The 56,686-nt window shown below is 56.9% G+C and carries 52 protein-coding genes and 1 pseudogene (2 of these 53 running past the window's edge); 30 read left to right on the top strand and 23 right to left on the bottom strand.

Annotated elements, in window-relative coordinates; genetic code table 11:
- The 4 genes in view from WF513_RS11590 to WF513_RS11575 are tightly spaced (at most 17 nt apart) and all read left to right on the top strand, a layout consistent with a single transcriptional unit that may run on beyond the window.
- Positions 1–497, top strand: the final stretch of a protein-coding gene (locus tag WF513_RS11590) for a PEP/pyruvate-binding domain-containing protein (protein ID WP_339079530.1). The gene continues 1,831 nt to the left of window position 1, outside the view; 497 of the gene's 2,328 nt are visible here — the last part of the coding sequence; the start codon falls outside the window, past its left edge; its stop codon occupies positions 495–497.
- Positions 494–1,096: a gamma-glutamyl-gamma-aminobutyrate hydrolase family protein gene (locus WF513_RS11585; protein ID WP_339079529.1), complete on the top strand. Its 603-nt coding sequence runs from the start codon at positions 494–496 to the stop codon at positions 1,094–1,096. Before WF513_RS11590 ends, WF513_RS11585 begins: the two co-directional genes overlap by 4 nt.
- 7 nt (positions 1,097–1,103) lie before the next feature.
- The gene (locus WF513_RS11580) at positions 1,104–1,844 is read left to right on the top strand and encodes a phosphocholine cytidylyltransferase family protein (RefSeq protein ID WP_339079528.1); all 741 of its coding nucleotides are present in this window, start codon (positions 1,104–1,106) and stop codon (positions 1,842–1,844) included.
- Positions 1,845–1,861: 17 nt separating this feature from the next.
- A complete protein-coding gene (locus WF513_RS11575) occupies positions 1,862–3,064 on the top strand; it encodes a methyltransferase domain-containing protein (protein ID WP_339079527.1) in 1,203 nt (400 codons plus the stop codon).
- 33 nt (positions 3,065–3,097) lie between these two features.
- On the opposite strand, the gene WF513_RS11570 is transcribed toward WF513_RS11575, so the two are convergent.
- Genes WF513_RS11570 through WF513_RS11555 form a run of 4 tightly spaced genes read right to left on the bottom strand, consistent with a single transcriptional unit; the run spans position 3,098 to position 5,968 of the window.
- Positions 3,098–3,817 (bottom strand): formyltransferase family protein, encoded by a 720-nt coding sequence (locus tag WF513_RS11570; protein WP_339079526.1) that lies wholly within the window; start codon positions 3,815–3,817, stop codon positions 3,098–3,100.
- On the bottom strand, positions 3,814–4,389 hold the full coding sequence (locus tag WF513_RS11565) for a hypothetical protein (protein ID WP_339079525.1): 576 nt from the start codon (positions 4,387–4,389) through the stop codon (positions 3,814–3,816). Before WF513_RS11565 ends, WF513_RS11570 begins: the two co-directional genes overlap by 4 nt.
- Positions 4,386–4,904, bottom strand: coding sequence for an adenylyl-sulfate kinase (locus WF513_RS11560; RefSeq protein WP_136662577.1), 519 nt, complete (start codon positions 4,902–4,904; stop codon positions 4,386–4,388). Before WF513_RS11560 ends, WF513_RS11565 begins: the two co-directional genes overlap by 4 nt.
- Complete coding sequence (locus tag WF513_RS11555) at positions 4,904–5,968, bottom strand: CDP-glycerol glycerophosphotransferase family protein (RefSeq protein WP_339079524.1); 1,065 nt, start codon at positions 5,966–5,968, stop codon at positions 4,904–4,906. The genes WF513_RS11560 and WF513_RS11555 overlap by 1 nt, the downstream gene beginning before the upstream one ends.
- Before the next feature lie 125 nt (positions 5,969–6,093).
- Here WF513_RS11555 and WF513_RS11550 point away from each other — a divergent pair, with 125 nt between their 5' ends.
- The 13 genes from WF513_RS11550 to WF513_RS11490 all read left to right on the top strand — a co-directional run bounded on the left by WF513_RS11550 (position 6,094) and on the right by WF513_RS11490 (position 23,658).
- Positions 6,094–6,558 (top strand): acyltransferase, encoded by a 465-nt coding sequence (locus WF513_RS11550; RefSeq protein ID WP_339079523.1) that lies wholly within the window; start codon positions 6,094–6,096, stop codon positions 6,556–6,558.
- Between the two features lies 1 nt (position 6,559).
- The gene (locus WF513_RS11545; RefSeq protein WP_339079522.1) at positions 6,560–7,669 is read left to right on the top strand and encodes a DegT/DnrJ/EryC1/StrS family aminotransferase; all 1,110 of its coding nucleotides are present in this window, start codon (positions 6,560–6,562) and stop codon (positions 7,667–7,669) included.
- Positions 7,670–7,816: 147 nt separating this feature from the next.
- Positions 7,817–8,236, top strand: coding sequence for an FdtA/QdtA family cupin domain-containing protein (locus WF513_RS11540; protein ID WP_339079520.1), 420 nt, complete (start codon positions 7,817–7,819; stop codon positions 8,234–8,236).
- Between the two features lie 70 nt (positions 8,237–8,306).
- Positions 8,307–13,898, top strand: a complete 5,592-nt coding sequence (locus WF513_RS11535) for a glycosyltransferase (protein WP_339079519.1) — start codon at positions 8,307–8,309, stop codon at positions 13,896–13,898.
- Between the two features lie 291 nt (positions 13,899–14,189).
- Positions 14,190–15,674 carry a flagellin gene (locus WF513_RS11530; protein WP_339079518.1) on the top strand — a complete coding sequence of 495 codons (1,485 nt, stop codon included), beginning with the start codon at positions 14,190–14,192 and terminating at the stop codon, positions 15,672–15,674.
- Between the two features lie 72 nt (positions 15,675–15,746).
- Positions 15,747–16,142: a flagellar protein FlaG gene (locus WF513_RS11525; protein ID WP_339079517.1), complete on the top strand. Its 396-nt coding sequence runs from the start codon at positions 15,747–15,749 to the stop codon at positions 16,140–16,142.
- Between the two features lie 74 nt (positions 16,143–16,216).
- A complete protein-coding gene (gene fliD, locus WF513_RS11520) occupies positions 16,217–17,950 on the top strand; it encodes a flagellar filament capping protein FliD (RefSeq protein ID WP_339079516.1) in 1,734 nt (577 codons plus the stop codon).
- Positions 17,950–18,342: a flagellar export chaperone FliS gene (gene fliS / locus WF513_RS11515; RefSeq protein WP_339079515.1), complete on the top strand. Its 393-nt coding sequence runs from the start codon at positions 17,950–17,952 to the stop codon at positions 18,340–18,342. Before fliD ends, fliS (WF513_RS11515) begins: the two co-directional genes overlap by 1 nt.
- A 72-nt stretch (positions 18,343–18,414) precedes the next feature.
- The gene (gene fliS / locus WF513_RS11510) at positions 18,415–18,795 is read left to right on the top strand and encodes a flagellar export chaperone FliS (protein WP_339079514.1); all 381 of its coding nucleotides are present in this window, start codon (positions 18,415–18,417) and stop codon (positions 18,793–18,795) included.
- Positions 18,796–18,822: 27 nt separating this feature from the next.
- The gene (locus WF513_RS11505; protein ID WP_339079512.1) at positions 18,823–19,119 is read left to right on the top strand and encodes a flagellar protein FliT; all 297 of its coding nucleotides are present in this window, start codon (positions 18,823–18,825) and stop codon (positions 19,117–19,119) included.
- A 234-nt stretch (positions 19,120–19,353) separates the two neighbouring features.
- Complete coding sequence (locus WF513_RS11500) at positions 19,354–20,826, top strand: sigma-54 dependent transcriptional regulator (RefSeq protein ID WP_339079511.1); 1,473 nt, start codon at positions 19,354–19,356, stop codon at positions 20,824–20,826.
- Positions 20,827–21,033: 207 nt separating this feature from the next.
- On the top strand, positions 21,034–22,245 hold the full coding sequence (locus WF513_RS11495) for an ATP-binding protein (RefSeq protein WP_339079510.1): 1,212 nt from the start codon (positions 21,034–21,036) through the stop codon (positions 22,243–22,245).
- A 6-nt stretch (positions 22,246–22,251) separates the two neighbouring features.
- On the top strand, positions 22,252–23,658 hold the full coding sequence (locus WF513_RS11490; RefSeq protein WP_339079509.1) for a sigma-54 dependent transcriptional regulator: 1,407 nt from the start codon (positions 22,252–22,254) through the stop codon (positions 23,656–23,658).
- Positions 23,659–24,142: 484 nt separating this feature from the next.
- Here WF513_RS11490 and lapD read toward each other — a convergent pair whose 3' ends face one another.
- The 4 genes from lapD to WF513_RS11470 form a co-directional block, all read right to left on the bottom strand.
- The gene (lapD, locus tag WF513_RS11485; protein WP_339079508.1) at positions 24,143–26,092 is read right to left on the bottom strand and encodes a cyclic di-GMP receptor LapD; all 1,950 of its coding nucleotides are present in this window, start codon (positions 26,090–26,092) and stop codon (positions 24,143–24,145) included.
- A gap of 9 nt (positions 26,093–26,101) precedes the next feature.
- On the bottom strand, positions 26,102–26,794 hold the full coding sequence (gene lapG, locus WF513_RS11480; RefSeq protein WP_339079507.1) for a cysteine protease LapG: 693 nt from the start codon (positions 26,792–26,794) through the stop codon (positions 26,102–26,104).
- Positions 26,795–26,902: 108 nt separating this feature from the next.
- On the bottom strand, positions 26,903–27,301 hold the full coding sequence (locus tag WF513_RS11475; protein ID WP_339079506.1) for a YbaN family protein: 399 nt from the start codon (positions 27,299–27,301) through the stop codon (positions 26,903–26,905).
- A 9-nt stretch (positions 27,302–27,310) separates the two neighbouring features.
- Complete coding sequence (locus WF513_RS11470) at positions 27,311–27,898, bottom strand: YecA family protein (protein ID WP_339079505.1); 588 nt, start codon at positions 27,896–27,898, stop codon at positions 27,311–27,313.
- Between the two features lie 166 nt (positions 27,899–28,064).
- On the opposite strand from WF513_RS11470, the gene recQ reads away from it, so the two are divergent.
- The 5 genes from recQ (at position 28,065) to WF513_RS11445 (ending at position 35,516) form a co-directional block, all read left to right on the top strand.
- A complete protein-coding gene (recQ, locus tag WF513_RS11465; RefSeq protein ID WP_339079504.1) occupies positions 28,065–30,191 on the top strand; it encodes a DNA helicase RecQ in 2,127 nt (708 codons plus the stop codon).
- Positions 30,192–30,289: 98 nt separating this feature from the next.
- Positions 30,290–31,306, top strand: a complete 1,017-nt coding sequence (locus WF513_RS11460; protein WP_339079503.1) for a DUF2804 domain-containing protein — start codon at positions 30,290–30,292, stop codon at positions 31,304–31,306.
- A gap of 87 nt (positions 31,307–31,393) precedes the next feature.
- Entirely contained in the window at positions 31,394–31,828 is a 435-nt protein-coding gene (locus WF513_RS11455) for a MarR family transcriptional regulator (protein WP_339079502.1), read from the top strand.
- Positions 31,828–33,231, top strand: a complete 1,404-nt coding sequence (locus WF513_RS11450; RefSeq protein ID WP_339079501.1) for a DHA2 family efflux MFS transporter permease subunit — start codon at positions 31,828–31,830, stop codon at positions 33,229–33,231. Before WF513_RS11455 ends, WF513_RS11450 begins: the two co-directional genes overlap by 1 nt.
- A gap of 257 nt (positions 33,232–33,488) precedes the next feature.
- Complete coding sequence (locus tag WF513_RS11445) at positions 33,489–35,516, top strand: FimV/HubP family polar landmark protein (RefSeq protein ID WP_339079499.1); 2,028 nt, start codon at positions 33,489–33,491, stop codon at positions 35,514–35,516.
- Between the two features lie 16 nt (positions 35,517–35,532).
- Here WF513_RS11445 and WF513_RS11440 read toward each other — a convergent pair whose 3' ends face one another.
- The 3 genes from WF513_RS11440 to WF513_RS11430 form a co-directional block, all read right to left on the bottom strand.
- Positions 35,533–36,384, bottom strand: coding sequence for a DMT family transporter (locus WF513_RS11440; protein WP_339079498.1), 852 nt, complete (start codon positions 36,382–36,384; stop codon positions 35,533–35,535).
- 177 nt (positions 36,385–36,561) lie between these two features.
- A complete protein-coding gene (locus WF513_RS11435) occupies positions 36,562–37,950 on the bottom strand; it encodes an adenylate/guanylate cyclase domain-containing protein (RefSeq protein WP_339079497.1) in 1,389 nt (462 codons plus the stop codon).
- 161 nt (positions 37,951–38,111) lie between these two features.
- Positions 38,112–38,429 (bottom strand): Mpo1-like protein, encoded by a 318-nt coding sequence (locus WF513_RS11430; protein ID WP_339079496.1) that lies wholly within the window; start codon positions 38,427–38,429, stop codon positions 38,112–38,114.
- A gap of 155 nt (positions 38,430–38,584) precedes the next feature.
- Between WF513_RS11430 and WF513_RS11425 the strand changes: the two genes are divergently transcribed.
- Positions 38,585–39,586, top strand: coding sequence for an AraC family transcriptional regulator (locus WF513_RS11425; protein ID WP_339079495.1), 1,002 nt, complete (start codon positions 38,585–38,587; stop codon positions 39,584–39,586).
- A 45-nt stretch (positions 39,587–39,631) separates the two neighbouring features.
- Here the strand turns inward: WF513_RS11425 and WF513_RS11420 are convergent, their stop codons facing one another.
- Positions 39,632–41,086 (bottom strand): TrkH family potassium uptake protein, encoded by a 1,455-nt coding sequence (locus tag WF513_RS11420; RefSeq protein ID WP_339079494.1) that lies wholly within the window; start codon positions 41,084–41,086, stop codon positions 39,632–39,634.
- 84 nt (positions 41,087–41,170) lie between these two features.
- Positions 41,171–42,625 carry a TrkH family potassium uptake protein gene (locus WF513_RS11415; RefSeq protein WP_339079493.1) on the bottom strand — a complete coding sequence of 485 codons (1,455 nt, stop codon included), beginning with the start codon at positions 42,623–42,625 and terminating at the stop codon, positions 41,171–41,173.
- A gap of 256 nt (positions 42,626–42,881) precedes the next feature.
- On the opposite strand from WF513_RS11415, the gene WF513_RS11410 reads away from it, so the two are divergent.
- Entirely contained in the window at positions 42,882–43,448 is a 567-nt protein-coding gene (locus tag WF513_RS11410) for a nitroreductase family protein (RefSeq protein WP_339079492.1), read from the top strand.
- Here WF513_RS11410 and WF513_RS11405 read toward each other — a convergent pair.
- The 5 genes from WF513_RS11405 to WF513_RS11385 all read right to left on the bottom strand — a co-directional run bounded on the left by WF513_RS11405 (position 43,414) and on the right by WF513_RS11385 (position 46,964).
- Entirely contained in the window at positions 43,414–44,757 is a 1,344-nt protein-coding gene (locus WF513_RS11405; protein WP_339079490.1) for a HAMP domain-containing sensor histidine kinase, read from the bottom strand. The genes WF513_RS11410 and WF513_RS11405 overlap by 35 nt on opposite strands.
- Before the next feature lie 72 nt (positions 44,758–44,829).
- Positions 44,830–45,246: a Spy/CpxP family protein refolding chaperone gene (locus WF513_RS11400; protein ID WP_339079488.1), complete on the bottom strand. Its 417-nt coding sequence runs from the start codon at positions 45,244–45,246 to the stop codon at positions 44,830–44,832.
- A gap of 281 nt (positions 45,247–45,527) precedes the next feature.
- Entirely contained in the window at positions 45,528–46,205 is a 678-nt protein-coding gene (locus WF513_RS11395) for a response regulator transcription factor (protein WP_339079487.1), read from the bottom strand.
- A 3-nt stretch (positions 46,206–46,208) separates the two neighbouring features.
- Positions 46,209–46,610 carry a translation initiation factor 2 gene (locus tag WF513_RS11390; protein ID WP_339079486.1) on the bottom strand — a complete coding sequence of 134 codons (402 nt, stop codon included), beginning with the start codon at positions 46,608–46,610 and terminating at the stop codon, positions 46,209–46,211.
- Between the two features lie 54 nt (positions 46,611–46,664).
- On the bottom strand, positions 46,665–46,964 hold the full coding sequence (locus tag WF513_RS11385) for a YciI family protein (protein ID WP_339079485.1): 300 nt from the start codon (positions 46,962–46,964) through the stop codon (positions 46,665–46,667).
- A gap of 151 nt (positions 46,965–47,115) precedes the next feature.
- Here WF513_RS11385 and WF513_RS11380 point away from each other — a divergent pair, with 151 nt between their 5' ends.
- From WF513_RS11380 to rluB, 6 genes and pseudogenes are all read left to right on the top strand, one after another.
- Positions 47,116–47,979 carry a PHP domain-containing protein gene (locus WF513_RS11380; RefSeq protein ID WP_339079484.1) on the top strand — a complete coding sequence of 288 codons (864 nt, stop codon included), beginning with the start codon at positions 47,116–47,118 and terminating at the stop codon, positions 47,977–47,979.
- A 13-nt stretch (positions 47,980–47,992) separates the two neighbouring features.
- Positions 47,993–48,622: an L-threonylcarbamoyladenylate synthase gene (locus tag WF513_RS11375; protein ID WP_339079482.1), complete on the top strand. Its 630-nt coding sequence runs from the start codon at positions 47,993–47,995 to the stop codon at positions 48,620–48,622.
- 48 nt (positions 48,623–48,670) lie between these two features.
- Positions 48,671–49,885 carry a tryptophan--tRNA ligase gene (locus tag WF513_RS11370; RefSeq protein WP_339079481.1) on the top strand — a complete coding sequence of 405 codons (1,215 nt, stop codon included), beginning with the start codon at positions 48,671–48,673 and terminating at the stop codon, positions 49,883–49,885.
- 161 nt (positions 49,886–50,046) lie between these two features.
- The gene (locus WF513_RS11365; RefSeq protein ID WP_339083538.1) at positions 50,047–50,745 is read left to right on the top strand and encodes a ScpA family protein; all 699 of its coding nucleotides are present in this window, start codon (positions 50,047–50,049) and stop codon (positions 50,743–50,745) included.
- Between the two features lie 2 nt (positions 50,746–50,747).
- A pseudogene (gene scpB / locus WF513_RS11360) lies at positions 50,748–51,464 on the top strand (SMC-Scp complex subunit ScpB); the annotation flags it as partial.
- A 311-nt stretch (positions 51,465–51,775) separates the two neighbouring features.
- Positions 51,776–52,978 carry a 23S rRNA pseudouridine(2605) synthase RluB gene (gene rluB / locus WF513_RS11355; protein ID WP_339079480.1) on the top strand — a complete coding sequence of 401 codons (1,203 nt, stop codon included), beginning with the start codon at positions 51,776–51,778 and terminating at the stop codon, positions 52,976–52,978.
- A gap of 72 nt (positions 52,979–53,050) precedes the next feature.
- On the opposite strand, the gene WF513_RS11350 is transcribed toward rluB, so the two are convergent.
- The 5 genes from WF513_RS11350 to WF513_RS11330 form a co-directional block, all read right to left on the bottom strand.
- Positions 53,051–53,977, bottom strand: coding sequence for a GGDEF domain-containing protein (locus WF513_RS11350; RefSeq protein ID WP_339079479.1), 927 nt, complete (start codon positions 53,975–53,977; stop codon positions 53,051–53,053).
- Positions 53,978–54,192: 215 nt separating this feature from the next.
- A complete protein-coding gene (locus WF513_RS11345) occupies positions 54,193–54,933 on the bottom strand; it encodes a YciK family oxidoreductase (protein ID WP_339079478.1) in 741 nt (246 codons plus the stop codon).
- Positions 54,934–54,990: 57 nt separating this feature from the next.
- Positions 54,991–55,662: an N-acetylmuramic acid 6-phosphate phosphatase MupP gene (gene mupP / locus WF513_RS11340; protein WP_339079477.1), complete on the bottom strand. Its 672-nt coding sequence runs from the start codon at positions 55,660–55,662 to the stop codon at positions 54,991–54,993.
- A gap of 5 nt (positions 55,663–55,667) precedes the next feature.
- On the bottom strand, positions 55,668–56,366 hold the full coding sequence (gene ubiG, locus WF513_RS11335; RefSeq protein WP_339079476.1) for a bifunctional 2-polyprenyl-6-hydroxyphenol methylase/3-demethylubiquinol 3-O-methyltransferase UbiG: 699 nt from the start codon (positions 56,364–56,366) through the stop codon (positions 55,668–55,670).
- Between the two features lie 196 nt (positions 56,367–56,562).
- Positions 56,563–56,686: the final stretch of a TRZ/ATZ family hydrolase gene (locus WF513_RS11330; protein WP_339079475.1), read on the bottom strand. Its footprint extends 1,196 nt past the window's final position; the window shows 124 of its 1,320 coding nt (coding positions 1,197–1,320); its start codon lies beyond the right edge, outside the window; it ends in the stop codon at positions 56,563–56,565.

Raw genomic sequence — 56,686 nt, 5'->3', positions numbered from 1 at the left:
GTGCTGATGACATGTCTTACGCCAATATCCAGGTTATCAAAGAGCTGCATGCCGCCAGCGCCGACCCTAAGGAGTTAATTGCGGCCAGTATCGAGGAAGGGCGCCGGCGCTATGCCGAGACTTGCCAGATTGTTCTACCGCCGCTGATTACTCGGGCAGAGGATGCACTCTGTTTCCACATGCCCCAGACCGAGCCAAATTTTATTACTCAGCGTCAGGTTACGGCTGCCGTAGTGGACTACCTGCAGCGTGATCGGTTGCAAGGGGCCATTGTGGTTATTCCCAGTGCCGACCCCGGTTTCGATTGGATTTTTTCTCACCGTATAGCGGGCTTCATCACGGCGTACGGTGGAGCCAATTCACATATGGCGATTCGCGCCAACGAACTGGGTTTGCCGGCGGTGATCGGCGCCGGTGAGGTGCTTTATCGTAAATGGGCGGCAGCGCAGGTGCTCAGCATCGATTGTGCGAATCGTCGAGTTGAGGTGTTGCGGTGAAGACGGTGCTGGTCAGTCAGCGGGTCGACGTTTTGCCTGATCGAGGTGAGCGCCGCGATACGCTCGATCAGCGCCTGTTGGATTGGCTGGCAGCGAGTGACCTGCTGCCTGTGCCTGTACCTAATAACCTCGAGAGATTAGCGGCGCTATGGGAGCATCTGCGTCCCTGTGCTGTGATTCTTTCTGGTGGGAATGATTTGGCTAGCTACGGCGGAGATGCCCCCGAACGTGATGCCGTGGAGCGTGCTTTATTGGCCCGTGCGCTGGCTGAGCAGATTCCGCTTTTCGCACTATGCCGTGGCGCGCAACTGGTGCTGGATGCGTTCGGCATTCCCCTAGAGCGCGTGACAGGACATGTAGGTAACCGTCATCAGGTGTCGATTAATGGCCGTACTTTTTCGGTCAATAGCTATCACCAGTGGGCGTGCCGAGAGCTCCGCGCACCCCTGCAGGTGCTGGCGCGGAGTGATGACGGTGTTGTCGAGGCTTTCACCCACGAACATCTGCCAGTCATGGGGATAATGTGGCACCCGGAGCGAGAGATGCCTTTTGCCGAACTGGACAAAATACTTCTTGCGCAATGTCTGAATAAGGAATGAGTTGTTAATGACACATGCCATCATTCTCGCGGCAGGCCGCGGCAGCCGTATGGGCGAATTGACTACCCTCGAACCCAAGTGCTTTGCTCGTCTGCATGGTCGACGCTTGCTGGATTGGCAGCTAACGGCGTTGCACGGGGCAGGTATCGAGCAACTGGCTGTGGTGCGTGGTTACCGCGCTGAATGCTTCGCTGAGCCGTTAACTTATTTTGAAAACCCGCGCTGGCAGCAGAGCAATATGGTGCGCACATTATTGGCCGCCGATAGCTGGCTGGCTGCGGAAGATTGCATCGTCAGTTACAGCGACATTTTTTACAGTGCGGCAACCGTTTCTGGGTTAGCGGCTGCTAAGCAAGATCTGGCGATAGCTTACGACCCACACTGGCACGCGCTGTGGTCTCAACGCTTTGACGATCCTCTTGCTGACGCCGAAAGCTTTCGTCTGGATAGCGCCGGCTATTTGGCTACCATCGGTGAGCGCTGCAGCAATGTAGCCGAGATCGAAGGGCAGTATATGGGCCTGCTGAAGTTCACCCCAACGGGCTGGGCGCAAGTGCGCGAGCTGTTGGCCGGTTACAGTGAAGCAGAGGTGGATCGGTTGGATATGACCACGCTGTTACGTCTTGGCTTGCAGGCCGATTGGCAAATTGCGGTGTCGCCCGTTCAAGGAGTATGGGGCGAAGTGGATGCGGCAGATGATTTGGCGCTCTATCACCGGCTATTTTCTGTGGCTGACCTGACTCATTAAGCTTTGGAGCGCTCACCATGCCTTTGTGTTTCCCCCGGCAAACAGTTCTTACGATTCTGAGCCGCTTTCCTCGTCCCGCTGACACGCTGGAGCAAAAGGCCCGCGAGTATTTACAGGCGATAAGTGCTCAAGAGGTGGACGCTTTATGGGAGCAGTTATGCATGAGGGTATTGCTGAGTCCCGTTTATTTGGAGGCGCTCTGGCCAGATGTCTGTGCCCAGCATCCAAACATGCAGCAGCTTGTCAAAGGTCTGCGTGAGCAGCTATGGGTGCCCGCCACTATGGCTCAGATAGAAATCAGCAGCGCGCAATGGGTATTAGAGCAGGGGGATGCGGATCAGCCAGGTACTCTGATGCATCAGCTGCTGAGCTATCTGAGTAGTGCTAATCCTGTCGGTGATTCATCGTTCGGGTTCTTGGCGCGTTACTACACGTGGCGTGATCTGGTGGTGACGCAGCTGGTGGCACCGCAACGCACCGAACTGCTCGATCGAGTATTCAGTTTATTGGACATGCAGAACAAGCACTGGGGGAAACCCTACTGCGGGGGCTATGCCTATCAAGGTTATGCCCGCATCGGTCTGGCCGGTGTCAAACCGACTGAAGTACGTTTGCAGGCCTATGGCTTCACCTCGTGGCTGAAACCCGCCATGAGTGTCTTGGAAATCGGTTGTAACAATGGCTTTATGGCTATCGAGCTGGCCCGTCATGCGGGCTCAGTTGATGCTGTGGAGTACAACCCCTTTCTGGTCGAGATTGGTCGCATCACCGCAGAGGCACTTGATCAGCGCAACGTTCACTTTGAGGTTGCAGACTTCAGCAGTTGGGCGCCTCTCAAACGCTATGACGTTGTGCTTTCCTTCGCCAATCACTGCACGATCGACGGTAATCTGTCTGTCGAGTTTGAAAGCTTTGTGGCCAAGCTTTGGCACCTTACTAATGAAGATGGCTGGTTGTTTTTCGAAAGCCACAATGTGTTCGGTCCAGGTGCTGGGACGGCAGGGGACGATGGCGATCTCGATCATAAGTTCGACATTATGGAGCGCTACTTTGAGCTGGTAGACAGCAAGATGACCAAGGCATTCGTGCCTAGTCAGGATGTCGATAAATTGTTTGTCGTGTTGCGTCGCCGCTCTCAGGTGTTGCCTGCTGCCCAGCGGCGGATGAACCTCCATGAGGCTCGCAAGCACTATAGCTATCAAGGCCAACCCTTTACCTGAGCCGCTATCGACGTGGACGTCTTTGTTGCTGCATCAGTTCTCGGGCAGGCTTAGCAAAGCCAAATGCTTGAGTAACGGATGGATGACGTAATAGGTATTGCCGTCCTCCCGCTGCTGGTGCATGAGCGCGTCCAGTTTGCCGCTGGCCTGGTAGCGACGTAGTACCTGCAGCAGCAGGTCGGCGCGAATCGCCGTGTCATAACGTCGATCTATGTCGGTACCCATGGGCGGTGCCGGATAGTGTTTTCGCGCCAGTACTGGGCCCGTATCAATGTGGGTGTCGAGGAGTATTGCGCTGGCGGCACAGGTGCGTTCCTCCAGCAGGCTGTAGTAGACCGTAGTACTGCCCCGATACTCTGGAAGCCAGCCGCTGTGTATGTGCAGCAGTGGGATACCCAGTTCGATTAGTGGGGCCTTTACGATGTGGCCACCATAGCCGGAAAAAATCACCAGGCGCGGGGCAAGGTCACGTACGGCCTTAAGAACCTCTGTTGCATTGATGTCACGGGTCGCGAGGTAAGTGCTGGGCACGCCGGCGTCGGCCAGGGTTTTGCTCAGGGGAATGCTCAGGTCCGGGAGAAGAACCCCCGACACGATCTTTGCCGGGGCGAGTGGTCCGGCTTCACTGGGCGGTGCCTCGCCAAGCACGAGGGCATGGGACGGCATCAGCTCATGCGCGGCTAGCGTTTGCACATAGGCTTGGCTGCGTGCGCTGTGGGCCGCAATTAGCACTACATCGTTTAGATATGTCATTGAGTTATTTCTACCGCCACGGCTGCAGCAACGTCTGTCACCCACTTATGTTCGGCGTGGATTAGCCACGCCAAATGCGCGCCTTGTTCCGGGCACAGGCGTTCCTTGATGGATATTAAGCTGTCCAGGCTCTTCAGCATGCCATTGAGGAAGGGCAGCGAATTTGGCTGTGCGGCGTAGTGCAGGCATAGCGAGGCGAACTGCAGGTAAAGCTCCAGCTCTTCATATCCACTGTCGAGCACGGCTCTGAAGTCGCTGTTGTAGCTGCGATAGAGACGTTTGCTGACTTCGAAACGTTGCAGCAGGCGCTCGGCAGTGCGTCTGTTCTGCAGATTGTCGGATGCGTCCGTAAGCAAACCAGCGAGCAGTGCTGCAGTGTTGAAGCCATTCGTTATGGCAAGGTAGGGGAGGGATAAACCGAGGCGTTGCGGCTCTGGGAGGCAGGCCAATGCTGCCTGCCGGCTGGCGCGCCAAGCAGGAAAGAATGCTGCGCCGTGATACTCGCTATAGAAATAGGTGTTGCGCTCTTCCAGGCGGTTGCTTTGGCTGTAGGGATAGCTGACGCTGCTCATGCCGATTCTTGTGCCTGCTCAATAATATGACGTGCCAGTGCGCTGACATCGCCTGGCTGGCTGGTGTCAATTTCCAAGTCAGCAGCCGTTGGCGCTGGAAAGGCAATATCCACGCCCACCATATCGTTCATTTCGCCGGCCAGGGCCTTGCGATAAAGGCCTTTGGTGTCGCGTTCCAATAGCGTCTGCATCGGCGGGTTAAGGTACACCTCAAAATAACGTTGGAACTGTTCCCGGTTGCGTGCGCGCAGGTCGGGGAAGATCGACAATATGCTGCACACCACATTGATATTCTGGGCGTCGAGCCAGGCGCAAAGCTCGAAAATACGCTCGGCATTGAGTCGCCGCCCGGCCATGCTGTAATCGGCTGCTTGGGTGTCTTGGCGAAATATTCGCCGCACCTCGTCACCGTCAACCAAGACAGTGTTGGGCGCGCTGGTTTTCCACTGACTGACTATTTCTTTGCCTAGGGTGGTTTTACCGGAGCCCGATAGGCCGATCAGCCAGATGACCATTAGGCTCTTCCTGCTAGTGAGCGTGCAGCGTTGGCAATAGCCAGGGCAGCAACCTGGCCGGCGTAACCATAAAATGGGGCGAAGTAGTACTGACTGAGGCTGGCGCGCACGCTGCGCTGGGCCGCCCATAAGGCTTCGTCATCGAGCATCTCCTCTAGCCTTCCGGCCTGCTGAGCAGTGAGGTGTGGCATGTACTTGCGTAACCAGATGTCGGAGGAGTCTTCACCCATTAACGGATCGCTCTCGGCGTTAGGCAGGTCTAGGAGCAGTACATTACGGTCGGTATAGATACCGCCGAAAGCTGAGCCACCGTAGTCACAGAGCAGGAAGTCGGCCAGCTGGAACAACTCGACGTTATCGATGTGCTCACGAATCACACAGTTGAACCGCTCGAGCTCGCGCATGCGTGCAGGCTCGTCGGTTAGGGTGATGGGGTGTGGCTTGACGATCACGTTGTAGTGCGTTTGCAGCCGGGCGATAGCGACTGCGAACAGATCAATTGAGCTCAGTGTGCTCCAGGTAGGTAGCCACACTACAGTCTTGCGCGACGGATCAAGTTTGAGTGCGGTCAGGCTCGCAATGCGATCGAGTGGTTGGTTGAAGAAGCGGTCAAAGCGCGGGTAACCCATCTGGACTTTTAGCGTGTTCCGGCAGAACTCCAGATGTTCAGCCTGGTATGGGCCAAAACACAGGATGCTGTCGTACTGTTGATTCCACGGTTGAAAGTTCCAGCCTGCCTTGCCATTGGCGTACATGAACCTCAGGTTGCAGCGGCCGATAGATTTGGGCAGGTAAGGGGAGTCGGCGCCGCGCAGATAGTGTTGTGGAAAGCTGGAGACCAGTGTGTTGTAGCGTTCCTTGCGTGCCAGCCGCTCACGGGCATCACGCCAAGGTAAATTCCGCCGTTCGCTGGCTGCTATGACCGTATCAATATCTTGCTGGGTTTTGCCGGTGACCGCGATTTCCACACTGCCCGCTGGCAGGTGTTGCCAAACAGCGTGATAGTGATTAAACATCTCAGGATTATGAATCAAAAAACCAATACGATCGAGTTCGCTCGCCATGCCGTCCAATCCTGGCAATTACTGTTGGCTCATGTTACTGGAAATCCGCTGGCCGTTAAGGTGTTCTTCCGTGACGCTGCAAATCAGGCTTGCTACCCTCATCCATTCAGTAAGTGAGGCGATATATGGCATCCATTCATCCATCTGCGGACGTTCAAAGCCAGTCGATCGGCGAAGGCACTTCGGTTTGGCAGTACGTGGTGATTTTGCAGCGGGCGCGTATAGGGCGGGACTGCAATATAAATGCGCACTGCTTCATCGAGAACGATGTAGTTCTGGGTGATCGGGTGACGGTGAAGTGTGGAGTCTATCTGTGGGATGGTTTGCGTGTTGCTGACGATGTGTTTATCGGCCCTAATGCCACATTTACCAATGATCGCTTACCGCGCTCCAAGCATTACCCCGATAGCTTTGCCGAGACCGTGATTGAACAAGGCGTATCGATCGGCGCTGCTGCCGTCATTTTGCCGGGTCTTACTATTGGTAGCTGCGCGATGGTCGGTGCTGGCGCTGTCGTCACTCGTGACGTCCCACCGCGCGCACTTGTTGTAGGTAATCCTGCACGTATCGTGCGCTATCTGGATGAGTAACATGTTTCCTTTTCTTGATCTTGCTGCTCTTAATCTGCGCGATGAAGCCGCATTGACCGAAGCTTTCCAGCGCGTACTCCGATCTGGTTGGTATGTTCTGGGGGCGGAGGTTTCTGCGTTTGAGGCAGAGTACGCTGCGGCGTGCGGCGTACAACACGCTATTGGCGTCGGTAACGGCCTTGATGCGTTAACCCTGATCCTGCGCGGTTATATCCAGTTGGGGCGTTTGGTTGAGGGCGACGAAGTCATTCTGCCGGACAACAGCTTTATCGCCACTGCCTTGGCTGTAAGCGAGGCCGGGTTGACTCCAGTGCTGGTGGAACCTGATAGCGTAACGTTCAACATAGATTCTGCCGCTGTTGAAGCGGCTATCGGTGCGCGAACCAGAGCCGTGATCGCCGTGCACCTCTATGGTCAGCTCGCCGATATGGGGAGTTTGCGGGCACTCGCTGATCGTTATGATCTTTTGCTTATCGAAGATGCGGCCCAAGCCCATGGTGCTCTTGACGCTCAGGGTCGGTCAGCCGGCTCGCTTGGCGACGCGGCGGGTTTCAGTTTTTTTCCGGTAAAAAATATTGGGGCGCTCGGCGATGCCGGAGCTTTGACCACGCCCGACGATGCGCTTGCCGAGCAGGTGCGTAAGCTGCGCAGCTATGGCTCTAGCCGCAAGTACGTGCACGAGGTTCAGGGTGTCAACTCGCGGTTGGATGAGCTTCAGGCTGCATTTCTACGAGTGAAACTGCTGCGCATGGAAAGTGATGCATGCGCTCGCCGAAGGATAGCCACACGCTACATCGCCGAGATCTGTAATCCACACCTGCGTTTGCCGCAAGCGCCGGCAGTTGCGAGCAGTCATGTCTGGCATCAGTTTGTGCTTCGCTGCGAACAGCGTGAAGCGCTCCAGGCTCATTTGGAGCGCAGCGGTGTGCCGAGCCTAATTCACTATCCCATTCCAATTCATAAACAGCAGGCTTACCAAGGCTTCGCCAATCTGAACTTGCCGTTGTCCAGCCAGCTGGCTGGCGAAGTACTCAGTCTGCCTCTCTATCCAGGGCTTGCGGATACTTGGATCGATCGAACCATCGACGCATGCAATGCTTTCCGTGCGTGACATGGATGGGTGGTTCAAATTTTGCTATAGAACATAAAAATCGTGGTGGTCATGTTTTTTTGACACTACGGCTGCTCAATCCCTACCGCTCTATAGATGGTCGAGAGTATGCGGAGTGGGTTCTACCAGCGTATTTGGAGCGCTTATATGTCTCTTCAGCACTGCAAGATCATCGACCTGCCGATCATTGAGGATCGTCGCGGCAACCTCACGTTTATCGAGGGTGGTAACCACATTCCCTTTGATATTAAGCGTGTTTACTACCTCTACGATGTGCCAGGTGGCTCCCATCGAGGTGGGCATGCGCACAAGGGCTTGCACCAGTTGCTGATCGCCATGTCAGGTAGCTTCGATATTTTACTCGACGATGGTCGTACCAAATTCAAGTACCACCTCAATCGCTCCTATTACGGTCTTTATATCCCGCCAATGATCTGGCGGGAAATCGACAATTTCTCCAGCGGGTCTGTGTGCATGGTGCTGGCGTCTGAACACTTCAGCGAAGACGACTATTACCGTGATTATGATCAGTTCAGTCAGGCTGCCTCTGGCAAACCCCTCGGCTAACTAAGCACGCTGCGTCTTTACCTTTGACGTTATTTCTTTCTATTCAATTGGTTCAATCGGAGTTTTCTGTATGCCCCAGTGGAGTCATCTGCGAGATACAGTCGTCAGCGCCAAGGTGGTACCTGTTCGCAGCGCTGCGGGCTGCATCGAGCTGATGGAGCTGGCCACGGCTAACTCATGGTCACCTCCTTCACTGGAAATGGTGAACTTCTCGTTGGAGCAAAGCGTCCGTAAGGCAACGCAGATTACGTTGGCGCAATACCGTGGGCGTTTTCACGATGTGCGCCTGGTAGCCGGTATGGCGGGCATTGGCGATATCGCTCATGGTGAGTACATCTGCGACGGTGTTTATGACAACCTCGGCCGAATTAATAACGCTTGGTATGAGAAGCACGGGCTGCGCATCAACGACAGTGGCGAATGCCAGTTTTACTGTGGCAAGAGTGAGCCCTTACGCGTGGCTAATGCGATCGCTTTTTTTGGTTGGGAAAACGGCAACTATGCCCACTGGTTGAGCGAAAAACTTGGGCGTTTTTACTGGATCAATCAGGCGGTGTTGCCGGATGACACTGTTCTGTTGGTAGAGGCCGGTTTGCCGAGCTCGATCATGGAGTCCCTCGCGATCTTCTGGCCGCGGGAGAAAACTGTCTGTGTTGAGTTTGGGCGCGCTTGCGACGTATCGGTTCTTCATTACTTCTCCGATACCGCCGACATCTGGGAGCCGCGTGCCGGCTACGTTTACCGAGGCGATGAGTATCATGTTTATCCGACGGCAATCGCCTGGATGGCCTGTTATGTGAAGTCTCGCTATGAAGCAATTGACGGCCAGATCAAGGCTTATCTAATTCGCCCGCCGGGTGGTAATGGTCGCACTATCGTCAATCAGCAGGAGGTGATTCGTCAGTTGCAAGCCGATGATTTTCAGGCTTTCCAGCCGGAAATCAGCGACTTTGCTACGCAGGTTCGGAGTATGGCGTCCTGCAACCTAGGCGTCCTGGGGTCGGGAGCCGCTGCCGCTAATCTGCTGTGGATGCCCCAAGGGGCAACCCTGGTCATGCTGATTCAGGACAATCCGCAGATGTGGTATTGGTTCTTCCACACCCTGGCAGCTGCAGTAGGCGTGCGCCTGGTTTACCACCCAGTACAGGGTTTGCCTGGTACCCATACGGTCGTATTTCACTGGAGTGTCGAGTTTCCGGTGAGTGAGCTGCGGCACTGGCTGGCCCAAGATGCCGTACGCCGGGAAGAACTCTCGCAAGCGCTTCCCGAGCAGCCATTGAGCGCTGAGGCGCTGCATGGCGAGTTGGCTAATCGGCGTAAACCTGCCGTGCTGGCTTCGCTATCACCAGGGCTTGCTGCGTCAGCAACCCAGGTCGATGTCACTGTGGCCGTTATGTCCTATAATAACGCCGCGTTTATTGGTCAGACTATTGATTCGATCCTGTCTCAAGAGGGTGTTCGAGTCGAAGTGCTGGTCTATGACGACTGTTCGAAAGATAACAGTCTGGCGGTTTTGCAGGGCTACGCTGACGAGCCACGCCTGCATTACGAGGTCAACGCGCAGAACCTCGGCATGACCGGCAATTACAACAAGTGTGTGGCCGCCGGTAGTGGGCGTTATATCGTTGTTTTGGGCTCAGACGATATTCTTTATCCAGGACATTTGAGCTCTCTAGTTGAAGCGCTTGATGCTAATCCGCAGGCTGCATTGGGCTATACGCAGTGTTACTGGATCGATGAGCAGGGCACGCGCACTCAGTATGCTGAGCACCCTGGGCACCGGCCTCAGTCGTATTGCGGGGGGCGTGACGAGGTCATTGACCTGCTCAGTTTCGACAACTACATCACGCCCTCGGCCGTTATGTTACGGCGCAGCGCTTTGCATTTAGTGGCCCTCTCTGAAGGCGGTATTCATCGTCACGACATGCTGGCTGGTGACTGGGAGTTGTGGGTTCGTCTGGGCCGCGTTGCTCCAGATTTCGTTTTCTTACGTCAACCCACTGTGGGCTATCGGGTTCACGAAGGGCAGATTTCAAAAAGCTTCTATGGCAGTGATCGGCCTCTGCGCGAGCATACCGAGATACTTGAAATAAGCCTTGCTGATGCGGCAACTCGCGATCGCATGATCGCCGCTGCGCAACCGATCTGGCAGCTTTATAGGCAGCGTATCGAGGCGTATACACCTGAGGTGCGAGTGCCCTTGCAGGCCCGCATCGAGGCGATCCGTAACACGCTTTTGGAAAGTGCCGAGCGTCCAGAGTTGGAGTGCCAGTTCTCGATCATTCTCACCACGTATAATCGTCCAGACCTACTCAAGGATGCTTTAGGCAGCGTTGAACAGCAGAGCCTGCGCGACTTCGAGGTGATACTGGTCAACGATAATGGCGACCCAGTCGAGTCGCTCTTGGCCGGTTATGAGTTTCCGATCACCTACCTTCGTCAGGGCTCTAATCGCGGCTTGTCTGCTGCACGTAATGCTGGCTTGAAACAGGCAAGAGGCCGCTACGTCGTCTACTTAGATGACGATGATATTTACCTGCCGAACCATTTAGCAGTCTTGGCTGAGGCGTTTGCGGCGCATCCACGCAGCGTGGTGTACACCGGTGTGGAGTACGTCAGTGAGCGCCTGGAGAATGGGCGGCGGATCGAGCAGGGCCGCAGTAGGCCGTTTGAGCATGACATCTTTGACCGCGACCGCCTGTTTGTTCAGAACTACATCCCGGTTAATACTTGGGCGCACCCTCGTGACATGCTGGATGAGGTCGGAGAGTTCGATACGGGACTGGCTGCATTCGAAGACTGGGACATGCTCCTGCGCCTGGCCACACGTTACCCGTTTGTGCATGTGCCAGTAGTTACCAGTGAGGTACACACCCGCGACCAAGCGGCTGGCAGCGATCATATGCTGGGGCGGGAGCGGAAAAACTTCCCGGAGCTCTATCAAACCTTGTATAGGCGTTATCTCGGGTCGGCCAGTGAGGCGCTGAAGCAGGGTCGTGAAGATATGCTGCAGAGTTTGGGTGTCCTGGCTGAGGCGAGCCCGGAAGATCCGGCACTGCAGCGGTGGCTCGCCGAACGCCTGCCAACGGAAGCAGAAAACAAACTGATCAACCACTACTTGCTAGAGCATGATGGCGGACCGCTGATCGGCATTATTGTGCTCGATACCGAGACGGATTCGTCGTTATTGATGCGAACCCTGAAGAGTCTGAGTGGTGAGCGTTGTCTCTATGCCACTTTGAAGATTGTGGTTCTAACCAGCAGCACTGTACCGGCCACATCAGCTTCTGATAAGTTGCACTTTATCCAGCTGGCGGGCGGGGCAATTGCCGAGCAACTAAACCAAGCTATCAGTGTCAGCGATTTTACTTGGTTCATGCTGGTCCGTGCTGGCGATGAGTTCACCCCGAGTGGGCTGATGGTCGCAGGGCTTGAGCTAACGGCCAACCCCAAGTGTCGTGCGATTTACGGCGATCAGTTGCAGCGCTTACCTGATGGCAGCCTTGGTGGTGCCTTTCTGCCTGGCTTCAATCTTGATTTGCTACTCAGCTTCCCGCTGGTTATGGCGCGCCACTGGCTGTTCCGCCGTGATGTCTTTCTGGCTGCTGGCGGCTTTGATGCGCAGTTCGCCGATGCTCTGGAGTTTGATCTTCTCACCCGCTTAATTGAAGCAGAGGGTTTGCTCGGGTTGGGTCATGTTGATGAGCCACTGCTAATCATTGACGCGCCTGCACTGCGGGATAACCCGGATGAGAGGCGAGTAATTGAGCGCCATCTTGCCCAGCGCGGTTATCAGGCGCGGGTTATTCCAGGGCTAACTGCCCGTTACCGCATCGATTATGGTCATTCGAGTACGCCGCTGGTATCGATCATCATCGCGGTTGATGCCCCTTTGGCCTGCCTGCAGCGCTGTCTGGATAGTTTGCTCGAGAAGACTCGTTACGGACATTACGAGATACTGCTCGGTGCCCATGATGGATTGGATGCCGATACTCAGGCGTGGTTGCAGGGGATTGCCAGTCTGGCTGATGCTCGGCTCAAAGTCGTTTCTGCGGGCGATATCGTGTTGGCCCAGAATCAGGCGGCTATGGCCGCTAAAGGTGAATACCTGCTGCTACTGTCTGGTGAGTCGGTGGCGGTGAGTGAGGTCTGGCTGGACGAGTTGCTTAATCATGCGCAGCGCCCTGAAGTCGGTGTTGTTGGCGGCAAACTGCTGAGCGGTGATGGCCGTATTGATCAAGCCGGTTTGCTACTTGGGCTGCGTGGCCCTGCTGGCCGGGCTTTCGCCGGTGAGGCAATGGACAGCGCGGGCTATCTGCAACGCCTGCAGGTCGATCAGAACTACAGCGCCGTAAGTGATGCCTGCCTGATGGTACGCACTGATATCTTTCGTCAGCTTGGCGGCCTGGATGTCACGCTGAGCGCATACCGCGATGTCGATTTCTGCCTGCGCGTTCGTGCTGCAGGCTACCTGACCGTATGGGCTGCCCATGCGGTGCTGATGCATGAACATGTATATCGAGAGCCTGACGTTGGCGAGCAAGACGCACTCTACGAGCGTCACCTTCCAGACATCGCGCGTGACCCTGCCTATAACCGCAATCTGGCATTGAGTGGTCGTGGTTTTGATTTGGAGAACGATTCTGGCCTGACCTGGCGACCACTGAGCTGGCGACCGCTGCCAGTAGTGCTGGCTCATCCGGCTGACCCCTTTGGCTGCGGTAACTATCGTGTGATTAAACCGTTTTCTGCGCTAAAGGATGCCGGTATGGCTGACGGCATGATGTCCATCGGCCTGTTGCAGGTACCAGATTTGGAGCGCCTTGATCCGGATATTATCGTGCTTCAGCGTCAGATCGGTGATGAGCGCTTGGACGCCATGCGGCGGATCAAGAGATTTTCGCGCGCTTTCACCATCTATGAATTAGATGATTACCTGCCCAACTTGCCCCTAAAGAGTGTGCATCGTGCCCAAATGCCCAAGGACATACTCAAGTCCTTGCGCAAGGGGCTGAGCTTTGTTGACCGGTTCACGGTATCTACGGCGCCGTTGGCCGAGGCCTTTGCCGGTTTGCATGGCGACATTCGGGTGATCGAGAACCGCTTGCCAGTGGATTGGTGGAGCGACTTGTCGGCTAAGCGCCGGCGAGGGAGAAAGCCTCGCGTAGGCTGGGCCGGTGGTGTCAGCCATACCGGCGATCTTGAACTGATTGCTGATGTGGTGAAGGAATTGGCCGGCGAAGTTGAATGGGTTTTTATGGGCATGTGTCCGGATAAAATCCGCCCTTATGTCCATGAGGTGCATCCTGGGGTCAGCATTGATCTTTACCCGGCAGCATTGGCGAGCCTGGATCTTGATCTTGCGTTGGCTCCAGTTGAGCAAAACTTATTCAATGAGTGCAAAAGTAATTTGCGCCTGCTTGAGTACGGTGCCTGCGGCTTCCCGGTCGTGTGTAGTGATCTCATCTGTTATCAGGGCGCACTGCCGGTAACCCGGGTGAAGAACAGGTTTAAGGACTGGGTCGATGCAATCCGTATGCACATCAGCGATCTGGATGCGACTGCCATGGTGGGTGACGAGCTACGCCGGCAAATACAGGAGGGGTGGATGCTTGAAGGTGCAAATCTCGAAGCATGGCGCGTCTCATGGTTGCCTGATTGATGCCGACACAGTGCTAGCGATGGTTTAGGGCAACGGTAGAAAGTGTATTTGTGCATGAAGAACAGCGATATTTGCTGTCGAGATATCGTCAATTACTCGGTTTTTCATGGTTTGGTCGCTTAAGTGTCTGTCCTGGTTGTGGAAAAAAAAACAGCACGAGCTGCTAAAGCTGCTCATAAGACCGCCGATATAAAGATCGAATGCGAACTTTATGGGGCGTCTGAGCAAAGCAGGCCCGAAGCTCGCAAGCTCAGACAAACTTAGTATCACGGTCCTTTGGAGGCAAACACCATGGCCCTTACAGTCAACACAAACGTAGCGTCACTCAACACTCAGCGTAACCTCAACAGCTCATCTAAAGGCTTGGACACCTCATTGCAGCGTCTGTCCACAGGGTTTCGTATCAACAGTGCCAAGGATGACGCTGCCGGCTTGCAGATATCTAACCGTCTGACCAGTCAGATCAACGGTTTGAACGTTGCGACTCGTAACTCCAACGACGGTATTTCTTTGGCGCAAACCGCTGAAGGTGCATTGCAGCAGTCGACCGGTATTTTGCAACGTATTCGTGACTTGTCCCTGCAGTCTGCTAACGGCTCCAACGGCGCGACTGAGCGTGCAGCCCTCCAAGGCGAAGTGTCGCAGTTGCAACAAGAACTCAACCGTATTTCTGAAACTACCAGCTTTGGTGGCCGCAAGATTCTTGATGGTTCTTTTGGTTCGCAGGCATTCCAAGTTGGAGCAAACGCTTATGAAACCATCAGCGTATCCATCGGTTCTGCTGCTACCGACCGTATTGGCGTAAACCGTTTCACCACCGACAGCGCTGGCGCTGTGGCTACAGCTTCCGGTGCAGCATTCAGTGCTACCTCGGGCAGTTCCTACGGCAGTGCCTCATTTAATATCAACTCCAAGTTGTCTGACGGTAATGTTGCGATCTCTGGCGCAGCCAGCGGTTCAGCAAGTGAAGTAGCGCGCGCAGTTAATGCAAAGAGTGATGAAACTGGTGTGACAGCAAACGCACGCACAGTTGCAACGCTTAGCGGTATCACTGCGTCGGGTACTGTATCTTTCGATCTTTCTGGTCTAACCAGTAAGTCACTTACTACTGACTCTGCTACCGTCTCTGCAGTGGTGAATGACCTCACCGACCTGTCTTCCTTGGCCGATGCAATTAACCGTGAAACTGGTAAGACTGGCATATCGGCTGTTTCTAAGGGCGATACCATTGAATTAGTAAGCTCCCGCGGTGATGCGATTGGCATCAGCAACTACGCAGGTTCTGGTGGTGCTAGTCTGCAGACGAATAGTTTCGATGGCAAAGACGATGTGGGTACTGCTGCAGCAATTGTTGCTGGTGGTGGTGCGCGTGCCGATGGCCAAGTTCAACTTGAGGCCGCGGATGCTTTCAGCGTGAATGGTGTTACTGGCGGTTTGGGAGCTGACGGCTTCAGCGAGCTTGATGCAGTGAATACCATTGATATCAGTACCGCTGCCGGCGCTCAGAGTGCTCTCGGTATTGTTAACGGTGCGATTTCTAATATCGACAGCCAGCGAGCTCAACTTGGTGCGGTGCAAAACCGCTTCGAGAACACCATCTCGAACCTGCAGAACATCGCTGAGAACTCCTCGGCTGCTCGTAGCCGGATTCGTGATACTGACTTCGCTGCCGAAACATCGGAACTGACAAAAAATCAGATCCTGCAGCAGGCTGGTACTGCGATCTTAGCCCAGGCCAACCAGCTGCCTCAGGCTGTCCTCAGCCTGCTCGGCTAAAGGTAAAAGGGCTAGACTGCGGGGGGGAGGGCTTTGCTCTTCTCCCCGTTCCCTCATTCTGAGGATAAAGTTATGGACATTAGTTCTATTCAGAATTCGTCAGCACCCACTGCAGTTGCTTCTAAGGCTGAGCGCACACCAAATTCCTCTGCAAAAAATGTTACTGCAGAGAGTGTTGAACGTAAGCCATCTGAAGCTGTAGCAACCAGCAGCATCACAAAATCTGAGAGTGGCTCCCCGGCCTCTCGAGAAGAAATCGAAGCGGCTGTAGCGACGATTCAGGATTTTGTTCAATCGGTTCGTCGCAGCTTAAATTTTTCCCTTGAAGAGGGCAGCGGGCGCGTAGTTGTTAAAGTGACCGATGCAGGTTCAGGTGATGTGATTCGGCAAATCCCTTCTGAAGAAGCGCTGCAATTGGCAGAGAATCTTTCGGAGGTTCGTAGTTTGTTGTTCAAAGCTGAAGCTTAACCAGCAGGTTGGCACAGCTTTTGACTGATAACGCCTAACAAGTGTTTTTAGTCATTATTTTGGCGAGGTGATTTATGGTCGGGATTACGGGCGTTGGCTCAGGAATCGATATCGACAGTATCGTCAAGGCGTTGGTTAACTCTGAGCGAGCTCCTAAAGAGCTGCAGCTTAATCGCCTTGAGCAAACCACCACCTCGCGTATATCGGCGCTGGGCACTTTTCGTTCGGTAGCTAATGAGTTCAATTCTGCGCTGCAGGGGCTGACTAAGCTTTCTGCGTTTCAGCGTACCTCTGTAAGCTCATCCAGCAGCAGTGTATTAACGGCAAGTGCCACTGGCTCGCTCACTGCCGGGAGCTTTAGCCTTCAAGTCCAGCAATTGGCATCCAGCAGTAAGGTGGCACTGCAATCTGTGAGTGGCCCCCTCACTGGTTCAAGCGCAGCCACCTTCAACAGCGGGTCGTTGAACATCACAGCAGGTACAGCCAGTCTGGATGTAACGATTGATGCCAGTAATAATTCTCTCTCTGGTGTCCGTGACGCGATTAACAGTGCCGGCGAGTCTCAGGGCATTAGTGCCAGTATTATCAGTGACTCCTCCGGCTCGCGTCTTGTTCTGAACTCAAGCAAAACTGGAGCGGGTAACGATATTGCCGTGGCCGTAAGCGAGGATGGTGCACTTACAGGCAGCAACTCACTCAGTAATTTCAGCTACTCAGCCAACGAAACTGCTGTGCGACTGCCTGCATTTGCCGGCGGATCAGCGGCTACTTTTAAAGAGGGTACGCTTAACCTGACATCAGGCACTGGCTCCGCGGCGATTACCATAAGCGCTGGTATGAGTCTTACTGAGGTTGTGGACGAAATTAATGCCCAGGGTGGTGCACAGGGGTTTTCTGCAGCACTCGATGGTAATGAGCAATTAGTCATACGCACAGCATCTGGTGGCGATCTTGGCGTCTCTGTAGCAGACGGCGTCACTGGGGCTGGTGATAATGATCTAACGGCCTTGTCGATTGCCAGTGGTACAAACAGTCGAGCTGTAGATGTGGCCAAGTCAGCGCTGTTCAAGGTAGATGGCATTTCCTTCGACAAAGCAACTAACACCATCACCGATGCAATCGATGGAATAACACTTAATTTGGTGAGTGCTCAGTCTGCTACTGATATTGCTGCAGGTAAAAGTGTCAATGTCACCGTAGGAGAAGATCGCGGGCTGGCGCGCAGTAATTTGCAAAAGTTTGTAGATGCCTACAATAAACTCGTTCAAACCACGGGCGAACTCACCGCAGTTGTTCAGTTAGGTGAGGGTAAAAAACCAGTTACCGGTCCTCTGTTGGGTGATACGTCAATTCGTAACCTTATGTCCGGTGTTCGCAAAGAGATGGGGCAGCTTGGAGATTCTGGCGGTATCCAGTCCCTTGCTCAGCTCGGCATAACCACCGGTAAAGATGGCAAGCTCAGCTTGGATTCGAGCAAGTTAGATTCAGCCTTACAGGGCAGTAATTATGCCAAGGCTGCAGAGTATCTAGCTGGCGAGGGCGGTTTGATGTCACGTCTTTCGGCTGTAGCCTCACCTTATGTAGGCACAGGTGGCGTGCTAGATGAGCGACAAAAAGGCTTACAAAGCACTGTCAGTAATATCGACAAGCAGCGTGAGGCCCTCAACCTTCGTATTGAAAAAGTCCAGACCCGTCTATTCGCCCAATATAACGCCATGGATTCTCTCGTTGGACAGCTAAAGCGCACCAGTGAGAGCTTGGCCAATCAACTTGCTAGCCTGCCAGGTTTTGTAAGGAAGGATAAATAATGAACCAAAAACCAATTGATACTTATAAACAGGTCAATACCAGCCATGATGTTTCGCCCTATCGCACAGTCCAGCTGCTGCTTGAGGGGGCACTGCAGCGTGTGATGCTAGCCAAGCATGCGCAAATTGAGGGTGATGCTGAAATTCGTGGCTTAGCTGTTGGCAGCACCATCACCATTTTGGGTGTATTGCAGGCCAGCTTAGATAAAGAGTTAGGTGGCGAAATTGCAGAAAATTTAGATTCACTGTACGACTACATGACCCGCCGTTTGGCGGGGGTCGCGCTCGACAGTACACCGCGGACGTTGGATGAAGTTCGTGCGTTGCTTGAGCAAATTAAAAACGCTTGGGACGCCATTGGCCCAGAGGTTGAGCCTGCTGTAGGAAGTTGATTTTGTTGCTAAAGCTTTGCGCTGCAGCGCCGATACTTAAAGTATCTAGCATGCACAATAGCGAGAATAGTGATGAACGCGATGGCCGCTCTTAAGCAGTATCAAACCGTCAACACCCAAGCCCAAGCAATTGAAGCCAGCCCGCATCGCTTGATTCAGATGTTGATGGAGGGGGGGCTCACTCGTCTAGCCCAAGCTCGCGGAGCCATGGAGCGCGACCAAGTTTCTCTTAAGGGTGAGATGATCAGTAAGGCTATAGGTATTATCGGTGGCCTGCGCGAAGGGCTTAATCTTGAAGCAGGTGGTGAAGTCGCTGCCAATCTTGATAGCCTCTATGAATACATGGCCACGCGCCTAGTTGAAGCCAATGTGCAGAATGTAATAGCGCCATTGGATGAAGTTTCTGTATTGCTGCGCAATGTAAAAGTTGCTTGGGACGCGATTGCTGAGTGATGGCGTTATCTGGCTAAGGAGATATTCATGAGTTCATGCGTCCAGCGTCTCGAAAAAACCGGTAGCGCGTTGCGCAGTGCCTTGGCCAGCCAAGATTGGACTGCCATTGGTGAGCTGGATGTGCAGTGTCGCCAAGCAGTGGATGAAGCCATGGTTGAACCAGTGGTTGATGAAGACACGCTGCGTGCCCGCATGCAGGAGTTGCTCGACCTCTATCGTGAGTTGGTAAACGTTTGCCAAACTGAGCAGCAGCGTTTGGCGCAGGAGCTGGTTCAGCTCAACCAGTCACAACACGGTGCCAAGGTTTATCAACTGTTCGGTTGATGCGCGTTCTCGGTCGATGCTCCTCGCATCGGCCTTCCAGTCGTTGTCTATGTTCTGCCCTCGATTGTCCCTTCTCTTTGCTCATAACGTTCATTTGCCTCTTCAGCGCATATTCGCACGCCATAAAATTGACTATTAACAAAAAATTGACTTTACTACTGGCCAATTGCCGGTGCCGAGTGAGTTTGTAGTGGGCGGCGGGCGCGTTTTTCACTCCGGGATTAGAAATAAATTATGTGGCGTGAAACCAAAATCCTCCTTATTGACGACAACCATGAGCGCCGCCGCGACTTAGCGGTGATCCTTAATTTCCTCGGTGAAGACCACCTAGCCTGTGACAGTCACGGCTGGCAGCAGCTGGTAGCAGGGCTCGGTTCCAGCCGTGAAGTGCTCAGCGTGTTGCTCGGTGATGTGAACGCTAAAGGCGGCGTGTTGGCCATACTTAAACAGGTGGCTGAGTGGGATGAGTTCTTGCCGGCGTTATTACTCAATGAGCAAGTTGCACCGGAGTGGCCGGAAGAGCAGCGCCGTAGTGTCTTGGCCAGCCTGGAAATGCCGCTTAGCTACAACAAGTTGCTGGACTCACTGCACCGCGCCCAGGTTTACCGTGAGATGTACGATCAAGCCCGCGAGCGCGGCCGTCAGCGTGAGACCAATTTGTTTCGCAGCTTGGTCGGCACCAGCCGCGCCATTCAGCATGTGCGGCAAATGATGCAGCAGGTGGCTGACACCGAGGCCAGTGTGCTGATTCTGGGTGAGTCGGGCACCGGCAAAGAAGTAGTCGCGCGTAACCTGCACTACCATTCTAAGCGCCGTGAAGGCCCTTTCGTCCCCGTCAACTGCGGGGCAATCCCCGCTGAGCTGCTGGAAAGCGAGTTATTCGGCCACGAGAAAGGTGCCTTTACCGGTGCCATTACTAGTCGTGCTGGGCGTTTTGAGTTGGCCGGTGGCGGCACGCTGTTTCTCGACGAAATTGGTGATATGCCATTGCCTATGCAGGTAAAGCTGCTGCGCGTTCTGCAGGAGCGAACTTTCGAGCGAGTGGGCAGCAATAAAACCCAGAATGCCGATGTGCGGATCATCGCGGCCACGCATAAAAACCTTGAACAGATGATTGAGCAAGGCAGCTTCCGCGAGGATCTGTATTACCGTCTGAATGTCTTCCCCATCGAAATGGCGCCGCTGCGTGAGCGCATCGAAGACATTCCCTTGCTGATGAATGAATTGATTTCGCGCATGGAGTTTGAGAAGCGTGGCTCCATCCGCTTCAACTCGGCGGCCATCATGTCGCTGTGTCAGCACGACTGGGCGGGTAACGTGCGCGAGCTGGCTAATCTGGTTGAGCGCATGGCGATCATGCACCCCTATGGCGTGATTGGCGTCGGTGAGTTGCCGAAAAAATTTCGTCATGTTGACGATGAAGACGAGAGCATGGTGGCCAGCTTGCGTGAAGAGCTGGATGAGCGCGCCACGCTGATGGCTGGGTTGCCCGGTGTCGATTCAATGGCCATGCTGCCGCCTGAAGGTCTGGACCTGAAAGACTATTTGGGCAACCTGGAGCAAGGCTTGATCCAACAAGCGCTGGATGACGCCAGCGGGGTGGTGGCGCGTGCCGCTGAGCGTCTGCGTATTCGCCGCACCACGCTGGTGGAGAAGATGCGCAAATATGGTATGAGCCGCCGTGATGACGAAGGGCTGGATGACTGATTAGGCGCTCGCCAATAAGCCGGCCCTCTGTACACGTGTGGCTTGTTGTAGCAACCAGCTTGCTGGCGAGCGAGTCGGAAGTTTGACGCCTTCTGCGGTTATGCATTTTCAAGCTGTTGAAATGTAAAGGATATTTTTCAGGCACGGGTATTGCTATCTCTCTTGCAACTGACTGTCTTATGACGGCTCGCTGCGCGAGAGATAACCATGACTAGCAACGCCCAACGCCCTGAACCTACCGAAGTGCCCGCCACACCTGTCGAGCAGGCCAGCCGTGCCGGCCTCGAGCAGGCCTTCGCCCTGTTTAACCAAATGTCGACCCAGCTCAGCAGCTCCTACAGCATGCTTGAAACGCGAGTGACCGAGCTTAAAGGTCAGTTGGCGTTGGTCAGTGCCCAGCGGATGCAGGAGTTGGCTGAGAAAGAGCGCCTGGCTAACCGATTGCAGAGCTTGCTGGATTTGCTGCCCGGTGGCGTCATCGTCATTGATGGTCAGGGCGTGGTGCGCGAAGCCAATCCAGTGGCGCGTACCCTGCTCGGCCAGCCCTTGGCCGGTATGCTCTGGCGTCAGGTGATCGCGCGTAATTTTGCCCCGCGCGAAGACGATGGCCATGAAATTTCCCTTAAAGATGGCCGGCGTTTGTCGATTGCCACCCGCTCATTGCGCGCTGAGCCGGGCCAGTTGGTGCTGTTGACTGACCTGACAGAAACCCGGCGTTTGCAGGATCAATTGTCCCGCCATGAGCGTTTGTCCGCCCTGGGGCGCATGGTCGCGTCACTGGCCCATCAAATTCGCACGCCGTTGTCGGCTGCGTTGCTGTATGCAAGTCACCTCACCGAGCAGGTGCTGCCAGTTGAGCAGCAGCAGCGCTTTGCCGGTCGACTAAAAGAGCGCCTGCATGAGTTGGAGCATCAGGTGCGCGATATGTTGATTTTCGCCCGTGGCGACTTGCCGTTGCCGGATCGCTTAGCCCCAACGGCGCTATTTGATGCCCTGCGCAGTGCAGCTGAACCTCACGTGCTGGGCATGCAGGTGCGTTGGCAATGCGACAGCTGCGCCGGTGAGTTGCTGTGTAACCGCGACACGCTCGTTGGCACCGTGCTCAATCTGATTGAGAACGCGATTCAAGCGGGCGGTCGTGAGGCGCACTTGAAAATCCACCTGTACCAGCGCGGCGACGCTGTTCGCTTGTGCGTCAGTGATAACGGCCCAGGCATCGACAGCGTGACGTTGGCGCGGCTCGGCGAACCTTTTTTTACCACCAAAACCACCGGTACCGGGCTTGGCCTGGCAGTGGTCAAAGCAGTCGCACGCGCCCATCAGGGCGATGTGCAACTGCGTTCGCGGCCGGGGCGCGGCACGTGCGCCATTATCACGTTGCCGCTATTGGGTGCTGCGCACCCCTTGATTCAGGAGTAAGCAGCCATGGCGAGCAAAATTTTATTGGTCGAAGATGACCGCTCCTTGCGCGAAGCACTGGCCGATACCTTGGCGCTGGGCGGGCATGATTACCGCGCGGTTGATTGCGCTGAAGCCGCATTGTTAGCGATTGCTGAAGAGTCTTTTGGCTTGGTGGTCAGTGACGTCAATATGCCCGGCATGGACGGCCACCAGCTGCTCGCGCAAATTCGCCAGCGCCAGCCGCAATTGCCGGTGTTGCTGATGACCGCTTTTGGCGCGGTTGAGCGTGCAGTGGATGCAATGCGCCAAGGCGCAGCAGATTACCTAGTCAAACCTTTTGAGCCCAAGGCCTTACTGAGTCTGGTCGATCGGCATGCCTTGGGCCGTGTTTCCAGCAGCGAACAGGATGGCCCGGTCGCCGAGGAGCCTGCCAGCGTGCAATTGTTGGCATTGGCCACACGCGTGGCGCAGAGCGATTCCACCGTGCTGATTACGGGTGAATCCGGTACCGGCAAAGAGGTGCTGGCGCGCTTTATCCACCAGCAGTCGCCACGGGGCAATAAACCCTTTATTGCCATCAACTGCGCGGCGATCCCGGACAACATGCTCGAGGCCACCCTGTTCGGCCATGAGAAAGGCGCGTTTACCGGGGCGATTGCCAGCGCGCCGGGCAAATTTGAGCTGGCTGAGGGCGGCACTATTTTGCTCGATGAAATCTCGGAAATGCCCCTAGGATTGCAGGCCAAGCTGCTGCGTGTGCTGCAGGAGCGTGAGGTCGAGCGGGTGGGTGCGCGCAAGCCGATCACCTTGAATATTCGCGTGCTGGCCACCAGTAACCGCGACTTGGCTGCAGAAGTAGCGGCGGGGCGCTTTCGGGAAGACCTCTACTATCGCTTGTCGGTATTCCCGCTGGCTTGGCAGCCGTTGCGTGAGCGCCCAGCGGATATCGTGCCGCTGGCCGAGCGTTTACTGGCCAAGTACGTGAAGAAAATGAACCATGCACCGATTCGGCTTTCTCCTCAGGCGCAGATGAGTCTGATCAGCCACAGCTGGCCGGGTAATGTGCGCGAGCTGGATAACGCTATCCAGCGGGCATTGATCCTGCAGCAGGGCGGTTTGATTCAGCCTCAGGACCTCTGTTTGCAAGCACCTATTGGCGCCTCAGTTGCGCCTGTTGTGCAGCCGTTGCTGGCGGTGGTCACTAACAGTACACCGGTGCCAGTCGATAACCCGACGGCCGAAGCTGGAGCGTTAGGCGATGACCTGCGCCGGCATGAGTTTCAGATGATCATCGACACCCTGCGTGCCGAGCGCGGCCGCCGCAAAGAAGCCGCCGAACGCCTCGGCATCAGCCCGCGCACCCTGCGTTATAAACTGGCGCAAATGCGTGATGCGGGCATGGATGTCGAAGGTTATTTGTTCGCCAGCTAGAACGGGCCATGCTTGCGCTGAAAGTTACCCGGATTGCGCTAAGGCTTATCCGGGCTACGTCTGCGTTTGATGGGCTTTATAGAGAACGGTCCAGTATTCAAAGCCCTGGGCTTTTGTAGCCCGAACAAGCGAAGCGCCGTCCGGGAATGCTCAGGCCGCGGGTTAATCACGGTGCGAGCCACCCCTGCGCTTCTTGCGCTGAGGTTACCCGGATTGCGCTGGGGCTTATCCGGGCTACGCCGATGTTTTGTGGATTGCATGGGGAACGCTCCAGCATTCAAAGCCTTGGGTTTTGTAGCCCGGACAAGCGAAGCGCCGTCCGGGAAAAACGGTGAGGCCTCGGGTTTATACCGGTGTGAGCCACCCCTGCGCTTCTTGCGCTGAGGTTACCCGGATTGCGTTAGGGCTTATCCGGGCTACGTCGGTGTTTAGGAGGTTGCACAGGGTCAGGTTTAGAGCCGCGTTTAAGCCGTGAGTTTATCTGTCAGTTCTTCCATGGCATCGGTGCGCCAAGAAGGCGGCCCATGGCGCCGTATAGACCCAGTTCTTTGAGCGCGGTCAGCTCGCCTTCGGTTTCGACCATCTCGGCAATCAGTGGCAGGTCGATGCTGTTAGTGGCGCGGAACACGGCTTCGATAAACATGCGTTTATCACTTTCTTCGTCGATGGCGCGGATGTAGGTGCCGTCGAGCTTTAGGTAAGCCAAGCCTAGGTGAGTGAGGTTGCCAATAAGGCTAAAGCGCCCGCCGAAGTGCTGCAGGCCGAGGCTGTAACCGGTGCTGCGAATGGCTTGGCTGAGTGCTTCCAGTTCGGCTGCCGGTGGCAGGTGGCGCTCGTCCACTTCAAAGGTCAGTAGGTCGGCTTGCTGTGGGTGCTGTTTGAGAATTTCTTGGATGCGCTCGAGTGTTGCGCGGTCATGCAGGGTTGCAGCAGACAGGCTCAAAGCCAGCGGCGCGGCATGTTGGCTGAGGTGCGCCAAGCTGTGTTCGAGCATGGCCACGTCAAAGCGTGCAGTCCAACCCAGGCGTTCGATCCACGGTAGAAAACGCCCTGCGGCAATCGCTTTACCCTGCGGGTCGAGCAAGCGCGCCAGCACCTTGTGATGCAACACCTGGTTACGGTCAGCGCAGTGCATCACTGGCTGGAAGTACAACTGCAGTTTGCGCTGGCTTAAGGCATCGTCAATCCAGGTACGCCACTCATGCAGGCCTTGGGTTGTCTGGGTGTTGTAATCATCCAGGCGCACCCAGTTCTGGCTGGGGTCATTTTGCGTTTGCGCCAGCGCTTGGTCGGCGCGGCCGATGACTTGGCTGGGTTCTTCGCCGGGGCGAAATGCGGCTATACCCATGTGCGCCACCGGTGTGCAGTCGCTGGCACCGGTTTGGCGCAGATTTTCCAACCCGTTGTGGAGTTCGCTGGCGAGCAGGTCGGCTTCTTCACTGCCAATGCCCGGCACCAGTAGGGTAAATTCGCCACCGCGGCTGCGCGAAGCCAGCCAGTCAGTACGGTTTTTCTGGTCGAGTAGGCGTTTGAGCAGTTCGCCGATGGCGGCAATCAGTGCGTCGGTCTGTTGGCCGCCGAGGCGTTGGTTGAGGCCTGCCAAATCATTGACCCGTAACAGGATCAAATAGCCTTCAGCATTTTGTTCATGGATGGCCAGTTGATGAGCCAGACGGATATCAAACAAGCGGCGGTTGGCCAAGCCGGTGATACTGTCTTGGTAGGCTTGCTCGCGCAGTTTCTCGCTGCGAGCGGCTTCTTCGGCAAACAGGGTTTTTAACTTTTCCACCATTTGGTTCATGGCGTTGACTACGCGCTTAAGTTCCGGGGTGCGCGGTACTGTTGGCAGGGTGAGAAATTCGCGGCGGGTAATGGCTTGCGCTTGTTTGACCATGTTATCCAGTGGGCGCAATTGGGTGCGCAGGAGCCAGCCGCCGAGCACGGCACTGACTAAGCCGCAGAGCAGCAGCCAGAGCAGGCTGCCGATGGCGCTGTCCCACAATTTGGCCAGGGCGAACTGTGGATTACTGATCACTTCAACCCGCGCTGCTTGCTCCCAGCCCCGCATGATCAATGCATCGCCACCTTGCGGCTGCAGGTCTACTAAGTCACTGAACCAAAGTGGCACGCTTTCAGCTGCCGAATCGCCACTGTGGCGTTCGATAATGACGTCATCGCCTGGGATGCGCACCACGCGGATGCTGTTGAAATAGCCGCTGTCGAAAATCGAGCTGACCATCAGTTCGATCATCGCCGGGTCGTCTGCATGCGGCGTCATCGACAAGCCTAGCGCCGTGGCAGCGTCCTGAGCGTGTGAGCGCAGTTGGCTGAGCGATTGCTCGCGCGAGCTTTCTACACCGGCGATAAAACTGCCGGTGAAGGCCACTACCAAAAATAAGCAGATCGCCAGAAATAGCTGTTTGAGTAGAGACATAGGTTCCTCCTAGCCTTCGCCGATGGCGAAGCCCTCCGTGCGCATTTTTTTCAATAAGTCCTGCCAGCGCGAGAGTCTTTTCGAATCGCTTTTTTTGCTGTTGGAACCTGGGAGATAGAGCCCTTCGGCATTGAAGGCATAAACCGGCAGCAGGTCGCGGCGCTGCGACGCCGGTTTGATTACGTTGATCAGGTTATCCAGTACCAGCGGCTCGGCGCCTGGGCTGGCGTAATACGTCAGGACCATATGGGCTTGGTTGTAGTTGAGCGCCTTGACGTAGGTGATACGCATTTTTTCGCTGGGGATACCAAGGCGGCGCAAGGTGAAGTACTTGGCGAGGGAATAGTCCTCGCAATCGCCTTCGCCCTTGACCAGCATCTCCACGGGGGTGGCCCAGTAGTCGTTTTGCTTCCAGATTTGTATGTCGTCAGAGAAACGGATCTGCCGATTGAAGAAGCGATTAACCTCAGTTAGCTTGTCCAGTTCGCTGCTCGTGCTGCTGGCCTTGATTTGTGCCTCCCACGCCTGGATACGTGATTTGCCTTGGCCAAGGTTGCCGTAGCGGCTCTCGGCTTTTTGCAGGATCACCCCAAAATCCCAGTCGCCCACAGCGCTGGCCAAACCGATCAGCAGGATGCAGCTGCCCAGCAACACGCGGTTGAGGTGCTTGAACCATCCGTAAGTAAGCTGACGGTGAGGCATGTGCCGCGCCTTGGCTGGGGAGTTGAGAAGTCTAGGTGCTGCTGCGAGCTGGCGCATTGAATATAACCAATGCGAAATATACCCATTGTTGCCGGGTTTAGCCGTTCACTAGCGTTTGGCTAAGGTTTTTTGCTTGAGGATATACAGGCTGACCAGCACCGCACTGGTGAGCATAAAGGCCCGCGCCCAGAACAACGGCACCATGTAGCACGACAGGCCGATGCTCAACCACATCAGGCCGATGGCGTAGACCTTAGCCTTGAGTGGAATGCCCTGGCCGTCAAGGTAATCAACAATCCATGGGCCGAGGCGGCGATGGTTGATTAGCCACAGGTAGAAGCGTTTCGAGCTGCGCATAAAGCAGGCTGCCGCCAACAGCAAAAACGGCGTGGTCGGCAGCACTGGCAGGAAAATACCGATGACCCCCAGCACAACGCTTAGCCAGCCGACGGCCAGCAAAGCGTAGCGAATGGCCGGGTTGCGCTGCAGCTGAACGTCACGCGCCATGGCGTGTGCTTAGTGGTGGCGCGGCTTGAGCAGGGCAGGTTTTTCTTCAGGCGCATTGCACAGCAAGAACAAGGCGGTAAGCAGTTCCGGGATTTGCTCAACCATGCTGTCGACGAGGTCGCGATCAGCGCCAATTTCAACAAATTCAGGCTGCTCATCGAATAATCCGGAACCAACCATGATCGGTAGCAGTAATTCGCTGACTTCATCTTCAGCATCGTCGAACCACACTGCTTCACGCAGGAACACGCCTTCCATAAAGCCGATGCACCAGCCGCGCAGGTCGGAATCATCCGGCTCATCGCCCAGATCCAGTTCGCACGGCACCTCCGGCTCATCATCGCTGGCCAACTGGCGGGCGATGTGGCTTTGCAGCTGAATCAGGGTAGCTTCGATCTCTTCACGCTCGGCATCACTGCGGTAATGCGGCGGCTCAGAGAACAATGCGTCAATCCATTCGCGCTCGGGCACTTGCTCCGGGCAGATCGACAGGGCGGTCAGGTAGCCGTGGGCGGCGATGTAGTCCAGTGCCTCATCATGCAGCTCATCAGCATCGAGGAAGGCTTGCAGGCGGGTGAGTTGCTCGGCGAAAGACATCGGGGGCTACCTTGAAGGAGTAAACGACGCCAGATTCTAGTCTAGAGCGGCGCGAGCGGCCATAGGTGCGCGCCTGCGATGGCTGAATATCGGCGCAAAATCGGCCATGGCTGCGCGTGCCTGTGCGGCACTGCGTATAATGCGCAGCTTGTTTCGGAGACCCTTCATGCTCGAGCACGCACAACGCATCCTCAAAGACGTATTCGGTTACGACAGTTTTCGTGGCCGTCAGGGGGCGATTATCGAGCGCGTGGCCAGTGGCGGCGATGCTCTGGTGCTGATGCCCACCGGCGGCGGCAAATCATTGTGCTTTCAAGTGCCGGGTCTTTTGCGTGAAGGTTTGGCGGTGGTGGTGTCGCCGCTGATCGCTTTGATGGACGATCAAGTGGCGACCCTCGATGAGCTGGGCGTGGCGGCGGCCGCGCTGAACTCCACCTTGAGCGCTGACGAGCAGCGTGAGATTGCTGAGCGAATCAAGCGCGGTGAGATCAAGATGCTCTATCTCGCCCCCGAGCGGCTGGTGCAGCCGCGCATGTTGAATTTTCTGCAGAACCTCGAGATTGCCCTGTTTGCCATTGATGAGGCGCATTGCGTGTCGCAGTGGGGGCATGATTTTCGTCCGGAATACCTGCAGTTGGGCCAGCTGGCTGAACTGTTCCCCAACGTACCGCGTATCGCCCTGACGGCCACGGCCGACATGCGCACCCGCGAGGAGATTGTTCAGCGCCTGCATTTACAGAATGCCGAGCGCTTTTTATCGAGCTTTGATCGGCCGAATATCTTCTACCGCATCGTGCCGAAGGAACAGCCGCGCAAGCAGTTGTTGAACTTCCTTGCGGCGCGCAAGGGCGATGCCGGGATTGTTTATTGCCTGTCGCGCAAAAAAGTCGAGGAAGTTGCCGCGTTCCTCTCCGAGCAGGGCTATCCGGCGCTGCCGTACCACGCCGGCTTGCCCAATGAGCTGCGCAGCTTCAATCAAAAGCGCTTCCTTAATGAGGAAGGCCTGATCATGGTGGCGACCATCGCCTTTGGCATGGGCATCGACAAACCCAACGTGCGCTTTGTCGCCCACCTTGATCTGCCGAAATCCCTTGAAGCGTATTACCAAGAGACCGGTCGTGCCGGTCGTGACGGCTTGCCAGCGGATGCCTGGATGGCTTACGGCCTGCAGGATGTGATTTTCCTTAAGCAGATGCTCAATAACTCTGAGGGTGACGAGCGGCATAAGCGTGTCGAGCAACACAAGCTCGACGCCATGCTGGCGCTGTGTGAGGAAACCCGTTGCCGCCGGCAATCGCTGTTGGCCTATTTTGATGAGGTCATGCCGCAACCCTGCGGGCATTGCGACAACTGCATGGACGGCGTGCAGACTTGGGATGCTACTGAGCCGGCGCGCCAGGCGTTGTCGGCCGTTTACCGTACCGGCCAACGCTATGGCGTCGGGCATTTGGTCGATGTGCTGCTCGGCCGTGATAACGACAAAATTCGCACCGTGGGTCATCAGCACTTAGCGGTGTTTGGTATGGGTAAGGCGTTGGCTGAAGGCGAGTGGCGGTCATTGTTCCGCCAACTGGTGGCGCGCGGGTTGGCCGATGTTGACCTTGAAGGCTTTGGTGGCCTGCGCCTGTCTGACAGTTGCCGGCCTTTGCTGAAGGGTGAGGTGAGCCTGCAACTGCGCCGCGACCTCAAACCGCAACAGAGCGCCAAGGCGTCCAGCAGCGCCGCCAGCCAGTTGGTGCGTGGCGAGGAGCGTGGCCAGTGGGAAGCGCTGCGTGCGTTGCGCCGTAAATTGGCGGAAGAGCATGGCGTGCCGCCTTATGTGATCTTCCCCGATGCCACCTTGCTGGAAATGCTGCGGGGCAAGCCCAGCACCTTGGCAGAGATGGCGCGAGTCAGTGGCGTGGGGGCGCGCAAGTTGGAGCGCTATGGCGAAGCCTTCCTAAACGTACTGGGGGCGAGTGATGAGGCGCCGCGCGCGGTGGCCGATTTACGCCATGAGTTGGTCAGTCTGGCCTGCGCCGGGATGACCCCAGCGCAAATCGCCAGCCAGCTCAGTTGCAGTGAAAAAAATGTGTACAGCATGCTGGCTGAAGCCATTGGCCGGCAGCAGCTGTCCTTGGATCAAGCGTTGGATGTACCTGAGGCCTTGCTCAGCGAGATTCAAGACGCTTTTCTCGACGGTGAGGGTGAGCTGCCGTCGGTAGCTGCCATTAGCCAGCAGTTCGTCGGGCGCGCCGAACTCGGTATTTTGTACTGCGTGCGAGCCGCATTGCAGGCTGAATTCGAGACCTGAGTGGCCGATTTTGCCGCTGCACGTGACGTGTGCGGTGAATGCCTATGCGTTGGTTGCGGTGCTAGCATCCTCACCTCTTGACGTGAGCAGAGTGACCCATGGACCGACTGATTCAAGCTAACGGTCAACCGCATTTTGGCCTATTCCCGGCTGCGCCGGGTCTGATCAACTACCGCGACTTCGATTTTCGCTCGCCCATGGGCCGCAAGCTCGGCGCTCTGGCAAAGTGGCGGCGATTTCATCAATTCCAGTATTTTGGCTTGATCAGCGATGAGCTGATTGGTGGCTGCGCCTTGGCCAATCTCAGCTTGATGAGCGTGGGCTTTGTTTATTTGTTTCACCCCGCCAGTGGCCGGATGATTGAGCGTCAATTCAAATTACCCTTGGCATTTGGCAGTCAGTTCTCGCAAACACCCGACCATGGCGTGTGCGAATTGCGCAGCGGCAACAACCTGCTGCGCTTGGAAAACAGCGCGTCGCCCAAGGTAAAACGTCTACTGGTCGAACTGGATGACGGCACCCGAATCGATGCGTGTTTTTCTGAGGCGGAGCCTATGTTCCAGCCGATGTGCCTCAACACACAGGCTGGGGTGAATGGCTGGGTCTATGCGCAGAAAGTCGCTGGCGTGCGCTGCACCGGGCAGGTGCGCAGTACGTTGGGTAATTTTGATTTGGCGTGCATCGACGCATTTGCTCACCACGATTGGTCGGCGGGCTATATGCGCCCTGAAACACACTGGCAGTGGGCCTGTTTATCCGGTCAAGCGGGTGAGCAGCGGGTTGGGTTGAACCTGTCTTGTGGGGTCAATGAAACCAGCTTTACCGAGAATTGTTTTTGGCTCGATGGTGAACTGCTCAAGGTCGATACGGTGCAGTTTGCTTTTGAGCGCGATCAGCCCTTGCAGCCCTGGTTGATCAATTCACATGACGGCCAAGTGCAGCTGCGCTTTGAAGGGCGCGGCCTGCATAAGGAGCGGCTTAATGCGGGGTTGCTGGCGAGCAATTTTAAACAGGTCTTCGGCCAGTTCAGCGGGGTGCTGCGGCCAGCGGGTCGGCCCGAGGTGCGCATTGATAACCTCTGGGGCTTTGTCGAGGACCAGTACGTCAAGTGGTGACGGGCAGGCTGTTGCAGGCTTGCCTCGTTAAGGCGGTTATGGTTAGCTGGCTAATAATTAGTTTTTTACAGTTAAGAGCCGTTCTCCATGTCCCATACCGACCAACACCGTTTTGCCATGCAAGTTGCCCAACTGTCGCGCGCTTGGCGCGGTGAGTTAGACCGCCGTTTGGTGGGTTTGGGGCTTTCCCAAGCGCGTTGGTTGGTGCTCTTGCACTTGGGACGCTTTGCCGAATTACCGACCCAGCGCGAGCTGGCGCAAAGCGTCGGCGTCGAAGGACCAACGCTGGCACGTCTGCTCGATAGCCTGGAAACCCAGGGCTTGGTCAGCCGTCAGGCCGTGCCTGAAGATCGCCGGGCCAAGAAGATCGCCCTAAGCCCTCAAGCGCTGCCGTTGATTGAAAAGATTGAGGCCATCTCCGCACAGCTGCGCCAAGAAGTCTTCGCCGGCATTGATGAAGAAGAATTACGCCGCTGCCAAAAAGTCCATGCTCAGGTCTTGAGGAACTTGGAAAAGCGTTGATGCGCGCTGACTTAGAAACCCTGCAGCTGCGTTTCGGCCCGCGATACCCGCAATGGCTGCTGGCGATGCTGATGATCGGCAGCATGGCCATGGTCTTGGCCTCCACCAGTATCAACGTCGCTTTGCCGGCGATTATGGCGGACTTCGCCATTGGCCGGCCGCTGGCGCAGTGGTTGTCCACCGGTTTTCTTGCGGCCATGACCGCCGGGCTGTTGTTGTCCGCGTGGGCGCAAGCGCGGTTTGGCGCGCGGCGTACTGCGCAATTCGGTTTGCTGCTCTTTATCGTCACCTCGCTGCTGGCGCTGGTGGCCGTTAGTGCGTGGCAACTGATTACCCTGCGTATTTTTCAAGGGGTGTGCGCCGGGCTTGTACAGCCGTTGGCAATGGTGCTGATTTTCCGTGTTTACGCTTACAGTGGCCGCGGTATGGCGCTGGGTATTTACGGGTTGGGGGTCATGCTGGCGCCTTCGCTGGGGCCTGGGATTGGCGGTTATCTGGTTGATCATTTCGGCTGGGCGGCGATTTTCTGGATGCCGCTGCCGATGTGTTTACTGGCCATGTTCGCCGGGCAATGGCTGTTGCCGAGTGAGCGTCAGGCCGCTAAATCGCGCTTGGACGTTACAGCGTTCGTTGTGCTCTGTGTGGCGATATTTGCCGCCCTAGGCTTTCTCGCCGAGGCGCAGCGGTTTGCCTTGACTGCGGTCAATGTCTGGTTGCCAGGCGTTGTTGCGCTGCTGAGCGCTGCTGCGTTTATTCAGCGAAGCCGACGCGTCGCTCAGCCCTTGCTGCCGCTGGCGCTTTGGCGGCATGCCGGGTTTCGTAGCGCCAGTTGGGTCGCCTTGACCTTGGGTATGGGCTTGTACGGCTCGACCTACTTGATCCCGCTCTATCTGCAAACCGTTGAAGGGTTCAGTGCTGGGCGTGCCGGTATGTTGCTGCTGCCGGCCGGATTGTTGATGGGTATGGCGTCATTTCTCGGTGGTTGGCTGAGTGATCGACTGACTGCGGCGGTGCTGCTGAGCGCAGGCCTGCTGATCTTTGCGCTGTCGGCGGCGGGGTTAGCGTGGATTGAACAGGGCGCATCATTTTTGCTGCTGTGCTTCTGGGCCAGCGTCGGCCGTATCGGCCTGGGGATATTGCTGCCGGCATTGAGTACCGGCTCGATGGATATTCTCAGCCCCGAGGAGTTGGCCCAAGGCGCAGGCGCCATCACCTTTGTCCGCCAGCTTGGCGGTGCATTTGGGGTCAACTTGCTGACCTTTTTTCTGGAGTGGCGACACAGCGCCGAAGGCGGTAATCAGTTTGCTGAAATGGTGGCCTTTAAGCAGGGCTTCTGGCTGGTGGCAGCAGTGTTTGCAGTCACGGTTGTAGCGGCTTTGGGCGTTAAATCAGCACGGCGCTGACAGTAAAGCAGCAGTGTGACGAAGTTGTCATTTTATTGACTGCTGGCCTATGCTTGCACCTGTGCTGGCTTTTTGCCAAACGGCCGCCGTTTTTGCTGTTTATGGGGTCTTTTTTCGTCAAGCACGACCGGGTTAAACACGGAATGTACATCCCAAGGCTGCATGTGCCGCCTTCTCTACTTTCGCAAGCGCTGGAAGCGCACGTCCTAGACGTTTAGTGGCGAGAGTACGGGAGCGGTTTTATTGGGAGTATTTTTATGGCAACGGTTCGTCAATTACTGATCGGTTTGCTGTCCAGCTCAGTTCTCTATTCGGGGCTGGTGCCCGCACTTGGCTTGGGTGATATCACCCTGCGTTCAGCGCTGAGTCAGCCGCTGGATGCTGAAATCGAATTACTTGATGTAGGCGACCTGACCGGCGCTGACATGCACGTGCGCTTGGCGCCTGCTGATGTGTTCAGCCGTTCTGGCGTCGAGCGTCTGTCTTTTTTTAGTGAGCTGCGTTTCACCCCGCAACTTAGCGGCGGCAAAACAGTGGTGCGTGTGGTGTCGACCCAAGCGGTGCGTGAGCCATACCTGAATTTTATCGTCGAAGTGGCGCGCCCTAACGGCAAGCTTTATCGCGAATACACGTTATTGCTCGACCCACCCAACTCGGCCGCTTATGCCAGCTTGGCTTCTTCTTCGCCATCGCCAGTGGCTGCGGTAGCAGCGCCGCGAACGGCAGTTGCTGCGCCGGCTCAGCAAAAGGTCCTGCCAGCGGCGCAACAAGGTAATAGTCACCGCGTGGTCAGTGGCGACAGCGTGTGGAGTATTGCGACGCAACTGACTGCCGCCAGCGGGCAGAGCGTTCAAGGGTTGATAAACGATATCCACGTGCTTAATCCCCACGCTTTTATCAATGGCGATATCAATCGTCTACGCGCGGGTGCACAACTGTTATTGCCTGACCGTATCGCCAGTCAGACGCCTGTAGCCACCGAGGCAGATGGCGCAACAGGGTTTTTACAAGTGGTCGAGGATTCAGACCCTGCCCTAACTATCAGTGCTGAGCTGTCGGCTGAAGAGTTGGTACAGGAGCAGGCCCGCGTCGAACAAGAGTTGGCCAGCCAGACGTTGGAAACGTTGCAATTGCAGCAAAGCGTGGCGCAACTGGACCAGCAAGTGCAGCAGTTGCGCGAGCAAATGGCGGTGCGAGATCAACTGATTAGCGGTTTTCAGGCACAGTTAGCGGCCGGTCGTGTCAACGCCGAGGCGTCATTAGCACCGGCACCTGTGCAGGTAAGCCCACCGGTGATGGCCGAGTCGGACAGCCATTGGTTGGCGATTATTGCCGGCTTACTGGTACTGCTATTGGCCGCCGTAGCGGCATTGTTCTGGCGGGGTAGAAAGCCCGTCGCGCCGCTGCCCGTGGCGCCGGCGCTGATGCCGAGCACGCGTGAGATGAGCGTCACACCTGCCGAGCCTGCTGCTGGCGCCGCGCTGAATGTAGCTGATGCGCCCCGCGCCGGGCCGGTGTGGCCGGCTGCGGGCGAAGATGCCCTGCAAAGCGCCAACATGTATATCGCCTATGGCCGCTTAAGCGAGGCTGCCACTACCTTGCGCAAAGCGTGGGAGGCGCAGCCGCACCGCAGTGATATCAGTTTTCGTTTGCTTGAAGTGCTGGCGTTACTGGGTGATGGCCAAGGGTTTGTTGCTCATGAGGCAGTGGTGCGTGCATCGGGCTTTAATCCACTGCGTATCGATGAGCTAAAAGCGCGCCACCCCGAGCTGTCCACACTACCGCCGGCTAACCTGCTTGAGGATGCGGTGCTGCATCTTGATGACGCTCCAGCGCCGCCGTTTGCACCCAATGATGATGACGCACAGCTTAACTTGGATGAAATGTCTCTGGACGCCGACTGGGACTTGGTCAGCCCCTTTGCCCCAGCTACGCCAAGCAAAATGGCGGACAAGGTTCAGGGCCATGCAGCGGATAAGCGTAAAGGCTCGGATATCTTCGCGCTCTCGGGCGCTCGTGATGCTCGTAGCCCGTTTGCCGAGTCGATGCTTGTGGAAGAAGCCCCCCATGACGATTGGCAGGGGGATGAGCTCAACGTGGTTTTCCTTGATGATCTCGAACAATTGGCGGATGACCGCGATAACCTGACCAAGCTAAATATGGCACAGGCCTATATCGAGCAAGGCAGCCTGGACAGCGCCTGCCAGATCCTTAATGAAGTGATTAATGAAGGCGATGAGCAGCAAAAGCTGGAAGCGCGCCAGATACTGGCAAAAATCGCCTGATTTATCCATGTGCTGATCACTTGGCCGTGCGAGCCGATAGAAAGATCGCGCTGACAATCAGCAGACCGCCAGCGAGCATTCGCCACGTTGGTACCTCGCTGAACAACAGCCAAGCAAAGCTGATCCCGTAAATCGGCTCTAGGGCGAAAATCACCGCTGCAGTGCGTGCTTTTAGCACTCGCAGGCTGGCCACAAATAGGCTGTGTGCCAAGCCTGTGCAGAAAATCCCAAGCATGGCCATCCACAGCCAATCTTGTGCCTGCACACTGGGCAGCGTCGGCCAAGCCAGCGGGATAAACACCAGCAGCACTGCAATGTTCTGACACAGCGCCGCTTGCACCGGTTCAATGCCACGGGTGCTGGCGCGGTTGAGCAAAGACAATAAAGCAAATAACAGCCCGGACAGCACGGCCCACAGTAGGCCACTGGTGGCCTGGCTGTTTAGGTCGAACTCCGGTGTAACCAAGACCAAACCCAAGCATACCAGCGCCACCATAGCGTACTCGACGGCGCGGGTGCGCTCACGAAATAACAGCCCTTCTAGCAGCACGGTAAACGCTGGAAAACTGGCAAAGCCGAGGGTGGCGATGGCCACACCGGAGATTTGTACGGCTTCGAAGAAGCTCCACCAATGAGCGCCAAGCAGCAGTCCGCCGAGAGCCAGCAGGCTGGTCTGGCGCAAACCGAGGCGCACCAGGCGCACGTTGCCGAGCAGTTTAGCGAACAGCACTAAGGCAGCGACGGCAAAGAGCGCGCGGCCGGCGGAGATCATCTGCGGGGTAGTGCTCGCCAGCTTACCGAAGATCCCCGATAGGCCAAACAGCAAGGCTCCAAGGTGGATGGCCCAGAGCGCATTACGATGATTCATAGCAGGCAGTTGCCTTGAGTGGGGGGGTAACGTAGGCTGGGCAGTCGCGGCTTGAAATCAGTGCGATGCAAGCTTGCAACCGTGCGTTGACCGCGGCATGAGGGGCGTTGATTAAGCCTGATGAGGGAGGGCGTTGCAGCTGTGTAAACACACGCCTCTATCGTGGGGTGAGCCGTGCTACATAATGACCTTATCGCGCAGCTTGTCAGCGGCATGACTGAGGGCTTGGATGACCTTCTCTTTGTCAAAATTCTGGATGCCGTTAGTGTCTAGGTACATAGAGAAGCCCGGCAGCTCATGCTCGACGTAGCTTGAGGTGGCCCCAAGGTCGCGGCGAAAGTCCACCACCTGGTAAATTTGCACTGGGCGGGTAAACCCCTTGACGGTGATCTGGCCCTTGTCACGGCACATGATCACATCCTTGATCAGTGAGTAGGTTTCGTGAGAAATCAGGATTTCACCAGACTCAGCGGCGCTTTCTAGGCGGCTGGCAAGGTTCACATCACGGCCGATGATGGTGTAATCCATGCGCGTATCCGCACCGAAGTTACCCACCGTGCAGTAGCCGGTATTGAGGCCCATACGGATTTCCAGCGGCTTGGTGATGCCTTGGGCGCGCCACTGTTGGCGCAGCACCTTCATGTGTTTACGCATGGCAATGGCCATGGAAACAGCATTAACGGCATCTTTCTTCGCGCCTTTGCTGGCCGGGTCGCCAAAGAACACCATTACGCAGTCGCCGACGAATTTATCGATAGTGCCGCCGTACTTCAGGCAAATCTTCGACATTTCATTAAGGTAGGTGTTGAGCAGGTCAGTCAGCGCCTCAGCTTCCAGCTCCTCCGACAGCTCGGTAAAGCCCTTAATATCAGAGAAAAATACCGTGAGCTTCTTGCGCTGAGTTTCCAAGCGCACGCTCTTTTTACCGGTGAAGATTGACTCCCATACCTGCGGCGACAAGTACTTGGCTAAGTTGCGCGACAAGCGAGCGGCTTTTTCTTGTTCGCGACTAATGTCCTTACGTACTTGGGCCAAACGCAGACCCTGCTGGTGCACAAAGTAGGCGGTGATGCAAATATATAGGGTGGTGAAAAAGATACTGACCAGTGCAACCAGCGCTGGGGTATGGATATTCGGCTTGATCCCGAGCAGAGCCGCGCTGATTACTGCGCCGCTCAGTGCAATCAGTGCCGCGAGGCCAAGATAGCGAAGGCCGCCCATCACCAGCGAACTGAATAATAGAATCAGCAGCGACATCAAGCTGGGCACCACCGAGAAGCCGAGCAGGGCAAGCACGCCGCCAGCGTGTACAGCATCGATAAATAACAGAGAAAGGGCCGTGCGCTGCGGGTGATCGCGCTTAAGGCGCTGGCTTAGGTGGTGCGCCAAATGTGGATAGAGCAGGGCGTAGGGCACCGACCAAAGAATTTCATAACCGAAATGCTGGGCATAAGTGCCCGCAGCAATGCTGGCGGCAATGGTGATATACGCCAGGACACGGGAGTAATACTCGCGCAGCGGCGGTGCAGGCAGGATGGAAATTCGTGGGGCGTTTATGTCATTCATTCGATGGAACAATCCCTGCTACTCGTCTGGCACCTCTGCCGGGTGCCTGATAGCGCAGCAACTCGGCTGCGCAAAATAAGCCAAGGATCATAACCAAGCCCGCCGCAACCGCCAAGCGCGCTCACCGAAAGGCTGCGCACGCTTTGACCGCGTTTGGCCTGCTAGAACTTGATGCGCCCAGTAAAGGCATCTTTCAGCATCACCCAGTCAGCCATTAACGAGTAAAACGGGTAGTCAAAGGTCGCCGGACGATTTTTTTCGAACACAAAGTGGCCAACCCAGGCAAAACCATAACCAACCAGCGGGATGGCCAGCAGCCATAGCCACTGCTGAGTCAGCACGCTGTAGGCGATTATGCCCAGCACCAAAAAGCTGCCGACGTAATGCAGGCGGCGGCAAATGGCGTTGCTGTGTTCCTGCAGGTAGTAGGGATAGAACTCGGCGAAGCTGCTGAAGCGGGTATTGGTTTCGCTGGTCATAAGGGCCTCGCAATGATGTTCATGTTACCGCCGGGGTTGCAGCGGTTAAGACTAACCATCAGTCTAGGTCGGCTTAAGCGCGTGGCCACTGACATTCGGTGCCAGTTTAGTATCCTTCCGTCGCCCTTCGTACCCGAATAAGAACAGATCAAGTCATGAGTGAACGTACCACTTCATCCAGCTGGGCTGCGGGTATTGTCGCGGCGTTGGAACTTGGCGATGTTGATTGCCGCAGCCTGTTTGCTCAGCTCGGCCTCGACTATGCAGCGTTAAGCGACCCCGATGCGCGCTTTGCTCAGGATGCCATGACCCGTCTTTGGCACTTGGCCGTGCAAGCGTCTGGCAACCCGGCCATAGGCTTAAACATGGCAAAAATCCAGCGGCCATCGGCATTCAACGTGGTTGGCTATGCGGTCATGAGCAGCCGCAATTTACTGGAGGGTTTCGCCCGGCTGGTGCGCTACCAGCGGATTATTGCCGAGGGCGCTGACATCAGTTTTCACCCCACCCCTGAAGGCTATGAAATGCTCCTGGCCATCCATGGCGATCGCTTGCCTTCAGCGCGGCAGAGCGCTGAGGCTTCATTGGCGCATTCGTTGGCATTTTCTCGTTGGCTCACCGGCAAGCCCTTGCGTCCGCGGCTTGTCAGCCTGATGGGCGCGGCGCCAGAGAATTTGCAGCCCTATCAAGAGGTGTTCCAGTGCCCGCTGAAATTCGATGCCGAGCACTATGCCTTGCTGTTTGATCGGGCTGATTTAGATGCACCGTTGCCATCGGCTAATGAAGCCTTGGCACAGTTGCACGATCGTTTTGCCGGGGAATATTTGGCGCGGTTTTCGGGCTCGCGGGTAACCCATCAAGCGCGCCAAGTGCTGTGCCGTTTGTTGCCCCAAGGCGAGCCCAAGCGTGAGGCGGTGGCGCAAGCGCTGCTCTTATCCGAGCGCACCTTGCAGCGTCGTTTACAGGATGAAGGCACCAGCTATCAGCACCTGCTCGACGACACGCGCCGCGAGCTGGCCGGCCAATACTTGGGCCAGGCCAATCTGACCTTGTTGGAGATTTCCTACCTGCTGGGGTTTTCTGACCCCAGCAACTTTTTCCGTGCGTTTCGCCGTTGGTTTAACACCACCCCAGGCGAATACCGGACGCGTATCTAGCGGCATCAATTGCATGCGCCGGCAACAAGCGTGCAGCAAGACGACTCAGTGCCGCCAGAAGGCCGGCAACATCAGCACCAATACGGTGAGGATTTCCAGGCGGCCGAGCAGCATACCGAAGGTCAGCAACCATTTAGCCGTATCGGGCAGGCTAGAAAAATTGCCCGCCGGGCCGATGATCGGACCCATGCCAGGGCCAACACCTGAGACGGTACTGGCTGCACCGCTGAGTGCGGTGATCCAGTCCAAGCCACACAGCGTCAGGCCGAGTGCCAGCACGGCGATGGTGATGGTGAAGAAGAATGAGAAGGTCAGGATCGAGCGGACGATGTCTTCATCCAGGTGGTGACGGTTGTACTGCTGCTTGATCACCGCGCGGGGATGGATCAGCTGCATCAAGTTGGCCCGAAGCAGCACATAGGCCACTTGGAAACGGAATATCTTTAAGCCGCCAGCGGTTGAGCCTGAGCAACCCCCGATAAACCCCAAGTAGAAAAACAGCATGCCGGCAAAGCCCCCCCAAAGGGTGTAATCGCCGAGGGCAAAACCGGTGGTGGTCATGATTGACGTGGTGTTGAACGCGACATGGCGAATGGCTTCAAGCCAATGCAGATCGGTGCTCAGGTAATACCAAGTGCCGAGCAACAGCCAGGTACTGAGCAAAATACCGAGGAAGCCGCGCACTTGCTGGTCCCGAATCAACGCCTTGTAGTTACCACGCAACATTGAAGCAAACAGCACGAAGGGCAAGCTGCCGAGAATCATCAACACGATGGTGACCCAATGCACGCCCGGTTGGGTCCATTTGCCCACTGATTGATCTGAGGTGGAGAACCCGCCCGTGGCGATGGCGGACATGGTGTGGTTGATCGCATCAAACACGCCCATGCCGGCCACCCAGAGCGCCAAGCAGCCAAGCAGGCTGATGCCCACGTAGGCCGCGATCATATATTTGGCGACCATGTGCGAGCGTGGCATGATCTTCTCGGAGCGGTCCGATGATTCGGTCTGGAACAGGCGCATACCGCCGATTCGCAGCATGGGTAGAATCGCCACCGCCATGGCAATAAAGCCGATCCCGCCAAGCCAGTGCAGCAGCGAGCGCCAAATCAAAATCCCCGGCGACATGCTGTCTAAGCCGCTGAGCACGGTGGCGCCAGTGGCGGTGATGCCCGACATGCTCTCAAACACCGCGTCAGTCACGCCCAAACGCAGAGAAAACATAAAGGGCAGTGAGGCAAACAGCCCTACCAGCACCCAGCTGGACACCGTCAGCAGGTACATATCGCGAGGGCGCAATTGCACATCTTTAGGCCGGCCTTGGGCGATCATCGCCAAGCCCGCGACAAGCGTGATCAGGCTCGGCCAGAGAAAGGTGTTGAGCTCGTTAGGCCGCGCAAATAACACCAGCGTTAGCATGGGCACGGCCATGCTGATCGCCAGGGTCAGGAGAAAGATGCCATTAACAAAGGCGATGATCCGTAAGGTCGGCCAGGCCATCTAAGCGAGTTCCATTGCAGGTGTAGCGAAATTTTAGAGGCTGTGGCCGCGTGCGCTCAGTTATTTAGCCGGTCTGGTGTTTATTCAGTGCCGCCAGAATGCCCGAGTGACCAGCACCAGTACGGTCAGAATTTCCAAACGCCCCAGCAGCATACCGATGGTTAGCAGCCATTTGGCCGCATCGGGCAAGCTGGAGAAGTTACCCGCTGGGCCAATGATCGGGCCTAAGCCTGGGCCAACGTTGCACACTGCTGTCGCCGCGCCGGTCAGGGCTGTTACCCAGTCCAAGCCAAGCAGCGTCAGGCCAAGGGCAATCACACCGATGGTAATGGTGAAGAAAAATGAAAAGGTGATCAATGAGCGGACAATCTCCTCGTCGAGGTTGTGATTGTTGTATTGCTGCTTGATCACGGCGCGCGGGTGCACCAGTTGCTGCAAGTTCGCCCTCAGCAGCACGTAGGCCACCTGAAAGCGAAAGATTTTCAGCCCGCCGGCAGTCGAACCCGAGCAGCCGCCAACAAAGGTGAGGTAAAAAAACAGCAACACGGCAAAACTGCCCCACGTGGTGTAGTCGCCCAAGGCAAAGCCGGTGGTGGTGACCACTGAGGTGACATTCACCGCGACGATGCGAAAGGCATCCAGCCAGCTGTTGTCCGAGTGCAGCCATAACCACGTGCCAAAAACCAGCCAAGTGGCCAGTAGAAAACCCAGAAAGCCGCGCACTTGGTGGTCTTTAAACAGCGCTTTACGGTTGCCGCGCAGGGTGGCGACATACAGGGTAAAGGGTAAACCGCCACAGATCATCAATACCACTGCAACCCAATGCACGGCGGGTTGAGTCCAGTTGGCCAGCGATGAGTCAGACGTTGAATAACCACCGGTAGAAATCGAGGTCATTGCATGATTGATCGCATCAAAGGGCGTCATGCCCGCTAACCAGAAGCCAAGAAAGCCGCTCAAGGTCAGGCCTAGGTAGATAAACAGAATGTATTTGGCCGCCATGTGCGAGCGCGGCATGACCTTCTCGCCCCAGTCTGATGATTCAGTTTGGAACAGGCGCATACCGCCTACGCGCAGCAGCGGCAAAATAGCCACCGCCATGCCGATAAAACCGATGCCGCCTAGCCATTGCAACATCGAACGCCAAATCAGCAGCCCGGGTGAGGCGTGATCAAGCCCGACCAGTATCGTCGAACCTGTGGTGGTAATACCGGACATGGTCTCGAAGAAGGCATCGGTGTAGCTGATGTGATGAATCAGTACCATCGGTAGCGCTGCGAAGATGCACACCACCAGCCAGCTGCCGGTGGTCAGCAGGTACATGTCACGCGGGCGCAATTGCGCATCTTTGGGGCGCCCGGGGATGACCATGGCCAAGCCGACAGCCGCTGTAACAAGGCTGGACCAGAAAAAGGCATTGATGTCATCCGTGCGCGAATACAGCAGCAGCGTCAGCATGGGGATCAACATGCTGATGGCCAGCGTGATCAGGAAAATGCCGAGAATAAAAGCAATGATGCGAAGTGTCGGCAATGACATGGGTTCTGCTCAGGCGCTGGGGGTCAAAGGGGCGCCATTCTACTCGCGCTATGGCTGCTGTACAGCGATTGAGCTTGGTGGATACCGGCGGCACGCGCTGCGCAGAATGGCTCTTGGGTACGAGTCTTTGCCGGGTTCTGTGTTTGGCAAAGTAGGCCTGCTCGACAAGCCTTGCCTGAGTGTCGGTTTATGCGCTTGCCCGCCCAGCGGCCACAGGCACTAGAATGATGGCCTGATTGAATAGCTGAGGTGGCTAATGGACGCTCTTGATGCGTTGCTAAATCGTGTTTCCGCACCACGCCTGATTGCACCCGCACCCGATGCTGCGCAGCGCGAACTGCTGTTTCGTGCGGCCTTGCGCGCGCCGGATCACGGACAGTTGCGGCCTTGGCGTTTTCTCACCGTTGAGGGTGAGGCGCTGGTGCAGCTGGGTGAATTGTTCGCCAGCACCTTGGCCGCAGAGGCCAGCACTGATGCGCTGGCCAAAGTACGTGCCATGCCGCTGCGCGCGCCTTTGCTGGTGGTGGTGATCGCGTGCGTGCAAGCCAATGGCAAAGTACCCGTGCAAGAGCAGCTGTTGGCTGCTGGCTGCGCAGCTCACGGTATTTTGCTGGCGGCCCATGCTCAGGGCATTGGCGCGGTCTGGCGCACGGGTGATATGGCCTACAACCCACAAGTAGCGGCGGGTTTGGGTTTGGCCGCCAATGAGCAGGTGATTGCCTACCTCTACTTAGGCACGCCAGAGCGTGAATTACGGGCGGTGCCTGTGTTGCAAGTGAGTAATTTTGTCAGGTGCTGGCCGGCGTCTGATTATCCTGGTTGAGTGGCAAGTACAAGGTGGCGACAAAGCCGCCTTGTGCATGGTTGCGCAGTTCAAGCTGGCCGCCATGCCGTTCTGCCGCGCGGCGTGCAATGGCCAAGCCTAAACCGTGGCCGCTGCTGGTCTGGCCGGGGGCGCGGTAGAAGGGCTCACCTAGACGCGCCAGCTGCTCAGGGGTTACCCCAGGGCCATGGTCACGCACGCTAAGGCGCAGCAGCCCAGCGGTTTTGCTGGCCGTTAATTCAATCGGCTCACCGGCTGGATTAAAGCGCAGGGCATTGCGCAACAGGTTCTCTAGCGCGCGTTGCAACATATCTGCCCAGCCGTTGAGTTGTAGGTGGCTTTCCAGCTGAATCTTGATCGACTGCTGCGGCGCATCCAAGCGCGCATCCTCCTGCAGTTTATGCAGCAACTCGCCTAAGTTGATCGGCTGCGCCGCACCCGGTTCGGCATCGAGGCGGGCAAGGGCGAGGATTTCACTGATCAGCGCTTCCAAGCGGTCGCATTCTTGGCTTAGGCGCGGCCAGTATTTCTCCCGCTCCACGGCATCTGCCCGTTCAGTCAGCGCGAGGGCGACACGCAGGCGCGTCAGCGGTGAGCGCAGCTCATGGGAGACGTCGCGCAACAACTGCCGTTGGCTGCTGATCAAGCCTTGTACGCGCTCGCCCATGCGGTTGAAGTCCGCTGCCAATACGCCCAGCTCATCACGCCGTTTAGCCAGCCGCGCCAGGCTGTTCTGCTGATAAGTGGTTTGTCCCAAGTCATGCACGGCGCCGCGCAGGCGGTTCAGTGGGCGTGTGATGGACAGCGTCAGCCAGAGGCTAAACAGGGTCAGTACCAGCATGGCAATACCCAGTGCACTGAGCGGCCACAGCAGGCTGTCGCGTTGCCAGGCAGCAACTTCAGGAAGTGGGATGCGGTAAATAAACAGATAGGTTTCGCCGCTGTGCGTGCTGGTGTAGTCAACACTTAGGCGGCGCCAGGGCAGGCGTTTTTCATTGCGATGGCGCGCTTCAAAGGCGGCTGCGCGAGGTGAAAAAGTGCCTTTAACCAGCGCTTGGCCGCTGTCATCCAACACCTGCACATCGATGCGAAACATGCGCTTGCGCTGTTCAAGCAAGCGCTGCGCGGCCTGCGGGCCTTGTGTTTCGTAACGTTGGCTCCATGTTTCGGCGAGGTCGCCCATGCCGGGGTGCTGGCTGAGAAGCCAGGCATCCTGATTGAGCATGCGCCCAAGCAACATGGACAGCCCGGCAACCAGAGCGATAGCTAGCCAGAAGCTGGCAAAAATACGCCAAAACAGTGAACGCACAGCGGCTCCTTGAATAACAGAAACGCCCAGCAAGGCTAGCGACCTGATGGGCGTAAGTTTAGGGGGATGGCTTTAGCTTTTCTTTGCTTGTTCAGCCTGCCAGGCTTTGAACGCCTGACGCTCAGCGCGGCGCGCTTGCATCTGTTGTTGGTGCTCGTCGAAGGCTTTTTGCTGCTCGGGTTTAAGCAGGGCGCGGATGGCACTGTGCTGTTTTTCTTTTGCGGCTTGCAGCTCATCCTGCATGGCTTTTTGTTCGGCGGCTGGGAGTTTTTCCAGGTAGCGCTGGGTGATTGCACGGCGATCAGTCATCTGTTCGCCCATCAGTTTGCGAATGTCGCGGTGCTGCTCTTTGCTCAGGTCGAGTTCTTTGAACATGCGCGAGCCATGTTCACCATAATGGCCTTCGTGCCGCGAGCCGCCTTCAGGCATGGCCATGGCGAGAGTAGGTAGGGTCAGGGCGAGCATGACTGCGGTAAGGGTCTTGCGCATGGGGTGTCTCCTTGTCTGAAACCGGTAAACACCGGATGAGTTCAGTCTAGGGCGGTCAAGGTCAAGAGCCGTCAGGGCAAGGTAAAGCTTAGGTAAAGAGCGCGGCTGAACTGATTTACTTAAAAACTGTGCAAAACCTCGCGAGCTAGAGTCATGCAAGGCAAAAAACGGCGAGGACGCGGACTGGGCTCGCACGCGAGTTTACTGCTGTAAATGAGCATTCCGACTGGGCTCGCATCCGAGCTGGTTTTTAACGCAGCTGGGCCGACGCGCAGCAGGTTTTAAACGCTGTAGTAATAGCCGCGGCTGCGCAGCGCCAGAATCCGTTGACGGCCATCAGCGTGCGGGCCGAGTTTTTTGCGCAGGTTACTGACGTGCATGTCTAGGCTGCGGTCATACAGCGTTAGTTTGCGACCCAGGGCCAACTGCGCCAATTGCTGTTTATCCACAGGTTCCCCAGGACGTTGCAGCAGCGCTTCAAGGATGCGGCTTTCCGAGAGGGTCAGGGGCACGTCTTGCTCGCCAAGCGTGACGGTGCCGCGCGCTTGGCTGTAATGCAGATCACCCAGGTCGAAGAGGTTGCTGGGCAGGGCCGGCACGCTGCGGCGCAATACAGCGCGCAGGCGCGCAGTGAGTTCGCGGGGGTCGCAAGGTTTGGCCAGGTAGTCGTCGGCGCCCAGTTCCAGGCCAAGAATGCGGTCCAGCGGTTCGCCACGAGCCGAAAGCATCAGCACGGGCAATTCGGGGTGGTCGCTGCGCAATTGCTTAAGCAGTTCCAGGCCGCTGCCGTCAGGCAGCATGACATCCAGCACCACCGCATCCGGAGTTTGCATGGCGAGGGTGCTACGCGCGCTGTTACCGTCATGGCAGGCACTGACCTGAAAGCCTTCCTGAATCAGCCAGCTGGTCAGCAGTTCGCAGAGTTCGACGTCGTCATCGATTAACAGCAGCGCACTCATGACTCAATTGAGCCAATCGCGGCGTGAGCGGCGAGCACTGCGCAGCAAGGCGCCAATAAGCACCCCAAGCAAACCGGCCCCTGCGCCGATGGCAAACCATAGTTGTTGTTCGCTGATCAGCGGCAGTGGAGCGCTGGCCTGAACTTGTTTCAGCTGCAGTTTGAGGCGCTGGTTTTCTTGGCGCAGGCGCTGCACTTGCACCGTTTCACGTTCACTGGCGTTGCTTTGCAGTTCGCTGCTGAGGGCCGCGCGCTGTTCTTCGCTAAGCGCCAAGCGCTGTTCCAGCTGATCGATTTGTGCCTGCGCCGAGGTGGCTTGCACCCCAGGCTGAGTCGGGCTTTCTTCGGCCTGAGTTAAGGCGGGTAAGCACAGGGTCAAGAGCAGAAACAGCGAGCCGAGACGCATAGGAACTCCTATTTTTTTGTAGTTGTTGTTATGGGTTATTCAGCGAGGGGAGATTTACGGCAACACCAGCTTGAACGGTTTTACCAGCACCGAGGCATACACCCCGGCGGCGCGGTAGGGGTCGGCATCAGCCCACTGTTGCGCAGCCTGCAGCGATTCAAATTCCGCCACGACCAGGCTGCCGGAAAAGCCAGCAGGCCCTGGATCATTGCTGTCGATGGCCGGATGCGGGCCGGCGATGATCAAGCGACCTTGAGTCCTCAACTGTTCCAAGCGCGCCAAATGCGCCGGGCGAGCATTTAGGCGATTTTCTAGGGAATTTTCCACATCGGTGGCAATGATCGCGTAGAGCATTTCAATCCTTAATAGCGGCGGTGGCGCGGGCTGCAGCCCGGGGAGAAAAGCAGCCTAGCCAAGCAAAGTCGAGGAAATAGTGGCGCAAGTCAGCAAGAATCCGTATCAGCCGGCATAATAACAAACATAAACGACTCGGAAAGCGCCCCTTATGGATGTTGATTTGCATTGCCACAGCACCGCATCAGACGGCGCACTTGCGCCGGCTATGGTGGTGGCGCGGGCGTTTGAGCGCGGTGTGCGGGTGCTGGCGTTGACCGATCACGATACCCTCGAGGGCCTCGATGAGGCCGGTGCGGCAGCGCAAACGCTGGGTATGCAGTTGGTTAATGGCATCGAGTTGTCGTGTATCTGGGGCGGCGCGACCATTCATGTACTGGGTTATGCCTTCAACCGGGATGCGCCGGCATTGCAGCAAGCGATTGCCGAACTGCACGAGGGGCGCTGGTTGCGCGCCGCAGAAATTAGTAAGCGCTTGGAAGCCAAAGGCATGCCGGGCGCACTGGACGGCGCGCGGGCCATTCAGCAAGAATTGGGTGACAGCGCTAACGCCCCGGCGCGGCCGCATTTCGCTGATTTTCTCGTGCGCGGCGGTTATGTGAAGGACCGTGCAGAAGCGTTTCGCAAATGGCTGGGCTCGGGCAAGCTAGGCGATGTTAAGCAGCATTGGCCGGAGCTGGCCCAGACGGTTGATACCCTGCGCCGTGCCGGTGCTTGGGTCAGCCTGGCGCATCCATGGCAGTACGACTTTACGCGCAGCAAACGCCGAAAATTGATCGCCGATTTTGTCGCTGCTGGCGGGCATTCGTTGGAAGTGGTCAACGGTATGCAGCCGGCTGATCAGGTCGGCAGTCTGGCTATTCTGGCGCGTGAATTCGGCATGTTTGTCACCGCAGGCAGTGATTTTCATGCACCGGGCCAGTGGTCAGAGTTGGGTGTTTATCGCCCTGTTCCCGAGGATCTACCGCCCCTGTGGGCACGGTTCAAACATGTCCAGCAGCCTACTGCCATCTGAACAGGATTCGACTGTGAGCCAATTCTTCCAGATTCATCCGGAAAACCCGCAAGCGCGCCTGATCAAACAGGCCGTGGAGATCATCCGCGGCGGTGGTGTGGTGATTTATCCAACCGACTCCTCCTATGCAGTGGGTTGCCACATTGGTGACAAGACGGCGATTGAGCGAATCCGTCGCCTGCGCCAGCTGGATGACAAACATAATTTCACCCTGGTGTGCCGCGACCTCTCCGAACTCAGCACCTTTGCCAAGGTTGATACCGCTGCGTTTCGCCTACTCAAGGCCCATACGCCGGGGCCCTACACGTTTATTCTTAACGCCACCCGTGAGGTGCCGCGCATGCTGCTGCATGCCAAGCGCCGTACTATCGGCCTGCGTGTGCCCAACCATCCGATTGCCATGGCGTTGCTCGAAGAGCTGAACGAGCCGCTGATGAGCGTGAGTTTGATCCTGCCGGGTGAAGGCTTACCGATGAGTGACCCTTACGAGATGCGCCAGATTCTTGAGCGTCAGGTCGACTTGATCATCGATGGTGGCTTCGGCGGGCTGGAAGCCTCCACGGTGGTCAGCTTGCTTGAGGATGAGCCTGAGGTGTTTCGCGTGGGTTGTGGCGACCCGTCGCCTTTTAGCGATGACCTTTAACGCGGGCTCTATATAATCCGTTTCTCTCGTTTGTTCAGGTAATCCGTTGTGAGTCTTGCTGACGCCGAACGCCGCGTGCTCTCTGGCATGCGCCCAAGTGGTTTGTTGCACTTGGGGCATTACCAGGGCGTGCTAAAGAACTGGGTAAAGCTGCAACACACCTACGAATGCTTTTTCTGCATCGTTGACCTGCACGCACTGACCACTGATTACGATGATGTCGGCCCTTTGTCGCAGCGGGTCATGAACATGGCCGTAGACTGGTTAGCCGCCGGTGTTAGCCCCAGTTCGGCAACGCTGTTTATTCAGTCGCAAGTCCCTGAGCATGCCGAATTACACCTGCTGCTGTCGATGATCTGCCCGCTCAGCTGGCTGGAACGCGTACCATCCTACAAAGAGCAGCAGGAACAGCTGCACGGTAAAGACCTCAGCACTTTTGGCTTTCTCGGTTACCCCTTGCTGCAGGCCGCCGATATTCTTCTATACCGCGCTGGCGTGGTGCCGGTGGGCAGCGATCAACTCGCGCATATCGAGTTCGCCCGTGATGTGGCGCGGCGCTTCAACCATTTATACGGCCGCGAGCCAGGCTTTGAAGAAAAAGCCGAGGCTGCGATCATCAAGCTGGGTAAAAAGACCGCCAAACTCTACAACAACCTGCGCAAAGCCTACCAAGAGCAAGGCGATACCGAGGCGTTAGAAACGGCGCGGGCGTTGCTTAAAGATCAGCAGAGCATCACCTTGGGTGATCGCGAACGCTTGTACGGCTACTTGGAAGGCGGTGGCAAAATTTTGCTGGTCGAGCCACAGGCTCTGCTGAGCGAGTCGCCCAAGCTGCTGGGGCTGGATGGCGGCAAGATGTCCAAGTCCAATAATAATGCGATCTTTCTGCGCGACAGCGGCCCGGTGATTGAGGAGAAGATCCGTCGCATGCCCACCGACCCGGCGCGGGTGCACCGCGATGACCCGGGCAATCCTGAACACTGCCCGGTGTGGCCGCTGCATCAGTTGTATTCCAGTAACGAGACCTGCGCATGGGTGCAGCAAGGCTGTCGCAGTGCCGGGATTGGCTGTCTGGAGTGCAAGGGGCCGCTGAGTGAGGCGGTGCAACTGGAGTTGCAGCCATTACAGGCGCGCGCAGCTGACTATCAAGAAAGCCCCGACCTAGTGCGGCAGATTCTTGCTGAGGGCGCTGAAAAGGCGCGCTCCGAGGCGCGAGAAACCCTGAGCGAAGTGCGCCTGGCCCTTGGCCTGAATTACCGCTGAACGCCTATTCGAGAATGACCATGTCCAGCGTGCCGACCGAGCAACACCCCGACAGCGACCCCCAAGATCAGGTCAGTGCCCAGCAGGAGCTGCCATTTGCCTTGGTCTATGGCCACGCTGTGACTGAAATGCCGCTGGACTTGTACATTCCGCCGGATGCGCTGGAGGTGTTTCTTGAAGCCTTCGAAGGCCCGTTGGACCTGTTGCTGTACCTGATCCGTAAACAGAACATTGATGTGCTGGACATCCCCGTGGCGGAAATTACCCGTCAATACATGGGCTATGTCGAGCTGATGCAGTCGGTGCGTTTGGAGTTGGCCGCCGAATACTTGGTGATGGCCGCCATGCTTGCCGAGATCAAGTCGCGCATGCTGTTGCCGCGCTCCAGTGAGATCGAGGCCGAGGAAGACGACCCGCGCGCCGAGCTGATCAGGCGTTTGCAAGAATATGAGCGGTACAAGGCGGCGGCAGAAGGCATCGACGGCCTCAGTCGAGTCGGGCGCGACCTCACTGTGCCGCGTCTGGATGCCCCGCAGGCGCGGGCGCGTAAGTTGTTGCCGGATGTCAGTTTGGAAGAGGTCTTGCTGTCGATGGCCGAGGTACTTCGCCGCGCCGATATGTTTGAGAGCCACCAAGTGACCCGCGAAGCGCTGTCAACTCGCGAGCGCATGAGCGATGTGCTTGAGCGTCTGAAGGGCGGCGCGTTTGTACCCTTTGTCAGCCTGTTCAGTGCCGAAGAGGGCAAGCTTGGCGTGGTGGTGACTTTTATGGCGGTGCTGGAGTTGATCAAAGAGTCCTTGGTCGAACTGGTGCAAAACGAGGCCTTCGGGCCAATCCATGTGCGTGCGCGGGCCGAATAAACATGAACCTTAATGAGCCGCGTGAGCTGGCCAGTTTGCTCGAAGCCTTTCTGCTGGCCTCCGGTAAGCCGCAATCCTTAGAGCGCCTGTTCGAACTTTTTGAGGAGGCCGAGCGGCCTGAGCCTACGGTATTTAAAAAAGCGCTGACGCACCTGGGTAAATCCTGCGATGGGCGGGCGTTTGAGCTGATTGAGGTCGCTTCAGGTTACCGCCTGCAAGTGCGCGAAAAGTATGCGCCTTGGGTCGGTCGCCTGTGGGAAGAACGGCCGCAACGCTACTCGCGGGCTATGCTGGAAACCCTCGCGCTGATTGCTTACCGTCAGCCGATCACCCGTGGCGAGATTGAGGATGTGCGCGGTGTGGCGGTCAACAGCCACATCGTCAAAACCCTGCTGGAGCGCGAGTGGATCCGCGTGGTGGGTCACCGTGATGTACCGGGTAAACCGGCGATGTTTGCCACCACCAAGGCCTTTCTTGACCACTTCAACCTGAAAAGTCTCGATCAGTTACCGTCGCTGGCCGCATTGCGTGAGCTTGAACCCGAACCGATGTTGGCATTTGACGATGACCTGCACGCTCCACCAAGCCTGCAGGCGCGGGCTGATTTGGCCATGGCCGATGAGCCGGCAGTGGAGGTGGGCGAGGAAACCAGCTTCAGCAGCTTGCTGGCTGAGCTTGATTCGATGGAACAAGGGCTGAAAAGTGATTTCGACGATTTACCAGAGCCAGACGACGCGCCTGATGATGGCGATGAGCCTCACGAAACCCTTGATAGAGAGCAGCTGCCTGACTGACGGCCGCCGATCAGTGGTAGCCCGGATAAGCCCTAGCGCAATCCGGGATGGCAGCTCCCCGGATTGCATCCGGGCTACGGTAACTGCGCGAAGCGCTGATTGTCGCAAAGGCTGACGACTGCTCGTCTGCCGGCGAGCCTCAGGTCGTGCTAATAGGCTAGCTTTCGCGTATGCTCCGCGCCCCTTCGACGACCTGAGTCGTCCAATCACTAAAGAAAACACCGGGAGGTGCCCAGATGAGTGAAATTGAAGAATACAGCCCCGCAGGCGAAAAACTGCAGAAAGTCATGGCGCGCATGGGCCTGGCTTCACGCCGTGAAATCGAAGCATGGATTAGTGCCGGTCGCGTTAAGGTCAATGGTGCCATCGCCAGTCTTGGCGTGCGCGTTGACCTGCACGACGCGATTGCCGTCGATGGCAAGGTGATCCGCCGCGAAGAAGCCGCCGAAAGCGTGCGCCGCGTGATCATCTACAACAAGCCCGAAGGCGAAATCTGCACCCGTGACGACCCAGAAGGCCGTCCGACTGTGTTTGACCGTCTGCCACGGCCAAAAGAAGGTCGCTGGATCAACATCGGTCGTCTCGACATCAACACCACCGGCTTGCTGATGTTCACCACCGACGGTGAGTTGGCCAACCGCTTGATGCACCCCTCCTTCCAGATGGACCGCGAGTACGCCGTGCGCGTGCGTGGCGAAGTCGACGACGAGATGATTGAGCGCCTGAAAGCCGGCGTGATGCTTGAAGATGGCCCGGCCAAGTTCACTGATATCAGAGTCGCGCCAGGTGGCGTGGGCTTTAACCATTGGTACCACTGCGTGGTGATGGAAGGCCGCAACCGCGAAGTGCGTCGTCTTTGGGAGTCTCAGGGTTTGGTAGTCAGCCGCCTGAAGCGCGTGCGTTTCGGCCCGGTGTTCATTACCTCGGACCTGACCATGGGCCGCTGGCGTGAGATGGGCCAGCGCGAAGTGGATATCCTCAGCGAAGAAGTTGGCCTCAAGCCAATGGCCTTGCCAGAGATGAAAGAAAAAGCCCGCGACAAGATTGACCGTCTACAGCGCAAATCGGCTAAGCCAGTGGGCCGCGCCGCACGTCCTGAGCGGACCTTGCGACCTGCCCATGGCGCTGGCGCCACCGGCGGCGATCAAGGTCGTTCGCGCCCTGTTCGTGGTGAAGGTGCTGAACGCACTGAACGTGGCGAGCGTCCTGTGCGCAGCCCACGCGCGCCGCGTGCCGATCAAAGCAAGGGTACGCCGGTCGCTGAGCGGCCAAGTGATGTGAATAAAAAGCGTCCGGCCAAGCCGGGTGCAAAGCGCCCAGGCGTTGAGTTGTCTGATCGTCCGTCGCGCAAGCCGGCGGGTGCGCCGGTTAAACGCCGCAGCGCGCCAACTCGCGAAGGTCAACGCCCAGGCTTTGGCCGCGGGCCAAAGCCTGAGTAACCCAGCGATTGCGGCTATAAAAAAGGCGACCTTCGGGTCGCCTTTTTATTGCCTGAAAATAGAGGGGGTTTGTTAGCCCGCCATGGACAGGCGATTACGGCCATCACGCTTGGACACATACAGGGCGTTGTCGGCGCGGCGCAGCAGGCTGTCCATGGACTCACCCGGCAGCAGGGTGGCGCAGCCGAGACTAACGGACATTTCAATGGCGCGGTTCTCGACCAGGTATTGAATGCCCAGCACCGCCATACGCAGGCGTTCGCCGACCATTGAGGCGGCTTCACGGCTGGTGCCGGAGAGCAGCACCATAAATTCTTCACCACCGTAGCGGTAGACCATGTCGACATTGCGCAGGCTGTCTTTCAGCGCGGCGGCAACGGCTTTTAGGGCCTGATCGCCAATCATATGGCCATGGTTGTCGTTGATGCGTTTGAAGTGGTCGATGTCGACCATCAGCACAGAAAGTGGCTGCAGGGTGCGCCGCGCAATGTCCACTTCGCGCTTAAGGGTTTGCTCCATGGCAATGCGGTTGCCGGTTTCAGTCAGCGGGTCGCGCAGCGCACTTTGTAAGGCGGCGCGGTAGAGCAGAGCATTGCGTAGGGGGAAGAGCAGGCTGGCCAGCAGCGATTCAAGTTGACCAAGCTCATCCTCACTAAAGCGGCGGCTGCGCCGAAAGGTCAGCTCGCCGAGGTATTCACCTTCATGGTTCAAGCGATAACCGGCCGAATGGTTGGCGCGTTCGCCCAAATCCAGGCGCAGGTCGCAGGACGCCAGTTCGTAGCTCAATGCCCCCAGCGGTATCAGACGCTGCACTTCGCTGAAGAACAGCTCAAGAATGCGCTCGGCTTCCAGCGAAGTTTGCAGGCGCAGGCTCAGCTGCTGACGCAGTTGCGCGAGGCTGACGGGCTTCAGGGTTTTCTGAAGGCGACCGGCATAGCCCAAACGCTGCAATTTGGCGGCGTCGAAGTCGATGGTGTTGGATTGATTGTGCGGGGTCATGAAGCTCTACCTCTAGCGCTATTTGCAACGATAGCTGGGCTAGAGCGAAAACCATGCCAATCCTATAACCGCTTTAAAAGTATATATATTTCAAAGGATTAGAATGTACGTATCACAAGCTGCGGCAGGGTTTTGCCGGTTAACCGGCGCAGTGCTGGCAATCTGTTGCCGGCCCATTCAGCCACCGCCGGAAAACCGGCGGCAGACTTAAGCCGTTATTGCGCGTCAAATGCCTGACCATTAATGCCCGTGCTGTCCGGACCCATCAGGTACAGGTAAACCGGCATGATCGCTTCGGGCAGTGGGTTATTGGCCGGGTTCTCGCCGGGGTAAGCCTGGGCGCGCATGTCGGTGCGAGTGGCGCCTGGGTTGATGCTGTTGGCGCGTACCGTGGAAATACCGTCCACCTCATCGGCTAGAACCTGCATTAACCCTTCAGTGGCGAACTTCGATACCGCATAAGCGCCCCAGTAAGCTCGACCCTTGCGGCCAACGCTGCTGGAGGTAAAGGCTACTGAAGCGTCAGCCGAAAGTTTTAGCAGCGGCAGCAGGGTGCTGGTGAGCATAAACATGGCGTTAACGTTGATGTGCATAACGCGCATGAAGTTGTCGCCGGACAACTGCTCCAGCGGCGTGCGCGGGCCGATGATCGAGGCGTTGTGCAACAGGCCGTCGAGCTTGCCGAATTCGGCTTCAATCATGGCCGCCAGTTCATCAAACTGATGCGGCAATGCGGTTTCTAAGTTAAACGGAATCACGGCGGCTTGCGGGTGGCCAGCGGCTTCGATGGCGTCATACACTTGGCTGAGGTTTGCTTCAGTCTTGCCTAGCAGCAGCACCGTGGCACCGTGAGCGGCAAAGGTTTTAGCGGCGGCTGCGCCAATGCCACGGCCGGCACCGGTAACCAAAATCACCCGGCCCGTGAGCAGGTCGGGGCTAGCGGAATAATCAAACATCAATAAAACCTCATGTCTTTAGCAGCGGGCAGCCTCTGTGTGCGGCCATTGCGCTTCTTAGCAGCTGCACAGTGCTTGTTCGAGCACCCTGCGCAGTTCAAGGGGGTGGTCCACCACGGCATCAGCACCCCAGTTACGCGGGTTGTCTTGCGGGTGGATGTAGCCGTAAGTGACGGCTGCGGTTTTGCAGCCGGCGGCGCGACCGGCCTCGATGTCGCGCTCGTCGTCGCCGACAAACAGCGTGGCGGCCGGTTCTACGCCCATTTTTGCGCAGGCCAGCAGAATCATCTCCGGGTCTGGTTTGCTGCGGCTGACGTGGTCTGGACAGACCAGCACCGACGAGCGCTGGGCCAAGCCCAGTTGCTGCATGATCGGTTCGGCGAAGCGCACGGGTTTATTGGTGGCCACGCCCCAGAGCAGCTTGGCTTGTTCGATTTCATCAAGCAGCTCGTGCATGCCGTCGAACGGACGCGTCAACACCGCGCAATGGCTCTGATAGCGCTCCAGGAACTCCAGTCGCAGGCCCTCGAAGCCTTCTGCGTCGGTGTCCATAGCGAAGTTGGCTGCCACCATCGAGCGCGCCCCGCCGGAGACTTGATCGCGGATCAGTTTGTCGGCAATTACCGGTAGGCCGCGCTCGGCACGCATGGCCTGGCAGATGGCGATAAAGTCCGGCGCGCTGTCGAGCAAGGTGCCGTCCATGTCAAACAATACAGCGCGTAAACGCATGCGGTTCACTCCTCGCGCAGGGTCTGGAGCATGTAGTTGACGTCAACGTCAGCTTCCAGCTTGTAGCGTTTGCTCAGCGGGTTGTAGGTCAGGCCGATGATGTCTTTGACTTCAAAGCCGGCGTCGCGGCTCCAAGCACCTAGCTCGGATGGGCGGATGAATTTTTTGAAGTCATGGGTGCCACGCGGCAATAAACGCAGCAGGTATTCGGCACCGATGATGGCGAACAAATAGGCTTTAGGGTTGCGGTTAATGGTGGAGAAAAACACCTGGCCGCCGGGTTTGACCATGGTGTAACAGGCGCGTATCACCGAGGCGGGGTCAGGGACATGCTCAAGCATTTCCAGGCAGGTGATCACGTCAAATTGGCCAGGCATCTCAAGGGCCAGGGCTTCGGCGGTGATCTGCCGGTACGCAACATTGACGCCCGACTCCAGCTGATGCAGCTGAGCCACGGCCAGGGGTGCTTCACCCATGTCGATACCGGTAACGCTGGCGCCGCGCTGGGCCATGGACTCGCTGAGAATGCCACCGCCGCAACCGACGTCCAGCACCTGCTTGCCAGCTAGGCTGACGCGTTCATCAATCCAATTGACGCGCAGCGGGTTGATGTCGTGCAGCGGTTTAAATTCACTCTCACGGTCCCACCAGCGATGGGCGAGGGCTTCGAATTTGGCGATTTCGGCGTGGTCAACGTTGCTCATAAATATCCCTGAATCAGGCTGTAGCAAGAATGGGCGCGCAAGGTGCCCATGGTGCCAGCTTCACTGTGTGGAGTGGGCGCCCGTTGAGCGGCCAATGTATGTCAGTTTGTCGCAGTGTCTGCTGTGTAGCCCGGATGAAATCCGGGGTGGGCGTAACAGATGCGCGGTTGTTCCCGGATTTCATCCGGGCTACTTATCATCTTGCCGCGATCTTCGCCCCCCACGCGCGGGCGTTGGCAATGATGCGCTGTTCGTCCATGCGGGTGAGTTGGCCTGCATCGAGTAAATGTTTACCACCGACCCACAGGTGTTCCACGCAG

Source organism: Pseudomonas sp. TMP9 (assembly GCF_037943105.1).
Classification (GTDB): Bacteria; Pseudomonadota; Gammaproteobacteria; order Pseudomonadales; family Pseudomonadaceae; genus Aquipseudomonas.
Note: the sequence above shows the minus strand (reverse complement) of the source record. Positions and strands in the feature narration are given on the sequence as shown.

What these genes read in the sequence shown, in the direction of transcription:
- WF513_RS11460 (WP_339079503.1), top strand. Translation starts at nt 30,290, where the DNA reads ATGGACCGACTGATTCAAGCTAACGGTCAACCGCATTTTGGCCTATTC.
- WF513_RS11570 (WP_339079526.1), bottom strand. Translation starts at nt 3,817, where the DNA reads ATGACATATCTAAACGATGTAGTGCTAATTGCGGCCCACAGCGCACGC.
- WF513_RS11500 (WP_339079511.1), top strand. Translation starts at nt 19,354, where the DNA reads ATGTGGCGTGAAACCAAAATCCTCCTTATTGACGACAACCATGAGCGC.
- WF513_RS11475 (WP_339079506.1), bottom strand. Translation starts at nt 27,301, where the DNA reads ATGGCGCGTGACGTTCAGCTGCAGCGCAACCCGGCCATTCGCTACGCT.
- WF513_RS11565 (WP_339079525.1), bottom strand. Translation starts at nt 4,389, where the DNA reads ATGAGCAGCGTCAGCTATCCCTACAGCCAAAGCAACCGCCTGGAAGAG.
- WF513_RS11425 (WP_339079495.1), top strand. Translation starts at nt 38,585, where the DNA reads ATGAGTGAACGTACCACTTCATCCAGCTGGGCTGCGGGTATTGTCGCG.
- WF513_RS11535 (WP_339079519.1), top strand. Translation starts at nt 8,307, where the DNA reads ATGCCCCAGTGGAGTCATCTGCGAGATACAGTCGTCAGCGCCAAGGTG.
- WF513_RS11445 (WP_339079499.1), top strand. Translation starts at nt 33,489, where the DNA reads ATGGCAACGGTTCGTCAATTACTGATCGGTTTGCTGTCCAGCTCAGTT.
- WF513_RS11555 (WP_339079524.1), bottom strand. Translation starts at nt 5,968, where the DNA reads ATGGCGAGCGAACTCGATCGTATTGGTTTTTTGATTCATAATCCTGAG.
- WF513_RS11420 (WP_339079494.1), bottom strand. Translation starts at nt 41,086, where the DNA reads ATGGCCTGGCCGACCTTACGGATCATCGCCTTTGTTAATGGCATCTTT.
- WF513_RS11495 (WP_339079510.1), top strand. Translation starts at nt 21,034, where the DNA reads ATGACTAGCAACGCCCAACGCCCTGAACCTACCGAAGTGCCCGCCACA.
- WF513_RS11385 (WP_339079485.1), bottom strand. Translation starts at nt 46,964, where the DNA reads ATGCTCTACGCGATCATTGCCACCGATGTGGAAAATTCCCTAGAAAAT.
- fliS (WP_339079515.1), top strand. Translation starts at nt 17,950, where the DNA reads ATGAACCAAAAACCAATTGATACTTATAAACAGGTCAATACCAGCCAT.
- lapD (WP_339079508.1), bottom strand. Translation starts at nt 26,092, where the DNA reads ATGTCTCTACTCAAACAGCTATTTCTGGCGATCTGCTTATTTTTGGTA.
- WF513_RS11455 (WP_339079502.1), top strand. Translation starts at nt 31,394, where the DNA reads ATGTCCCATACCGACCAACACCGTTTTGCCATGCAAGTTGCCCAACTG.
- lapG (WP_339079507.1), bottom strand. Translation starts at nt 26,794, where the DNA reads ATGCCTCACCGTCAGCTTACTTACGGATGGTTCAAGCACCTCAACCGC.
- WF513_RS11560 (WP_136662577.1), bottom strand. Translation starts at nt 4,904, where the DNA reads ATGGTCATCTGGCTGATCGGCCTATCGGGCTCCGGTAAAACCACCCTA.
- WF513_RS11450 (WP_339079501.1), top strand. Translation starts at nt 31,828, where the DNA reads ATGCGCGCTGACTTAGAAACCCTGCAGCTGCGTTTCGGCCCGCGATAC.
- fliD (WP_339079516.1), top strand. Translation starts at nt 16,217, where the DNA reads ATGGTCGGGATTACGGGCGTTGGCTCAGGAATCGATATCGACAGTATC.
- WF513_RS11505 (WP_339079512.1), top strand. Translation starts at nt 18,823, where the DNA reads ATGAGTTCATGCGTCCAGCGTCTCGAAAAAACCGGTAGCGCGTTGCGC.
- WF513_RS11345 (WP_339079478.1), bottom strand. Translation starts at nt 54,933, where the DNA reads ATGTTTGATTATTCCGCTAGCCCCGACCTGCTCACGGGCCGGGTGATT.
- WF513_RS11430 (WP_339079496.1), bottom strand. Translation starts at nt 38,429, where the DNA reads ATGACCAGCGAAACCAATACCCGCTTCAGCAGCTTCGCCGAGTTCTAT.
- WF513_RS11410 (WP_339079492.1), top strand. Translation starts at nt 42,882, where the DNA reads ATGGACGCTCTTGATGCGTTGCTAAATCGTGTTTCCGCACCACGCCTG.
- mupP (WP_339079477.1), bottom strand. Translation starts at nt 55,662, where the DNA reads ATGCGTTTACGCGCTGTATTGTTTGACATGGACGGCACCTTGCTCGAC.
- WF513_RS11400 (WP_339079488.1), bottom strand. Translation starts at nt 45,246, where the DNA reads ATGCGCAAGACCCTTACCGCAGTCATGCTCGCCCTGACCCTACCTACT.
- ubiG (WP_339079476.1), bottom strand. Translation starts at nt 56,366, where the DNA reads ATGAGCAACGTTGACCACGCCGAAATCGCCAAATTCGAAGCCCTCGCC.
- WF513_RS11575 (WP_339079527.1), top strand. Translation starts at nt 1,862, where the DNA reads ATGCCTTTGTGTTTCCCCCGGCAAACAGTTCTTACGATTCTGAGCCGC.
- WF513_RS11545 (WP_339079522.1), top strand. Translation starts at nt 6,560, where the DNA reads ATGTTTCCTTTTCTTGATCTTGCTGCTCTTAATCTGCGCGATGAAGCC.
- rluB (WP_339079480.1), top strand. Translation starts at nt 51,776, where the DNA reads ATGAGTGAAATTGAAGAATACAGCCCCGCAGGCGAAAAACTGCAGAAA.
- WF513_RS11490 (WP_339079509.1), top strand. Translation starts at nt 22,252, where the DNA reads ATGGCGAGCAAAATTTTATTGGTCGAAGATGACCGCTCCTTGCGCGAA.
- fliS (WP_339079514.1), top strand. Translation starts at nt 18,415, where the DNA reads ATGAACGCGATGGCCGCTCTTAAGCAGTATCAAACCGTCAACACCCAA.
- WF513_RS11550 (WP_339079523.1), top strand. Translation starts at nt 6,094, where the DNA reads ATGGCATCCATTCATCCATCTGCGGACGTTCAAAGCCAGTCGATCGGC.
- recQ (WP_339079504.1), top strand. Translation starts at nt 28,065, where the DNA reads ATGCTCGAGCACGCACAACGCATCCTCAAAGACGTATTCGGTTACGAC.
- WF513_RS11380 (WP_339079484.1), top strand. Translation starts at nt 47,116, where the DNA reads ATGGATGTTGATTTGCATTGCCACAGCACCGCATCAGACGGCGCACTT.
- WF513_RS11530 (WP_339079518.1), top strand. Translation starts at nt 14,190, where the DNA reads ATGGCCCTTACAGTCAACACAAACGTAGCGTCACTCAACACTCAGCGT.
- WF513_RS11440 (WP_339079498.1), bottom strand. Translation starts at nt 36,384, where the DNA reads ATGAATCATCGTAATGCGCTCTGGGCCATCCACCTTGGAGCCTTGCTG.
- WF513_RS11350 (WP_339079479.1), bottom strand. Translation starts at nt 53,977, where the DNA reads ATGACCCCGCACAATCAATCCAACACCATCGACTTCGACGCCGCCAAA.
- WF513_RS11415 (WP_339079493.1), bottom strand. Translation starts at nt 42,625, where the DNA reads ATGTCATTGCCGACACTTCGCATCATTGCTTTTATTCTCGGCATTTTC.
- WF513_RS11395 (WP_339079487.1), bottom strand. Translation starts at nt 46,205, where the DNA reads ATGAGTGCGCTGCTGTTAATCGATGACGACGTCGAACTCTGCGAACTG.
- WF513_RS11525 (WP_339079517.1), top strand. Translation starts at nt 15,747, where the DNA reads ATGGACATTAGTTCTATTCAGAATTCGTCAGCACCCACTGCAGTTGCT.
- WF513_RS11580 (WP_339079528.1), top strand. Translation starts at nt 1,104, where the DNA reads ATGACACATGCCATCATTCTCGCGGCAGGCCGCGGCAGCCGTATGGGC.
- WF513_RS11540 (WP_339079520.1), top strand. Translation starts at nt 7,817, where the DNA reads ATGTCTCTTCAGCACTGCAAGATCATCGACCTGCCGATCATTGAGGAT.
- WF513_RS11435 (WP_339079497.1), bottom strand. Translation starts at nt 37,950, where the DNA reads ATGAATGACATAAACGCCCCACGAATTTCCATCCTGCCTGCACCGCCG.
- WF513_RS11470 (WP_339079505.1), bottom strand. Translation starts at nt 27,898, where the DNA reads ATGTCTTTCGCCGAGCAACTCACCCGCCTGCAAGCCTTCCTCGATGCT.
- WF513_RS11390 (WP_339079486.1), bottom strand. Translation starts at nt 46,610, where the DNA reads ATGCGTCTCGGCTCGCTGTTTCTGCTCTTGACCCTGTGCTTACCCGCC.